General features: G+C 59.0%; 60 protein-coding genes and 1 tRNA gene (1 of these 61 running past the window's edge). 40 read left to right on the top strand and 21 right to left on the bottom strand.

Features of this window, described 5'->3' with window-relative positions; translation table 11 throughout:
* Nucleotides 1-302 precede the first annotated feature (302 nt).
* From ACZRJ6_RS10035 to ACZRJ6_RS10015, 5 genes are all read right to left on the bottom strand, one after another.
* Nucleotides 303-1214, bottom strand: a complete 912-nt coding sequence (locus ACZRJ6_RS10035) for an SDR family oxidoreductase (protein ID WP_463968025.1) — start codon at nucleotides 1212-1214, stop codon at nucleotides 303-305.
* Nucleotides 1215-1327: 113 nt separating this feature from the next.
* The gene (locus ACZRJ6_RS10030; protein WP_463968024.1) at nucleotides 1328-2230 is read right to left on the bottom strand and encodes an alpha/beta fold hydrolase; all 903 of its coding nucleotides are present in this window, start codon (nucleotides 2228-2230) and stop codon (nucleotides 1328-1330) included.
* Nucleotides 2230-3012, bottom strand: coding sequence for a class II aldolase/adducin family protein (locus tag ACZRJ6_RS10025; protein WP_463968023.1), 783 nt, complete (start codon nucleotides 3010-3012; stop codon nucleotides 2230-2232). The genes ACZRJ6_RS10030 and ACZRJ6_RS10025 overlap by 1 nt, the downstream gene beginning before the upstream one ends.
* A gap of 165 nt (nucleotides 3013-3177) precedes the next feature.
* The gene (locus ACZRJ6_RS10020) at nucleotides 3178-3864 is read right to left on the bottom strand and encodes an LrgB family protein (protein WP_463968022.1); all 687 of its coding nucleotides are present in this window, start codon (nucleotides 3862-3864) and stop codon (nucleotides 3178-3180) included.
* Entirely contained in the window at nucleotides 3854-4240 is a 387-nt protein-coding gene (locus tag ACZRJ6_RS10015) for a CidA/LrgA family protein (RefSeq protein WP_463968021.1), read from the bottom strand. Before ACZRJ6_RS10015 ends, ACZRJ6_RS10020 begins: the two co-directional genes overlap by 11 nt.
* 98 nt (nucleotides 4241-4338) lie before the next feature.
* Between ACZRJ6_RS10015 and ACZRJ6_RS10010 the strand changes: the two genes are divergently transcribed.
* Nucleotides 4339-5235 carry a LysR family transcriptional regulator gene (locus ACZRJ6_RS10010; protein ID WP_149411710.1) on the top strand — a complete coding sequence of 299 codons (897 nt, stop codon included), beginning with the start codon at nucleotides 4339-4341 and terminating at the stop codon, nucleotides 5233-5235.
* Here ACZRJ6_RS10010 and ACZRJ6_RS10005 read toward each other — a convergent pair.
* Nucleotides 5216-5671: a flavodoxin gene (locus ACZRJ6_RS10005; protein WP_133101994.1), complete on the bottom strand. Its 456-nt coding sequence runs from the start codon at nucleotides 5669-5671 to the stop codon at nucleotides 5216-5218. The genes ACZRJ6_RS10010 and ACZRJ6_RS10005 overlap by 20 nt on opposite strands.
* Nucleotides 5672-5823: 152 nt before the next feature.
* Between ACZRJ6_RS10005 and ACZRJ6_RS10000 the strand changes: the two genes are divergently transcribed.
* Together ACZRJ6_RS10000 and ACZRJ6_RS09995 are read left to right on the top strand one after the other, a co-directional pair.
* Nucleotides 5824-6291 (top strand): PAS domain-containing protein, encoded by a 468-nt coding sequence (locus ACZRJ6_RS10000; protein ID WP_463968417.1) that lies wholly within the window; start codon nucleotides 5824-5826, stop codon nucleotides 6289-6291.
* A gap of 58 nt (nucleotides 6292-6349) precedes the next feature.
* Entirely contained in the window at nucleotides 6350-6955 is a 606-nt protein-coding gene (locus ACZRJ6_RS09995) for a hypothetical protein (RefSeq protein WP_463968020.1), read from the top strand.
* Nucleotides 6956-6957: 2 nt separating this feature from the next.
* Here the strand turns inward: ACZRJ6_RS09995 and ACZRJ6_RS09990 are convergent, their stop codons facing one another.
* Nucleotides 6958-7917, bottom strand: a complete 960-nt coding sequence (locus tag ACZRJ6_RS09990) for a MerR family transcriptional regulator (RefSeq protein WP_463968019.1) — start codon at nucleotides 7915-7917, stop codon at nucleotides 6958-6960.
* Between the two features lie 229 nt (nucleotides 7918-8146).
* On the opposite strand from ACZRJ6_RS09990, the gene ACZRJ6_RS09985 reads away from it, so the two are divergent.
* The 6 genes from ACZRJ6_RS09985 to ACZRJ6_RS09960 all read left to right on the top strand — a co-directional run bounded on the left by ACZRJ6_RS09985 (nucleotide 8147) and on the right by ACZRJ6_RS09960 (nucleotide 11086).
* On the top strand, nucleotides 8147-8707 hold the full coding sequence (locus ACZRJ6_RS09985; protein WP_463968018.1) for an antibiotic biosynthesis monooxygenase: 561 nt from the start codon (nucleotides 8147-8149) through the stop codon (nucleotides 8705-8707).
* 61 nt (nucleotides 8708-8768) lie between these two features.
* Nucleotides 8769-9479 (top strand): dihydromonapterin reductase, encoded by a 711-nt coding sequence (gene folM, locus ACZRJ6_RS09980; RefSeq protein ID WP_463968017.1) that lies wholly within the window; start codon nucleotides 8769-8771, stop codon nucleotides 9477-9479.
* 20 nt (nucleotides 9480-9499) lie between these two features.
* Nucleotides 9500-10060: a GTP cyclohydrolase I FolE gene (folE, locus tag ACZRJ6_RS09975; RefSeq protein WP_463968016.1), complete on the top strand. Its 561-nt coding sequence runs from the start codon at nucleotides 9500-9502 to the stop codon at nucleotides 10058-10060.
* Between the two features lie 2 nt (nucleotides 10061-10062).
* Nucleotides 10063-10434: a dihydroneopterin triphosphate 2'-epimerase gene (gene folX, locus ACZRJ6_RS09970; RefSeq protein WP_003194073.1), complete on the top strand. Its 372-nt coding sequence runs from the start codon at nucleotides 10063-10065 to the stop codon at nucleotides 10432-10434.
* Nucleotides 10435-10458: 24 nt separating this feature from the next.
* Nucleotides 10459-10755 carry a DUF1244 domain-containing protein gene (locus tag ACZRJ6_RS09965; protein WP_133101987.1) on the top strand — a complete coding sequence of 99 codons (297 nt, stop codon included), beginning with the start codon at nucleotides 10459-10461 and terminating at the stop codon, nucleotides 10753-10755.
* Nucleotides 10748-11086: a HopJ type III effector protein gene (locus ACZRJ6_RS09960; RefSeq protein ID WP_463968015.1), complete on the top strand. Its 339-nt coding sequence runs from the start codon at nucleotides 10748-10750 to the stop codon at nucleotides 11084-11086. Before ACZRJ6_RS09965 ends, ACZRJ6_RS09960 begins: the two co-directional genes overlap by 8 nt.
* Nucleotides 11087-11173: 87 nt before the next feature.
* On the opposite strand, the gene trxB is transcribed toward ACZRJ6_RS09960, so the two are convergent.
* Nucleotides 11174-12136, bottom strand: a complete 963-nt coding sequence (trxB, locus tag ACZRJ6_RS09955; RefSeq protein ID WP_133101985.1) for a thioredoxin-disulfide reductase — start codon at nucleotides 12134-12136, stop codon at nucleotides 11174-11176.
* Nucleotides 12137-12447: 311 nt separating this feature from the next.
* On the opposite strand from trxB, the gene cysZ reads away from it, so the two are divergent.
* Both cysZ and ACZRJ6_RS09945 read left to right on the top strand, forming a co-directional pair.
* Nucleotides 12448-13203 (top strand): sulfate transporter CysZ, encoded by a 756-nt coding sequence (cysZ, locus tag ACZRJ6_RS09950; RefSeq protein ID WP_463968014.1) that lies wholly within the window; start codon nucleotides 12448-12450, stop codon nucleotides 13201-13203.
* Between the two features lie 280 nt (nucleotides 13204-13483).
* Nucleotides 13484-14668 (top strand): glycosyltransferase family 4 protein, encoded by a 1185-nt coding sequence (locus tag ACZRJ6_RS09945; protein WP_463968013.1) that lies wholly within the window; start codon nucleotides 13484-13486, stop codon nucleotides 14666-14668.
* On the opposite strand, the gene ACZRJ6_RS09940 is transcribed toward ACZRJ6_RS09945, so the two are convergent.
* From ACZRJ6_RS09940 to ACZRJ6_RS09930, 3 genes are all read right to left on the bottom strand, one after another.
* Complete coding sequence (locus ACZRJ6_RS09940; RefSeq protein ID WP_133101981.1) at nucleotides 14655-15758, bottom strand: oxidoreductase; 1104 nt, start codon at nucleotides 15756-15758, stop codon at nucleotides 14655-14657. The two genes, ACZRJ6_RS09945 and ACZRJ6_RS09940, sit on opposite strands and share 14 nt — an antisense overlap.
* Nucleotides 15759-15994: 236 nt before the next feature.
* A complete protein-coding gene (locus tag ACZRJ6_RS09935) occupies nucleotides 15995-16477 on the bottom strand; it encodes a glutathione peroxidase (RefSeq protein ID WP_463968012.1) in 483 nt (160 codons plus the stop codon).
* A 135-nt stretch (nucleotides 16478-16612) separates the two neighbouring features.
* The gene (locus tag ACZRJ6_RS09930; RefSeq protein WP_149411722.1) at nucleotides 16613-17098 is read right to left on the bottom strand and encodes an FKBP-type peptidyl-prolyl cis-trans isomerase; all 486 of its coding nucleotides are present in this window, start codon (nucleotides 17096-17098) and stop codon (nucleotides 16613-16615) included.
* On the opposite strand from ACZRJ6_RS09930, the gene ACZRJ6_RS09925 reads away from it, so the two are divergent.
* From ACZRJ6_RS09925 to ACZRJ6_RS09915, 3 genes are read left to right on the top strand one after another with little or no spacing between them, the layout of a single operon-like run.
* The gene (locus ACZRJ6_RS09925) at nucleotides 17097-17405 is read left to right on the top strand and encodes a DUF3565 domain-containing protein (protein WP_463968416.1); all 309 of its coding nucleotides are present in this window, start codon (nucleotides 17097-17099) and stop codon (nucleotides 17403-17405) included. The genes ACZRJ6_RS09930 and ACZRJ6_RS09925 overlap by 2 nt on opposite strands.
* Before the next feature lie 48 nt (nucleotides 17406-17453).
* Entirely contained in the window at nucleotides 17454-19553 is a 2100-nt protein-coding gene (pta, locus tag ACZRJ6_RS09920; protein WP_463968011.1) for a phosphate acetyltransferase, read from the top strand.
* A complete protein-coding gene (locus ACZRJ6_RS09915) occupies nucleotides 19554-20456 on the top strand; it encodes an acyltransferase (protein WP_463968010.1) in 903 nt (300 codons plus the stop codon). It abuts the gene before it with no gap.
* Between the two features lie 172 nt (nucleotides 20457-20628).
* Here the strand turns inward: ACZRJ6_RS09915 and cysN are convergent, their stop codons facing one another.
* The 3 genes from cysN to ACZRJ6_RS09900 form a co-directional block, all read right to left on the bottom strand.
* Nucleotides 20629-22527 (bottom strand): sulfate adenylyltransferase subunit CysN, encoded by a 1899-nt coding sequence (cysN, locus tag ACZRJ6_RS09910; protein WP_463968009.1) that lies wholly within the window; start codon nucleotides 22525-22527, stop codon nucleotides 20629-20631.
* A 9-nt stretch (nucleotides 22528-22536) separates the two neighbouring features.
* Nucleotides 22537-23454: a sulfate adenylyltransferase subunit CysD gene (gene cysD / locus ACZRJ6_RS09905; RefSeq protein ID WP_133101974.1), complete on the bottom strand. Its 918-nt coding sequence runs from the start codon at nucleotides 23452-23454 to the stop codon at nucleotides 22537-22539.
* Between the two features lie 134 nt (nucleotides 23455-23588).
* Nucleotides 23589-24347 (bottom strand): Nif3-like dinuclear metal center hexameric protein, encoded by a 759-nt coding sequence (locus tag ACZRJ6_RS09900; RefSeq protein WP_350616566.1) that lies wholly within the window; start codon nucleotides 24345-24347, stop codon nucleotides 23589-23591.
* A gap of 102 nt (nucleotides 24348-24449) precedes the next feature.
* On the opposite strand from ACZRJ6_RS09900, the gene algW reads away from it, so the two are divergent.
* Both algW and ACZRJ6_RS09890 read left to right on the top strand, forming a co-directional pair.
* Nucleotides 24450-25604, top strand: a complete 1155-nt coding sequence (algW, locus tag ACZRJ6_RS09895; RefSeq protein ID WP_463968008.1) for a Do family serine endopeptidase AlgW — start codon at nucleotides 24450-24452, stop codon at nucleotides 25602-25604.
* A 75-nt stretch (nucleotides 25605-25679) separates the two neighbouring features.
* Nucleotides 25680-27788 (top strand): TonB-dependent siderophore receptor, encoded by a 2109-nt coding sequence (locus ACZRJ6_RS09890; RefSeq protein WP_463968007.1) that lies wholly within the window; start codon nucleotides 25680-25682, stop codon nucleotides 27786-27788.
* A gap of 9 nt (nucleotides 27789-27797) precedes the next feature.
* Here ACZRJ6_RS09890 and hemH read toward each other — a convergent pair whose 3' ends face one another.
* Together hemH and ACZRJ6_RS09880 are read right to left on the bottom strand one after the other, a co-directional pair.
* A complete protein-coding gene (gene hemH, locus ACZRJ6_RS09885) occupies nucleotides 27798-28820 on the bottom strand; it encodes a ferrochelatase (RefSeq protein ID WP_463968006.1) in 1023 nt (340 codons plus the stop codon).
* 14 nt (nucleotides 28821-28834) lie between these two features.
* Complete coding sequence (locus ACZRJ6_RS09880; RefSeq protein ID WP_463968005.1) at nucleotides 28835-29734, bottom strand: TIGR01777 family oxidoreductase; 900 nt, start codon at nucleotides 29732-29734, stop codon at nucleotides 28835-28837.
* Between the two features lie 209 nt (nucleotides 29735-29943).
* Here ACZRJ6_RS09880 and ACZRJ6_RS09875 point away from each other — a divergent pair, with 209 nt between their 5' ends.
* The 12 genes from ACZRJ6_RS09875 to ACZRJ6_RS09820 all read left to right on the top strand — a co-directional run bounded on the left by ACZRJ6_RS09875 (nucleotide 29944) and on the right by ACZRJ6_RS09820 (nucleotide 39945).
* Nucleotides 29944-30930 (top strand): FAD-dependent oxidoreductase, encoded by a 987-nt coding sequence (locus ACZRJ6_RS09875; protein ID WP_133101968.1) that lies wholly within the window; start codon nucleotides 29944-29946, stop codon nucleotides 30928-30930.
* Complete coding sequence (locus tag ACZRJ6_RS09870) at nucleotides 30927-31142, top strand: TIGR02450 family Trp-rich protein (RefSeq protein WP_463968004.1); 216 nt, start codon at nucleotides 30927-30929, stop codon at nucleotides 31140-31142. The genes ACZRJ6_RS09875 and ACZRJ6_RS09870 overlap by 4 nt, the downstream gene beginning before the upstream one ends.
* 112 nt (nucleotides 31143-31254) lie before the next feature.
* On the top strand, nucleotides 31255-32226 hold the full coding sequence (locus tag ACZRJ6_RS09865) for a YbgA family protein (RefSeq protein WP_463968003.1): 972 nt from the start codon (nucleotides 31255-31257) through the stop codon (nucleotides 32224-32226).
* 3 nt (nucleotides 32227-32229) lie between these two features.
* Complete coding sequence (locus ACZRJ6_RS09860; RefSeq protein WP_463968002.1) at nucleotides 32230-33165, top strand: MerR family transcriptional regulator; 936 nt, start codon at nucleotides 32230-32232, stop codon at nucleotides 33163-33165.
* On the top strand, nucleotides 33166-34611 hold the full coding sequence (gene phrB / locus ACZRJ6_RS09855; protein ID WP_463968001.1) for a deoxyribodipyrimidine photo-lyase: 1446 nt from the start codon (nucleotides 33166-33168) through the stop codon (nucleotides 34609-34611). It abuts the gene before it with no gap.
* The gene (locus tag ACZRJ6_RS09850; RefSeq protein WP_463968000.1) at nucleotides 34604-35026 is read left to right on the top strand and encodes a nuclear transport factor 2 family protein; all 423 of its coding nucleotides are present in this window, start codon (nucleotides 34604-34606) and stop codon (nucleotides 35024-35026) included. Before phrB ends, ACZRJ6_RS09850 begins: the two co-directional genes overlap by 8 nt.
* Nucleotides 35023-35805: an SDR family NAD(P)-dependent oxidoreductase gene (locus ACZRJ6_RS09845; protein ID WP_463967999.1), complete on the top strand. Its 783-nt coding sequence runs from the start codon at nucleotides 35023-35025 to the stop codon at nucleotides 35803-35805. The genes ACZRJ6_RS09850 and ACZRJ6_RS09845 overlap by 4 nt, the downstream gene beginning before the upstream one ends.
* Nucleotides 35802-37049, top strand: coding sequence for an NAD(P)/FAD-dependent oxidoreductase (locus ACZRJ6_RS09840; protein ID WP_463967998.1), 1248 nt, complete (start codon nucleotides 35802-35804; stop codon nucleotides 37047-37049). The genes ACZRJ6_RS09845 and ACZRJ6_RS09840 overlap by 4 nt, the downstream gene beginning before the upstream one ends.
* Complete coding sequence (locus ACZRJ6_RS09835) at nucleotides 37046-37855, top strand: DUF1365 domain-containing protein (RefSeq protein ID WP_463967997.1); 810 nt, start codon at nucleotides 37046-37048, stop codon at nucleotides 37853-37855. Before ACZRJ6_RS09840 ends, ACZRJ6_RS09835 begins: the two co-directional genes overlap by 4 nt.
* Nucleotides 37842-39113, top strand: coding sequence for a class I SAM-dependent methyltransferase (locus ACZRJ6_RS09830; protein WP_463967996.1), 1272 nt, complete (start codon nucleotides 37842-37844; stop codon nucleotides 39111-39113). The genes ACZRJ6_RS09835 and ACZRJ6_RS09830 overlap by 14 nt, the downstream gene beginning before the upstream one ends.
* Nucleotides 39106-39585 carry a DUF2878 domain-containing protein gene (locus ACZRJ6_RS09825; RefSeq protein ID WP_463967995.1) on the top strand — a complete coding sequence of 160 codons (480 nt, stop codon included), beginning with the start codon at nucleotides 39106-39108 and terminating at the stop codon, nucleotides 39583-39585. Before ACZRJ6_RS09830 ends, ACZRJ6_RS09825 begins: the two co-directional genes overlap by 8 nt.
* 54 nt (nucleotides 39586-39639) lie before the next feature.
* Nucleotides 39640-39945, top strand: a complete 306-nt coding sequence (locus ACZRJ6_RS09820) for a YkgJ family cysteine cluster protein (protein ID WP_149411743.1) — start codon at nucleotides 39640-39642, stop codon at nucleotides 39943-39945.
* 163 nt (nucleotides 39946-40108) lie between these two features.
* Here the strand turns inward: ACZRJ6_RS09820 and murI are convergent, their stop codons facing one another.
* Genes murI through hemA form a run of 5 tightly spaced genes read right to left on the bottom strand, consistent with a single transcriptional unit; the run spans nucleotide 40109 to nucleotide 44838 of the window.
* Complete coding sequence (murI, locus tag ACZRJ6_RS09815; protein WP_463967994.1) at nucleotides 40109-40903, bottom strand: glutamate racemase; 795 nt, start codon at nucleotides 40901-40903, stop codon at nucleotides 40109-40111.
* Nucleotides 40896-41651: a molybdopterin-synthase adenylyltransferase MoeB gene (locus ACZRJ6_RS09810; RefSeq protein ID WP_463967993.1), complete on the bottom strand. Its 756-nt coding sequence runs from the start codon at nucleotides 41649-41651 to the stop codon at nucleotides 40896-40898. Before ACZRJ6_RS09810 ends, murI begins: the two co-directional genes overlap by 8 nt.
* On the bottom strand, nucleotides 41645-42475 hold the full coding sequence (gene prmC, locus ACZRJ6_RS09805; protein WP_463967992.1) for a peptide chain release factor N(5)-glutamine methyltransferase: 831 nt from the start codon (nucleotides 42473-42475) through the stop codon (nucleotides 41645-41647). The genes ACZRJ6_RS09810 and prmC overlap by 7 nt, the downstream gene beginning before the upstream one ends.
* Nucleotides 42476-43558, bottom strand: a complete 1083-nt coding sequence (gene prfA, locus ACZRJ6_RS09800) for a peptide chain release factor 1 (RefSeq protein ID WP_133101953.1) — start codon at nucleotides 43556-43558, stop codon at nucleotides 42476-42478.
* On the bottom strand, nucleotides 43555-44838 hold the full coding sequence (gene hemA, locus ACZRJ6_RS09795; RefSeq protein ID WP_463967991.1) for a glutamyl-tRNA reductase: 1284 nt from the start codon (nucleotides 44836-44838) through the stop codon (nucleotides 43555-43557). The genes prfA and hemA overlap by 4 nt, the downstream gene beginning before the upstream one ends.
* 208 nt (nucleotides 44839-45046) lie before the next feature.
* Here hemA and ACZRJ6_RS09790 point away from each other — a divergent pair, with 208 nt between their 5' ends.
* The 12 genes from ACZRJ6_RS09790 to sctJ all read left to right on the top strand — a co-directional run.
* Nucleotides 45047-46771: a tetratricopeptide repeat protein gene (locus tag ACZRJ6_RS09790; protein ID WP_463967990.1), complete on the top strand. Its 1725-nt coding sequence runs from the start codon at nucleotides 45047-45049 to the stop codon at nucleotides 46769-46771.
* Nucleotides 46772-46775: 4 nt separating this feature from the next.
* Entirely contained in the window at nucleotides 46776-47393 is a 618-nt protein-coding gene (gene lolB / locus ACZRJ6_RS09785) for a lipoprotein insertase outer membrane protein LolB (RefSeq protein ID WP_463967989.1), read from the top strand.
* Nucleotide 47394: 1 nt separating this feature from the next.
* Nucleotides 47395-48246, top strand: a complete 852-nt coding sequence (gene ispE, locus ACZRJ6_RS09780; protein ID WP_463967988.1) for a 4-(cytidine 5'-diphospho)-2-C-methyl-D-erythritol kinase — start codon at nucleotides 47395-47397, stop codon at nucleotides 48244-48246.
* 37 nt (nucleotides 48247-48283) lie between these two features.
* Nucleotides 48284-48358 (top strand) — tRNA-Gln (locus ACZRJ6_RS09775).
* Between the two features lie 46 nt (nucleotides 48359-48404).
* The gene (locus tag ACZRJ6_RS09770) at nucleotides 48405-49346 is read left to right on the top strand and encodes a ribose-phosphate pyrophosphokinase (protein ID WP_003208392.1); all 942 of its coding nucleotides are present in this window, start codon (nucleotides 48405-48407) and stop codon (nucleotides 49344-49346) included.
* Between the two features lie 138 nt (nucleotides 49347-49484).
* The gene (locus ACZRJ6_RS09765) at nucleotides 49485-50084 is read left to right on the top strand and encodes a 50S ribosomal protein L25/general stress protein Ctc (RefSeq protein WP_133101948.1); all 600 of its coding nucleotides are present in this window, start codon (nucleotides 49485-49487) and stop codon (nucleotides 50082-50084) included.
* Nucleotides 50085-50252: 168 nt separating this feature from the next.
* Nucleotides 50253-50837 carry an aminoacyl-tRNA hydrolase gene (pth, locus tag ACZRJ6_RS09760; protein WP_003208389.1) on the top strand — a complete coding sequence of 195 codons (585 nt, stop codon included), beginning with the start codon at nucleotides 50253-50255 and terminating at the stop codon, nucleotides 50835-50837.
* 22 nt (nucleotides 50838-50859) lie between these two features.
* A complete protein-coding gene (ychF, locus tag ACZRJ6_RS09755; RefSeq protein WP_463967987.1) occupies nucleotides 50860-51960 on the top strand; it encodes a redox-regulated ATPase YchF in 1101 nt (366 codons plus the stop codon).
* Nucleotides 51961-52387: 427 nt separating this feature from the next.
* Nucleotides 52388-53302 (top strand): sigma 54-interacting transcriptional regulator, encoded by a 915-nt coding sequence (locus tag ACZRJ6_RS09750; RefSeq protein WP_463967986.1) that lies wholly within the window; start codon nucleotides 52388-52390, stop codon nucleotides 53300-53302.
* 355 nt (nucleotides 53303-53657) lie between these two features.
* A complete protein-coding gene (locus tag ACZRJ6_RS09745; protein ID WP_463967985.1) occupies nucleotides 53658-53840 on the top strand; it encodes a hypothetical protein in 183 nt (60 codons plus the stop codon).
* A gap of 97 nt (nucleotides 53841-53937) precedes the next feature.
* Complete coding sequence (locus tag ACZRJ6_RS09740; RefSeq protein WP_463967984.1) at nucleotides 53938-54285, top strand: EscI/YscI/HrpB family type III secretion system inner rod protein; 348 nt, start codon at nucleotides 53938-53940, stop codon at nucleotides 54283-54285.
* Nucleotides 54286-54293: 8 nt separating this feature from the next.
* On the top strand, nucleotides 54294-54933 hold the 5' portion of the coding sequence (gene sctJ, locus ACZRJ6_RS09735; protein WP_463967983.1) for a type III secretion system inner membrane ring lipoprotein SctJ. The gene runs 173 nt beyond the window's last position; 640 of the gene's 813 nt are visible here — the first part of the coding sequence; the start codon lies at nucleotides 54294-54296; its stop codon lies beyond the right edge, outside the window.

The raw sequence follows: 54933 nt of genomic DNA, 5'->3' as shown, positions 1-54933 counted from the left end.
GCGACTGTTGCGATATTGGTAACAGTCCTTGTCCTGAATCAGTGTTTTTCATTCTGTTACAAGAGACTATTCTTGCTTGGCTTTCAGGGCAAACAGCCCGCTTCCCAAACGGGAAGAGAAGCCAGAATCCAACAGATTGACCTCTACTTTCAGTCTGTTACCTGTGTTTACTGACGTTGATTTGTCGCTCCTTGATCCAACGTCTTACTTCGGCCGCTGCCTTTGCAGCGGCCTTTTTTATGCCCGAAATAAAACGGGGCGCTGTAGGCGCCCCGCTGGATTAAATGTTTTTCATGTAACGATCACAGGACGTATTTCTGCAGGTTCGCCATCATTTCCTTCAACGCCTCTATAGTGTCCCTGGGATGGGCCGCGCCTTCGAAGTCGCAAATTTGCTGCCAATGGGCCGCCACATCGTCCGGGGAAAAACCGGCCTCGGGATCGAATCCCATGCCCAGGCTGCGCTCCCAACGGGTTTTGCCAATCCAGCCGCCCCCTACTTCAAACAGCCCGGAGGTTTCCTGACAGGCCTCGCTGCCCAGGTACACCACCAACGGGCTGACCAGCTCCGGCTTGAGACGCTCGAAGACTTGCGGCGGGATCAGGCCTTCGGTCATGCGCGTGCCGCCAGTGGGCGCGATGGCGTTGACCAGAATGTTGTTCTTGCGCCCTTCCAGGGCCAGGGTGCGGGTCAGGCCGTACAAGCCGAGCTTGGCCATGCCGTAGTTGGATTGGCCAAAGTTGCCGTAGATCCCCGAGGTTGACGCGGTGAAGATCACCCGGCCATAACCTTGCTCGCGCATATGGGGCCAGGCAGCGCGGGTGACTTTGTAGGCACCTTCGACATGCACCCGGTAAACCAGGTCCCAGTCGCTGTCGTCCATTTTATGGAAGGTTTTGTCTCGCAAGATCCCGGCGTTGTTCACCACCACATCGACACGACCAAAAACGTCGAGAGCGTTCTGCACGATCTTGTCGCCATCGGTGACCGAGTCGTGGTTGGCTTCGGCAATCCCGCCAGCCTCACGAATCTCGGCCACCACACGGTCTGCCGCCGAAGCATTGGCGCCTTCGCCCTGGGCCGAGCCGCCCAGATCGTTGACCAGAACCCTGGCCCCGTGCTTGGCGAATAACAGCGCATGGGCCCGGCCCAACCCGCCGCCGGCACCGGTGACGATCACAACCTTATCTTGCAAATTCACAGGCTCACTCATACAGAACTCCAGCGGCAATAGGGGACGATGGGTGGAGTGTCAGGCACCGGGCTTCTGGTCACAATAAATACGGCCAGGGCTGAATGGTGCGCGATAAGGCTGGGGGATGATTGTCAGGAATAGGCCACCCGAGGCGGCGCTTGCGCAATACGCTCGCGAAACGACAGGTAATGCTTGAGCACCTGAACCGGCGCCTCGATCTGCGGGTAGTGACCAATGTTGGCCAGTAACACTGCATCGGCCTGCGGCACCAGCTCACAGTAACGCTCGACCATGTGGGCGCCGGAAATAGGGTCCACTTCACCATCAATGACCCGCAACGGCACCTCGCCACGCTGCATGGCCGCCACCCAGCGTTCGCGCTGCTGGCGTCGCTGGGGGATATAGGCGATCAGTTTGTGCAAGATGCGCGGGCCGTCGTGGCTTTCGATCAGACTCCAGAAATCGTCCAGGGCACTTTCGCTGGGACGGGTGTCGGGGCCGAATATCTGCATGAAACTATTGGCCAGGGCGTTGCGGCCAAAGGCACGACCGATCATCCAGCCCAAGGGGCTGAGCAGCAGTTTCTGCACCAAGGCCGGGCGATGGGTCTCATGGAACAACCCTCCGTTAAGAAACACACAGCTGGCCATCTGCAAGCGCCCCTCGTAATGCCGGGCAAGCAGCTCCTGAGCGACGCTATCGCCGTAGTCATGGGCCATTACGTGGACAGGCTCCGGCACCCGCAGATGTTCCAGCAGCGCCTGCTGCAAATCAGCCTGCTCCAACAGGCAATAGGTGTGGTCCAGGGGCTTGGCTGAATCGCCGAAGCCCAGCATGTCGCAGGCGATCACCAGATTGCGCTGGGCCAGGGGCTGCCAGAGGTAGTGCCAATCCCAACTGGCCGTGGGGAAGCCATGGATCAGCAGCAACGGCTCGCCCTGCCCGGCCACCCAGTAACGAATGGTCTGGCCGCGAAAGACAAAGCTCTGCCCACGCTTGCGCCAGGCGCTCAGAGGAATCTCGGCCAGTGCCATCAGAGTTTGTATCCAGGGTCTTGTTTATCCAGTTTGCGCAGCAGCGCCGGCCAGGCCAGCGCGCCACCCATACCTTGGGCGCTCTTGGTGACCCCGGCGATCATCGCCTTGGCGCCGGCAAGAACCTGCGGCTCGATGGCGATCAACTCGGCACCTCCGTTCTGCGCCAGCACCTGGATGTCGCAGGCACGCTGGAAGGTGAACATCATCAGGAACGTATCAGCGATGGTACCGCCGCAGGTCAGCAGGCCATGGTTGTGCAGCATCAGGAAATTGTTCTCTGCAAGATCGGCCTGCAAGCGAGCCTTTTCCTCGTGGTTCAGCGCCACGCCCTCATAAGCGTGATAGGCCAGGCTGGACAGTACGAACAACGACTGTTGGCTGATGGGCAGCACGCCTTGCTTTTGCGCGGACACGGCAACACCGGCGGCGGTATGGGTGTGCAGCACACAGACCACGTCATGCCGCACTTCGTGTACCGCACTGTGAATGGTGTAGCCCGCCGGATTGATCTCGTAGGGGCTGTCCATCCGCTTGTTGCCGGCCTGATCGACCTTGACCAGGCTCGATGCGGTGATCTCGTGAAACATCAGCCCGAACGGGTTGATGAGGAAATCTTCGGTGCCCGGCACCTTGGCCGAGATATGGGTGAAAATCAGGTCATCCCAGCCATACATGGCCACCAGGCGATAACAGGCTGCCAGGTCGATACGGGTCTGCCATTCGGCGGCGCTGACCTGATCTTTTACACTCTGTGTCGATTGAACGGGGGCTAGGCTCACGGCAATGACCTCGGTGGTGTGGTTTTTTTATTGTTTTCTAGGCGAAGGGCTTTCGGGTGAAAGGCCAGTCTAGTCAGAGGTCACGGTTGCGGTAGTTGCATTGGCAGCCAGCTTGATGACCGAGCGAGTCAGCCATCAGGATAGTTCGATTTTGTTCAATGCGTGTCAGAGAAGCGACGCCAATAAAGGTGCGGCGAACAGGTTGAGCAAACCCGTCAAGACCATGACCAGGCCCGCCACCGAACCTTCCTCACTGCCCACTTCATGGGCACGACTGACGCCCGCCCCATGCGCCCCGACGCCAAACAAGGCGCCCCGAGCCAGGGCACTGCGCAACGGCAGCCACTTGAGCAGCACCCCGCCGAGCATGGCACCAAATACGCCGGTGAACATCACGAATACCGCCGTCAGCTCTGGCACGCCGCCCAGGTCATGGGCCATGGGCATGGCAAACGGCGTGGTGATCGAGCGCGGCACCAGCGATAGGGTCACCGAACTGTCCAATGCCAACGCCTTGGCCAGCCCGAACGAGGTGCCGATGGAGGCCACACTGCCCGCCAGCATCCCCAGCAACAACGCCGGCCAATGGCGCATCAGCAACTGGCGTTGTTGCCAGATCGGAATGGCAAAAGCCACGGTGACCGGGCCCAGCACCAGCATCAGCCAGTGGGTGTCGGTGGAGTATTCGGCATAAGCGGTGTTCAGCGGCACAGCCACCGCCAGCAACAGCGCCGGCACCAGAATCAGCGGCGACAACAAGTAGCGCCCGGTGCGCCGATAGATCCATCGGCTGAACACATAGGCGGCCAACGTCAGGGCCAACCAGAACATCGGCATCATCTCAAGCTTCATGGCGCAGTTTCCAGCGGCACACCATCTCTACGGTGAAGGCCGTTACCAGCATGACCATCAGGGTACTGAAGCCGATCACCAGCATGATCCGCCAACCGTCATGGCGCAGCAGGCCACCGTAGTCGAGCAGGCTCATCAGGGCCGGAATAAAGAACAGCAGCATTTCCGCAATCAACACGCCAGCGCCCAATTGCAGGGCCGCCGGCTTGATCAGGCCGCTGGCGAATACCAGTAACAACAGGCCCAGGCCGATCACGCCGCCGGGAATTGGCCACGCCAGCCACACTGCCAGTTGGCAGCCCAGCAGGTAAATCGCCAGCAGTACCACCAGTTCAACCAGCAACCGGCCAAGGTGTTTGAAGGTGAAACTTTTCATGAGCTTTGGGTCCTCGCAGGCACTCATTTTAAAGAGTCGCCTGACATCCCTAAAGCGAATTGTTAGACTGCAAACTATTCCAAACTGGAATCATGGCAATGGAATTCAAACAGCTGCGCAGCTTTGTCGAAGTGGTTCATCGAGGTGGTTTTACCCAGGCGGGGAAAACCCTGCACATCAGCCAATCTGCCGTCAGCAAGCAGGTGGCGCAGTTGGAGCAGAGCCTCGGCACGCCGCTGCTCGATCGCATGGGCTCGCAGGTACGCCTGACCGCCGCCGGCCAAGTGGTGCTGCAACGGGCCGAAGCGATGTTGCGCCTGCAAAACGAATTGCTCAGTGAACTGGACGATTTGAATCAGATGACCCGCGGCGAATTGCGCATGGGCTTGCCGCAACTGGGCGGTGACATTCTGTTCGCCCGCCTGTTTGCCGAATACCGACGGCGCTATCCCAATGTGACCATCCAGTTGCTTGAAGGCGGCAGCCGCAACATTGAGCAGGCGATTCTCAATGGTGAACTGGAAGTAGGCGGCAGCTTGATGCCCACCAACCCGGCCTTTGCCTGGCAAGCGTTCTGCGATGAGCCGCTGGATGCTTTGTTGCCGATGGACCATCCCCTGGCGGATAACGCGCAGATCCGCCTGGAGGAATTAGCGGACACGCCGTTCCTGATGTACCAGCGCAGCTTTGTTTTGAACGACCGATTGCTGCAAGCCTGTCAGCAGGTGGGTTTTACACCGAAGGAAAGCGGACGCAGCGGCCAGGCGGATTTTCTCGCGGCGCTGGTGGCCGCCGGCCAGGGCGTGGTGTTGCTGCCCAGCGTGGTAGCCCGCGGCCTGGTGCGCCCCGGCGTGGTACGCCTGACGCTCAAGGCCCCGGAGTACCTGCGCTGGGACATCGCCTTTATCTGGCGTGAGGGCGCTTATCTGTCGAAAGCTGCCCAGGCCTGGCTGGCATTGCTGCGCGAGTACCCGATCAGCCGCGCAGTGCAGTAACCAGCTCGGCCAGCCACGGTTCGGCGTCAGTTTCCGGGGTCACACTTTCGCTGGCGTCCAGACGCAACATCGGCAGCACTTCGCGCACGCCCAACTCGCCAAACAGCTCGCGCATTTGCTCACCTCCGCCGCAAAAGGTATCGCCGTAGCTGGAGTCGCCCAGGCCGATCACCGCGCCAGGCAAACCACGCCAGGCTGCCGGTAATTGGTCGCGGATGGTCGAATACAGCGGCTGCAGGTTGTCCGGCAACTCGCCCATGCCGGTGGTGGAGGTAACGGCCAAAAAAGCCTCAGGGGCAAAGCCCTGGATGTCCGCCAGGGTCGCCCGAGGGTTGTGCCAGGCGTCGAAACCGGCTGCATTGAGGAGTGTTGCAGCGTGGCGGGCGACTTCTTCAGCCGTGCCGTACACCGAGCCGGAAAGGATGGCGACTTTCATCAAACTGATCCTGTAGCTGAGTAAAAGCCTGGGATATTAACAGCTGGCGCGAAGGTTTCAGTGAATGCCATCCACTATTCAATGATGACAAGTGGACAGGCCGCTGACGTGCCTTAAACTGCACACTCCATAAACAAACCATGGGCCGCTCAATGATTAACGCCCAATTGATGCAAATGGTCATCAACGCCTCCAACGACGGCATCGTCATCGCCGAAAAGGAAGGCAAAGACAAACCATTGATTTATGTAAACCCCGCCTTCGAACGCTTAACCGGCTACACCAGCGAAGAAGTCCTCTACCAGGACTGCCGCTTCCTGCAATCGGGCGATCGTGACCAGCCCTCGCTGATGGCCATTCGCGAAGCACTGGATACCGAAGGCGCCTGCCGGGAAATCCTGCGTAATTACCGCAAGGACGGCACGCATTTCTGGAATGAGCTGTCGTTATCAACGGTTTACAACCAGGCCGATAAACAGACTTACTTCGTTGGTGTACAAAAAGACATCACGGTTCAAGTCAAGGCCCAGCAGCGTGTCGCGCAACTGGAAAGCCAGCTGGCCGCCGTTACAGCCGAACTTTGCGCACTCAAAGCGACGAGCGGATCTAACAAAACTTAGAAAATGCGGTCATTAGAGCGATAATCGATTTTTCCACGCATTCCCTTGAGCCAGATCAATGCAACGCGACGCGCTATTGACGCAGGACGAGCTGGATTTTATCCAGACCATGCACCATAACCCGCAATTGAATGTGCGGGACGCGTCGTCGAGCCTGATGGTCAATGGCGGTGCGCAGATTCGTGATCTGCTCACCCGCCTGGCGGCCCATGAACACGTCACCATCCAGGCGCAATTCGATAACCAGCAAATGACCTTTCCGCTGCAACTGGTGGAAGACGAGTTTAATGCCGTACACCTGCGCTTGGGCGTGCCGAGCATTTTCGAAGACGGGCCGATGATTCGGCCGTGGCGGTTGCTGCTTGAGGAGCCGGTGGCCCTGGAGAACATCAAGGGCCAGCCCGGCGTGCTGCTTGTTCATGAGGTGTCGTTCAAAGGGGTGCTGGTGGAAGCCCGAGGCCGGAGCAAACCGCCGAAAACCTTTTCTTTGTGGTTCAGCCCTTCAGGCTACGAGCGTATTGCCCTGCGTGGCACCTTTGAGCGAGAAAACGCCCAGGGCTTGTTCGCCTACCGCTTAAGCCAGGGGGACGCAGACGAAACCGAACGCCTGCGCCAGTTCATTCTGCAGCAACACCGCCTCGCCCACCCTGAAGTTCACGCCTGATCTCAGGTGTCCAGGGTACCGCCGAGAAACTGCTGCAAGCGCCGCTGCATCAATCGCCCTTCATTGCCCAGGCAGCCGATGGACGAACCAGCCAAGTAGTGCTCAGCCAGGTCCGAGGCATCGCCAGCCAACAGCAACGGGCAATTGAGGGTCAATGCCAGCCGACTCAAGCGTTGCGGCAACTCGCTGGTCGGCGAATGGTTGGAAAACACTACCAAGGCTTGCGGCCGGGTCTTTTCACAGATCAGCGTCAACTCATCAAATGGCTGGCCCATGCTCAGTACGCGAACCGCCAACTCGTCACCGCCCATCAATACACCGGCTACGAGCAACTCCAGTTCACGGCATTCACCAGCAATGACTGCCAGCAATATCCGCGGCGCTTGGGAGGCACATGCCAGTTGCAGGCGCTGCCAGGTCCGGGCACGCAAGAAACTGTCGAAAAACAGCCACTCGCTGGCCTGGCCAAAACGGCCCTGATGGCGCAACAGCTGGTGCCAGAGAGGCATCAGGATGTCCTGAAACACCACTGGCGCGGGGTAAGCGGCAAAAATCTGCCCGTACAGGCGGTCCAACTGCCGATCATCAAAAGAGCCGATGGCCTGCTGCAGTTGCAGTTGCCACTGAGTCCACTCGTGATATTCGGCGTCTTCCCGGACGTTGCGCGGTGACAGGTCTGGCCCATCGCCGCTAGCGAGAATCTTGCCCACCTTACTGACCGCGACGCCGCGCTCAATCCAATCGAGAATACGATGGACGGTCTCAATATCGTCCCGGGAATACAATCGATGCCCGCTTTCGGTGCGCACCGGCTGAATCAGGCCGTAGCGTCGCTCCCACGCCCGCAGCGTGACCGGGTTGATTCCTGTCAATCTCGCTACTTCACGAATCGGGAACAGCTCATCGCCATTGGATGTGCCGCCATGCGCAGTTTCAGGTTGAAGAGCAGTGATTACGGGCATCAGTGAACACGAACACCAGGGGGAAAGTTGGATCCCATTTAACGCCTTACACCTGTCGGTTTCAAGGTCCTGGCCCAACCGACCAATGCCGCTGGTGTATTTCGTCAATTCAGGAATAATCCTTGCTAGGTTTTTAAAACCAGAATTTTAGCGCAGCCGCTCTACCCCGCAGCTGCGTCTGGTGCGCCACCTACCCGGTACCGTGCGCCCATACATATGGAGATACACAATGTCTACCCTACCCGTTACCTTGATGGTCGCGCGCCGCGTGGCCAAAGGTCGCTATCAAGACTTGATGGCCTGGTTGCGCGAAGGCGAGCAATTGGCCACTGACTTCCCCGGCTATCTGGGCTCCGGCGTGCTTGCACCGCCTCCCGATGACGACGAATTCCAGATAATCTTCCGTTTTGCCAATGAGCAGACCCTGCATGCCTGGGAGTTCTCCGCCTCGCGCGGCGCCTGGCTTGGCCGTGGCAGCGAGTTGTTCGCCGACCCGTCGGAGCATCGAGTCCGCGGCATGGACGGCTGGTTTGGCGCGATCGGCCAACGCCCCCCGCGCTGGAAGCAGGCAGTTGCCATCTGGCTGGCATTTTTCCCGGTGTCGCTGTTGTTCAATTTCGGGCTTGAGCCGTTGCTCGCCGAACTGGGGCTGTTGAGTCGCGTACTGGTCAGCACCCTGGCGCTGACGCCGTTGATGGTCTACCTCTTTATCCCGCTGTCGACTCATCTGTTGGCGAGTTGGTTACATCCCGCGCCATTGCGGGTAAAACCCACTGAAGCAGCGGTTTGAGCTAGTCCGCAACTGGCCGGTCGCTGGTATAGTTTTAGCCTGCCAGCGACCCGAGCCTCCCATGACCTCATCTCCCGCCCCGATCCTGATCACCGGTGCCGGCCAGCGTGTCGGCCTACATTGCGCTTTACGCCTGCTGGACGAGGGGCAGCCGGTGATTTTCAGCTATCGCAGCGAACGTCCCGGCGTACAGGCCCTGCGCGATCGCGGCGCGATTGCCTTGTTTGCCGACTTCTCCTGCGAGGCCGGCATCCTTGCCTTCATCGATGAACTGAACGCTCATACCAGCAGCCTGCGCGCGATCATTCATAATGCCTCGGCCTGGGAAGCAGAAACGCCCGGCGATGAAAGCCGGGCCTTTGCTGACATGTTCAGCGTGCACATGCTTGCGCCGTACCTGATCAACCTTCATTGTGCGCACTTGCTGCAACGTTCCATACCGGCCGACATCCTGCATATCAGCGACGACGTGACCCGCAAGGGTAGCCGCCAGCACATCGCCTATTGCGCCACCAAGGCCGGGCTCGACAGCCTGACCTTATCCTTTGCCGCCAAGTACGCGCCGCAGATCAAGGTCAACGGCATCGCGCCGGCAATGGTGATGTTCAACGAAGACGACGACGCGGCCTACCGCGCCAAGGTCCTGGGCAAGTCGGCACTGGGCATCGAGCCCGGTCCCGAAGTGATTTACCAGAGCGTGCGTTATCTGCTGGATAACCCTTATGTCACCGGAACGACCCTGACCGTCAACGGCGGGCGACACATCAAATAAGCCGCTTGCGAGGATGCTGTATGACTTTATCCCTGCCTCAGCACTACCGTGAGATTCTCAAGGGCCTGGGTGAAGACCCGGAACGCGAAGGCTTGCTCGACACGCCAAAACGCGCGGCCAAGGCCATGCAGTACCTGTGTCATGGCTACACCCAGTGCATTGATGAGATCGTCAACGGTGCGTTGTTCGCTTCCGACAGTGACGAAATGGTGATCGTCGCCAATATCGAGTTGTATTCCCTGTGCGAACATCACCTGCTGCCCTTTATCGGCAAGGCCCATGTGGCCTATATTCCGACGGGCAAGGTGCTGGGGCTGTCGAAGATTGCGCGCCTCGTGGACATGTTCGCTCGACGCCTGCAGATTCAGGAAAACCTCACACGGGAAATCGCCGATGCTATCCAGGACGTTACCCAGGCCGCTGGCGTGGCGGTGGTGATTGAAGCCCAGCACATGTGCATGATGATGCGCGGCGTGGAAAAACAGAATTCAACCATGAACACCTCGGTGATGCTCGGCGCCTTCCGCGAGTCGAACACCACCCGCATGGAGTTCCTGCAACTGATTGGACGGAGCAAGTAGCAATGCCACAACTTCAGCCAGGCATGGCGCGCATCCGGGTCAAGGACCTGTGCCTGCGTACCTTTATCGGAATCAACGAGGATGAAATCCTCAACAAGCAGGATGTGTTGATCAACCTGACCATCCTGTACGCCGCCCAGGAAGCCGTACGCGACAACGATATCGACCACGCGTTGAACTACCGCACCATCACCAAGGCCATCATTGCCCACGTGGAAGGCAATCGCTTTGCCCTGCTGGAGCGCCTGACCCAGGAACTGCTGGACCTGGTGATGAGCAACGAGTCGGTGCTGTATGCCGAAGTCGAAGTCGACAAGCCCCATGCGTTACGTTTTGCCGAGTCGGTGTCGATCACCCTCGCGGCGAGTCGCTAAGCCCTTACATTCGCAGTGAGCATTATGAACGATCAACAACGCCTTGAACTTGAAGCCGCCGCCTTTCGCCGCCTGGTCGCACACCTGGACAGCCGCAAGGATGTACAGAACATCGACCTGATGAACCTCGCCGGTTTCTGCCGCAACTGCCTGTCCAAGTGGTACAAGGCCGAGGCCGATGAGCGCCAGATCGAGGTCAGCCTCGATGACGCCCGTGAAGTGGTGTACGGCATGCCGTACGCCGAATGGAAAGCCCAATACCAGCAAGAAGCCAGCGCCGAACAGCACGCGGCGTTCGCCAAGGGAAAAACCCATGACTGACCTGAACGCCCTGCGCGCCAGCCTCAATAGCGGCGAACACGTCTTGGCCGACACCTTGGCCTTTGTCGCCGCCGGCTACGATTACCAACCACAGGCCTTCACCAACGCCAGTGTGGAAAACGCTGCTGGGCAGAACGAAGGTTCTTGCAAGACCCTGGGCCTGGCCTTGTTGGAAGGCTTGAGCGATCAGGAAACATTGCTGGCGTTTGGCGAGCATTACCGGTCGGTGCTGGCCACGCCTGAGGGCAGTGACCATGGCAATATTCGTGCATTGATTGAGCATGGGTTGGCGGGCGTGAAGTTTGCCACGCAGCCTCTGACTCGCCGTTGAATGATCGCTCCCACGCGGAGTGATCAAAGCATCAGATCGTGCGCATAAAAAAACCGGCCTCGCAGCCGGTTTTTTTATTTCAACGATTTAGAACGCAGCGTCCTTCAACCCGTCGAGGTAACGCTCGGCATCCAGTGCCGCCATGCAACCGGCGCCGGCGGACGTAATGGCCTGGCGGTAAATATGGTCAGCCACATCACCGGCGGCAAAGATGCCTTCGATGTTGGTCGCAGTGGCATTGCCTTCACGGCCGCCCTGCACCACCAGGTAACCGTCTTTGGCGGTCAGCATACCTTCGAACAACGAGGTGTTCGGGGTGTGGCCGATGGCGATGAACACACCGTCGACGGTCAGCTCGTCGAAACTGCCATCGTTGTTTTTCAGGCGGGCACCGGTCACGCCCATGTTGTCGCCCAGGACTTCATCCAGGGTGGCGTTGAGCTTGAGGATGATCTTGCCTTCAGCAACCCGTGCATGCAGCTTGTCGATCAGGATCTTCTCGGCGCGGAAGGTCTCGCGACGGTGAACCAGGGTCACGGTGCTGGCGATATTGGCCAGGTACAACGCCTCTTCCACGGCAGTGTTGCCGCCACCGACTACGGCAACCGGTTTGTTGCGATAGAAGAAACCGTCGCAGGTGGCGCATGCGGAAACGCCCTTGCCCATGAACGCTTCTTCTGACGGCAGGCCCAGGTAGCGGGCACTGGCGCCAGTGGCGATGATCAGCGCGTCACAGGTATAGACGCCGTTGTCGCCGGTCAGGCTGTAAGGCTTTTTCGAGAAGTCGACCGCGTTAATGTGGTCAAAGACGATCTCGGTCTCAAAGCGTTCGGCGTGTTCTTTCATGCGCTCCATCAGCACCGGACCGGTCAGGCCATGGACGTCGCCCGGCCAGTTGTCGACTTCGGTGGTGGTGGTCAACTGACCGCCCGCTTGCATGCCGGTGATCAACAGCGGCTTGAGGTTGGCACGGGCAGCGTAGACGGCAGCGCTGTAACCGGCAGGGCCGGAACCGAGAATAATCACTCGCGAATGACGGACTTCAGACATGACTCACTCCTATCGACCGCCCCGAGATACTTGAGCGGAACGCCGGCAGACCGGCTGGAATAAAAAAGGACTGCGAAGCACTTGGGGAAGGCTTGAACTCGCAGGCCCTGAAAAATAATGGGTGCAGCGTATCGAGGGGGGCAAGATTAAGGAAATACGGAATAACAATCCAGCTCATAGGTGGTCTCTATGCTGCCACGTCTATTAATCAACCGGTTTGTTACCGTTAATGTCGACGTACCGGCCGTGCTTTCGCCTTGAATGCAAAGCCGGTAAGGTCAGCGCGTTCGTCACCTTGCCCGGAGTCATCCATGCCCGCCCCCGTTCTCTCAGGCCCACAATACCTGCGCGAAGGTCTCAAACTGATCCTCAGCCCAGGCCTGCGCCTATTCGTCCTGCTGCCCCTGGCAATCAACCTGATACTGTTCGTCGGATTGATCTATTTTGCCGGCCATCAGTTCAGCCTGTGGGTCGATACGCTGATGCCGACCCTGCCAAGTTGGCTGAGCTTCCTGAATTATCTCCTATGGCCGCTATTCGTGGCGCTGGTGGTGCTGATGGTGTTCTTCACCTTCACCATGCTTGCCAACATCATTGCCGCACCGTTCAACGGCTTTCTCGCGGAGAAGGTCGAAGTGGTGGTGCGTGGCACCGATGACTTCCCAGCCTTCAGCTGGGCCGAGCTGTTCGCCATGGTCCCGCGCACCCTGGCCCGGGAAATGCGCAAGCTAGGCTACTTCCTGCCGCGGGCCATCGGCCTGTTTATCCTGTCGTTCATTCCGGTGGTCAACCTGGTGGCCGCACCGCTGTGGCTGCTGTTTGGGGTGTGGATGATGGCAATCCAATACATCGACTACCCGGCGGACAACCACAAACTGGGCTGGAACGAAATGCTCGCCTGGCTGCGTGAAAAACGTTGGCAGAGCATGAGTTTTGGCGGGATCGTCTACCTGGTGTTACTGATCCCGGTGGTCAACCTGCTGATGATGCCGGCGGCGGTGGCCGGGGCGACCTTGTTCTGGGTGCGTGAGCGCGGCGCCGAGGCGATGACGGTGGAAAAGCGCTGACCTGCTTGCTTGATCTGGATCATGGTGACAATCCCATATCTGAAACATGGTTATTAAAACTATAAGCCTGTGGGAAGCGCACCCTGTACAGACCGTTGATGCTGATGCTCGGATTGATGCTGGGAGGCGAGGCCAGGGGAGCTGTAGCCGCCAGCGAACCTATCTTGCCGGTGCAACCGGCGAAGACACCGTTTAACTGATCCAGTTGCCGGGCCACGACGTCATAAATCCATCATCTTAATGACACAATGACGACATGGCCCGCGCCGACACTGGTGTCATGACGACAGCTTCCCTGCACATCACCCTCATTACTGAAACCTTCCCGCCGGAGATCAATGGGGTGGCCAATACCCTTGGCCGCCTGTGTGACGGCTTGCGCGCGCGCGGGCATCAGGTGGAGCTGGTCCGGCCGCGCCAGGGCAGCGACCAAAGCCGTGCCAGTGACGAAGGCCTGTTGCTGTGTCGCGGCTGGCCGCTGCCTGGGTATCCAGGCCTGCAATGGGGGCAATCATCGATGCACAAGCTGCTGCGCCGCTGGAAACGCCAACGCCCGGATGTGTTGTACATCGCCACCGAAGGCCCGTTGGGCTTGTCGGCCCTGCGCGCGGCACGGCGTTTGGGAATCAGCGTGGTCAGCGGTTTTCACACCAACTTCCAGCAGTACACCCGCCAATATGGCCTGGGCATGTTGAGCCGGGTGTTGACCCACTACTTGCGCTGGTTTCACAACCGCTCGACCCTGACCCTGGTTCCCAGCGTCAGTCAGCGCCTGGAACTGGAGCGTCGTCACTTCGAGCGCCTGGAACTGTTGTCACGGGGTGTCGACAGTCAGTTGTTTCATCCGGCCAAGCGCGACAATGCCTTGCGCGAACGCTGGGGCCTGGGGAACGAGGACATTGCGGTGCTGCATGTCGGACGCCTCGCGCCAGAGAAAAACCTGGGGCTGCTCAAACGCTGCTTCGATTCGCTGCAGGCCACTTATCCACAGCGGCAACTTAAGCTGATCATCGTCGGTGACGGGCCCCAACGAGAAATGCTGAGAAAAGCGCTGCCCGAGGCAATTTTTTGCGGGACTCAACGCGGCGAGGAACTGGCTCGGCACTATGCCTCGGGGGATCTGTTTCTGTTTCCCAGCCTGACCGAAACCTTCGGCAATGTGGTGCTGGAAGGCATGGCCTCAGGGCTCGGTGTGGTGGCTTACGACCAGGCGGCCGCCACCCAGCATATTCGCCATGGCTACAGTGGCGTGCTGGCGATGCCAGGGGATGAGGAAGCGTTTTGCGACGCAGCCAACTGGCTGCTGGAAGAACACGAGAGTTTGCGGCGGGTGCGGCTCAATGCAAGGCAGCATGCCAGCCGGCAGGGTTGGCCAGCGATTATCGAGCAGTTTGAACGACAGTTGCGCGGGGTGTGTGAGGACGGGCAGCAACTGCCCGTCCTGCCGCCACTTACACCAAAGTAGTCAACGCTTCACGGCTGAACGGCAAAATATCGCCCTCACGCCCTTCGCGCACCTTCACCGCCCAGTCCGGGTCCACCAGCAGCGCACGGCCGACGGCTACCAGGTCGAACTCATCGTTGTTCAGACGTTCCAGGAGCTTTTCCAGGCTCGCCGGCTGCGCGATCTTGTCGGTGTTGACCATAAATTGCAGGAACTCGCCGTCCAGGCCGACGCTACCCACGGTGATGGTTGGCTTGCCGGTGAGCTTGCGGGTCCAGCCGGCCAGGTTCAGTTCGGAGCCTTCGAACTCTGGCTCCCAGAAACGGCGGGTGGAACAGTGGAAAATATCCACGCCCGCGTCGGACAGCGGCTTGAGGAACTCACCCAGCGCTTCAGGGGTTTGCACCAGCCGCGCGGTGTAATCCTGCTGCTTCCACTGGGAGAAACGCAAAATGATCGGGAAATCCGGTCCCACTGCGGCGCGGGTCGCTTGAATCAACTCAATGGCAAACCGCGAGCGATTTGCCAGGCTGCCACCGTATTCGTCGGTGCGCTGGTTGCTGCCTTCCCAGAAGAACTGGTCCACCAGGTAACCGTGGGCACCGTGGATTTCCACGCCGTCCATACCGATGCTCTGCGCATCCTTGGCGGCCTGGGCGAAGGCGGCGATGACTTCCTTGATGTCCTGGACCGTCATGCCATGGACCACAACGTTGCCGTCCTTGAGTTTTTCGGTCGGACCATAAGCTGGCACGCTGGCATCAGGCTCAGTGCCGATGCGGCGTACGCTACCCACATGCCACAGTTGCGGGACGATTTTGCCGCCTTCGGCGTGCACGGCATCGACCACTTTTTTCCAGCCGGCCAGCGCTGCCTCGCCGTAAAAGTGCGGGACGTTCGGGTAACCGTTGGAGGCTTGATGCCCGACCACGGTGCCTTCGGTGATGATCAGGCCCACACCCGCGGCAGCGCGACGACGGTAGTACTCGATCACCTTGGAATTAGGGACGCCGCCCGGTGAAAACGAGCGGGTCATCGGCGCCATGACCACGCGAGTCGATAGTTGCAGTGCACCGAGCTGGAAGGGTTTGAACAAAGCTTGGACAGGCATGGGAGCACTCCACGGGAGAGGGATTTTATGACATGGATAATATGGAGTGTGCGCAGTGCTGAACAGCACTATTGATTGCAGTGATTAAGGGGTAAAAGCAGGGCAATTATTGTAGGAGCGAGCTTGCGTCGGGCGGCGTTCCGACGATGAACTCAAGGACGCCGCGTTCATTCAGGTACCACGCGTTATCGTTAACGTCCATCGCGAGCAAGCTCGCTCCTACAGTGAGGTTGTGTTCAGTTCAGGGCTTTCTCGATGGCCTGGACCACGGTCGGATCATCAGGTGCAGTACGCGGTGAGAAGCGCGCCAATACCCGGCCATCTTTACCCAGCAGGAATTTTTCGAAGTTCCAGGTGATATCCCCAGGAAACTCGGCACCCTCGCCCGCCAGCAGCCGGTACAACTGGTGACGCTCAGGGCCATTGACCTCAAGCTTGCTGCCCAACGGAAAAGTCACGCCGTAGTTGAGGCTGCAGAACGCCTGGATTTCTTCCTCGGTGCCTGGCTCCTGACCGGCAAATTGATTGCACGGCAGACCCAGCACGGTAAAACCCTGGTCTTTGTATTGCTGATAGAGGTTTTCCAGCGCCGCATATTGCGGTGTCAAACCACACTTGGAGGCCACGTTGACCACCAGCACGACTTGCCCCTTGAAGGGCGCCAGAGGCAGCTCCTGACCATCCAGGGCTTTGAGTTTAAGGTCGTGGAAAGCACTCATGACGAACTCCGATTTCCCATGTTCTTCGCAAAACGGCAGTTCGAGATTACAACCGCCAAGTCGGCAATAATAGCCGCCGATTAAAAAAGGCGCCCGAAGGCGCCTTTATCCAACTGACAGAGCGTAGCCCATCAATCAGTGGTGGTGACCGCCTTCGCCGTGAACGTGGCCGTGGGCCACTTCTTCCTGGGAAGCATCGCGCACATCAACGATCTTGACCTGGAAGGTCAAGCGCTGGCCTGCCAGCGGGTGGTTGCCATCGACGGTAACGTCATCGCCGTCCAGGTCGCGGATGGTGACGATCTGCATCTGGCCGTCCGGAGCGGATGCGTGGAACTGCATGCCCACTTCCATCTCGTCGACGCCTTCGAACATGCTGCGGCTCAGGGTGCTGACCAGTTCGGCAGCGTATTCGCCATAGGCATCTTCAGGTTCTACGGCAACGGTCAGTTCATCACCGACCTTCTTGCCTTCCAGGGCCTTTTCCAGGCCTGGGATGATGTTACCTGCACCTTGCAGGTAGACCAGCGGCGCGCCGCCGGCGGAGCTGTCGATGACCTCACCAGCGTCGTTGGTCAGGGTATAGTCGATGGAGACAGCCTTATTGGCGGCGATCAGCATGGGGCGAGACCTTTTGCATAAGAATGAAGAACGGACAAGTCTAAACAAGGATTTGCCCGAAAGCGAACAGAACCCGGACGGACGGAGTCGATCAATAGACTCGACGGTCATCGGTTTTCATCAGGATGAAGACCAACATTGGGTCGCCGAGCTTTCCTGTGGCCACACCCAGCACCTGCGCCACCAGCCACCCTGGCAATCCCGGGCCTGGGTACAAGATCGCGCACAACGTCTGGAAAAAATAGGCCAGCGCTTTGACTGTGGCTGGTGCGCGCAGGGCTCAGTTAGGGATAACCTTAGGGATTGAAGTTCGGTTACAGGCCAGACATAGGCTTGAACCCATCAGAGAATTCGCATGCAGACTTTTTTTATCGCGCCCACCGATTTCGGTGTGGGTCTGACCTCCATCAGCCTTGGGCTGGTGCGTACCCTTGAACGGGCCGGGCTGAAAGTCGGCTTTTTCAAACCGATTGCCCAACCGCACCCCGGCGACACCGGGCCGGAGCGCTCCACCGAACTGGTGGCCCGCACCCACGGCCTGAAGCCGCCCCAGCCCCTGGGCCTGGCCCATATCGAGCGGATGCTCGGCGACGGCCAGCTCGATGAGCTGCTGGAAGAAATCATCACCCTTTACCAACAGGCCGCCGTGGGCAAGGACGTGCTGATCGTCGAAGGCATGGTGCCGACCCGCAGCGCCAGCTATGCGGCTCGGGTCAACCAGCACCTGGCCAAAAGCCTGGATGCCGACGTGATCCTGGTCTCGGCCCCGGAAAACGACGTGCTCACCGAGCTATCGGGCCGCGTGGAACTGCAGGCCCAACTGTTCGGCGGGCCGAAGGACCCGAAAGTCCTCGGTGTGATCCTCAACAAGGTGCGTACCGACGAAAGCATGGAAGCCTTCGCCGCGCGCCTCAAAGAGCATTCGCCATTGCTTCGCAGTGGCGACTTCCGTCTGCTGGGTTGCATTCCCTTCCAACCGGAACTCAACGCCCCGCGCACCCGTGACGTCGCCGACCTGATGGGCGCGCAGATACTCAACGCCGGGGATTACGAAACCCGGCGCATGACCAAGATCATCATTTGCGCGCGCACCATGCGCAATACCGTGGAACTGCTCAAGCCCGGCGTATTGGTGGTGACGCCGGGGGATCGCGACGACATCATCCTCGCCGTCAGCCTCGCCGCCATCAACGGCGTGCCATTGGCCGGCCTGCTGCTGACCAGCGACACCCTGCCCGACCCTCGGATCATGGACCTGTGCCGTGGCGCGTTCCAGGCCGGGCTGCCAGTGTTGTCGGTGAGCACCGGCTCGTACGAGACCGCCAACCAGCTCAACAGCCTGAACAAGGAAATCCCGATTGATGACCGCGAGCGCGCGGAGATCATCACCGACTTCGTCGCCAGCCAGCTGGACGCCCGCTGGCTGCACCAGCGCTGCGGTACGCCACGGGAAATGCGCCTGTCGCCGGCGGTGTTCCGCTATCAGTTGATCCAGCGCGCCCAGGCGGCCAACAAGCGCATCGTTTTGCCGGAAGGCAGCGAACCGCTGACCGTGCAGGCTGCGGCGATCTGCCAGGCGCGGGGTATTGCCCGATGCGTGCTGCTGGCCAAACCGGCGGACGTGGAAGCGGTGGCTCGCGCCCAGGGCATCGAACTGCCCGAAGGGCTGGAGATTCTTGACCCCGACCTGATTCGCCAGCGTTATGTCGAGCCAATGGTGGCCTTGCGCAAGAGCAAAAGCCTCAACGCACCGATGGCCGAGCAGCAGCTTGAAGACACCGTGGTCATCGCCACGATGATGCTGGCGCTGGATGAAGTCGACGGCCTGGTCTCGGGCGTCATCCACTCCACCGCCAACACCATCCGCCCAGCCCTGCAGCTGATTAAAACGGCGCCGGGCTGCACCCTGGTGTCGTCAGTATTCTTCATGCTGTTCCCCGAGCAGGTGCTGGTCTACGGCGACTGCGTGATGAACCCGCACCCAAGCGCGGCGGAACTGGCGGAGATCGCCCTGCAAAGCGCCGACTCGGCCGCCGCCTTCGGCATCACCCCGCGCGTAGCGATGATCAGCTATTCCAGCGGTGACTCGGCCAGCGGCGAAGAGGTGGAGAAAGTCCGCGAAGCCACCTTGCTCGCCCATGAAGCGCAAGGCTCGCTGCTGATCGACGGCCCGTTGCAGTACGACGCCGCAGCCAACGAAACCGTCGCCCGCCAACTGGCGCCCAACAGTCTGGTGGCGGGCAAGGCCACGGTGTTCGTGTTCCCGGACCTGAACACCGGCAACACCACCCACAAGGCGGTGCAGCGCAGCGCCGATTGCGTGAGCCTTGGCCCGATGTTGCAAGGCCTGCGCAAGCCGGTCAATGATCTGCCCCGTGGGGCCCAGGTGGACGACATTGTCTACACCATCGCCCTGACCGCAATTCAAGCCGCCAACCGACCTATGGATGTCTAAATGCTGGATTTTCTACCTCCCGCCGTGCGCGGGGTGATCGCCTCGCTGTTACTGGCGTTGAACACGATCCTGCTGTGCTCGTTCCTGTTTATCGTAGCGCTGTTCAAGGTGCTGCCGTTCGCCCAGCGCTTCAGCGAGTGGCTGATGAATCACACTCACGAAGCATGGATCAGTAATAACAAGGCCTGGATGAATCTGGTGCAGCGCACGCGCTGGCAATTGACCGGGCTTGAAGGGCTGGATTATCAGCATTCTTATCTGGTGACCAGCAACCACCAGAGCTGGGTTGACATCATGGTGCTGCAGTACGTGCTCAACCGCCGTATTCGCCCGCTGAAGTTTTTCCTCAAGCAGCAATTGATCTGGGTCCCCGTGATCGGCCTGGCTTGGTGGGCGTTGGGCTTCCCGTTCATGAAGCGCTATACCAAGGCCTACCTGGAAAAATATCCGGAGAAGAAAGGCAAAGACCTGGAAACCACCCGCAAGACCTGCGCGAAGTTTCGCCACAACCCGGTGGGCATTTTCAACTTCGCCGAGGGCACGCGGTTTACTGAGGGCAAGCATGCCCAGCAGAAGTCACCGTTTCGCTACCTGCTCAAGCCCAAGGCCGGCGGCATTGCGTTTGTGCTGGATGCCATGGGTGAACAACTGAAGTCGCTGGTGAACGTGACCATTCACTACCCTGGCGGGCGGCCCGGCTACTGGGATTTGCTGTGTGGCAATGTGCAGGATGTGGTGGTGCAGTTCGAAGAGGTGCAGATCCCGGCCGAGTTCATTGGCAAGAATTATGAGCAGGATGGGGAGTATCGGTTGCAGTTCCAGGGGTGGATCAATGGGTTGTGGGAAGAGAAGGATGCACTTCTGGAGAAGCTGCACCGCGAATTTCCCGCGCGCCCTTTGTAGGAGCAAGCTTGCTCGCGATGGTCGTTAACGATAACGCTGTTAGCCTGACACCCAACGGCGCTTTCGGGTTTTTCGCGAGCAAGCTCGCTCCTACAAATGATCTAGGCTGAATACATGAAAAAGCCCGCCACCGATCACTCGGTGGCGGGCTTTTTTAGTACGGATCTAAAGCTTAGATCGCGCCGCGCTGACGCAGCAGCTCCAGCACTTGTTTGACGCTTTCTTCCAGCGACAACGCCTGGGTGTCGATCACCAGATCGGCATTCAACGGCACGTCGTACGGGAAGGATTCGCCAGGGATGTTATCCCCGCCCGCCGCATACAAGCCTTGCGGATCACGCTCGGCGCATACCAGCGGCGACGCCTGCACATACACCGTCAGCAGACGATCAGCACCAATCAGCGCCTTGGCCTGTTCGCGGCCTTCGGAATCCGGGGCAACGAAGGCGGCCAGGGTCAGCAAGCCAGCTTCGTTGAACTGACGCGCCACGTGGGCGGCACGACGCCAGTTCTCGGTACGCCCGGCACGATCCTGTGGCAGACCTTTATTCAGGTCATGGCGCAGGTTCTGGCCATCGAGCACAAACACCGCACGGCCCAAGTCGAACAGCTTGCGCTCAACCGCATAGGCCAAGGTGCTTTTGCCTGCGCCGGACAGGCCGCTGAACAACACGGTGGCTGGCTCCTGGCCGAAACGCTGGGCACGCTCTTCAGTGGCCACATGAGCCAACTTGCCGTGCTGCGCCGCGCTGCCATGAGTCACCGGCTGGGCGATAATCATGCCTGCCGCGACGGTGCCGTTGGTCAAACGGTCGATGACGATGAACGAACCAGTGGTGCGGTTGCTGGCATAACCATCAAGGGCGATGGCGGCATCGAGGCTGACCTTGACCCGGCCGATCTCGTTCAACTGCAAGGCACTGGCCGGCCCTTCGGCCAGGGTGTTCACGTCGACACGGTGGACGATGCTGGTAATGGAACCTGGCACGTAACTGGTGGCGCGCTTGATGTCGTATTTCTTGCCCGGCAGCATCGGTTCTTCAGCCATCCACACCAGCATGGCGTCGAAGGCGTCGGTCACTTGCGGCACGTTGTCGGCATGCACCAGCAGGTCGCCACGGGAGATGTCGATCTCGTCTTCCATGGTCAGGGTCACGGCCTGGCCGGGGCCTGCGTGTTCCAGTTCACCTTCGAAGGTGACGATGGATTTGACGCGGCTGCTCTTGCCCGACGGCAGCACAACGACTTCGTCGCCCTTGTGCACGATACCGCTGGCCAGGGTGCCAGCAAAACCACGGAAGTTCAGGTTTGGACGGTTGACGTACTGCACCGGGAAACGCAGGTCGGTGTAGTTACGATCGTTGGCGATCTCGACGGTTTCAAGGATCTCCATCAGCGACTGGCCGGTGTACCAGGGCGAGCGCTCGCTCTTGTTCACCACGTTGTCGCCCTTGAGCGCCGACATCGGCACAAAGGCCATGGTGCTCGGCTTGAAGGCGATGCCATCGGCAAACTTCAGGTAGTCGGCCTTGATCGACTCGAACACGCTTTCATCAAAGCCGTTGAGGTCCATCTTGTTGATCGCGACGACGATGTGCTTGATGCCCAGCAACGAGGCGATAAAGCTGTGGCGACGGGTCTGGGTTTGCACGCCGTAGCGGGCATCCACCAGGATGATCGCCAGGTCACAGGTGGAAGCACCAGTGGCCATATTGCGGGTGTACTGCTCATGGCCAGGGGTGTCGGCGATGATGAATTTACGCTTGGCGGTGGAGAAATAGCGGTAAGCCACATCAATGGTGATGCCCTGCTCACGCTCGGCCTGCAGGCCGTCGACCAGCAACGCCAGGTCGATATCGTCACCGGTGGTACCGACTTTCTTCGAATCGCGGGTGATGGCTTCCAGATGGTCTTCGTAGATCATCTTGGAGTCGTGCAGCAGGCGCCCGATAAGGGTGCTCTTGCCGTCGTCGACGTTGCCACAGGTCAGAAAGCGCAGCATTTCCTTGCGTTCGTGCTGGCTCAGGTAGGCGAGGATGTCCTCGCTGATCAAATCAGATACGTGCGACATGACAACCCCTTAGAAATAACCCTGACGTTTTTTGTCTTCCATGGAGCCGGCGCCATCGTGGTCGATGACACGGCCCTGGCGCTCGGAAGTTCGCGTCAGGAGCATTTCCTGGATGATATCTGTCAGCGTCTCGGCTTCAGACTCCACCGCGCCCGTCAACGGGTAGCAGCCAAGGGTACGGAAACGTACTTTCTTTTTGACGATACGGGCTTTGTCTTCGTCGGACAGATGCTCGAGGATGCGCTCGTCGTCGATCATGATCAGCGTGCCGTTCTTCTCGATCACATCGCGTTCGGCGGCGAAGTACAGCGGCACGATCGGAATGCCTTCAAGGTAGATGTACTGCCAGATGTCCAGCTCGGTCCAGTTGGACAGCGGGAACACGCGGATCGACTCGCCCTTGTTGACGTTGCCGTTGTAGACGTTCCACAACTCAGGGCGCTGGTTTTTCGGGTCCCAGCGGTGCTTGCTGTCGCGGAATGAGTACACGCGCTCTTTGGCACGGGATTTCTCTTCATCGCGACGGGCGCCGCCGAAAGCTGCGTCGAAACCATACTTGTCGAGGGCCTGCTTCAGGCCTTCAGTCTTCATGATGTCGGTGTGCTTGGCGCTGCCGTGGGTAAACGGGTTGATGCCTTGCGCCACACCGTCAGGGTTGACGTGGGTGATCAGTTCCAGGCCCAGCTCTTCGACCATACGGTCGCGGAACGTGTACATCTCCTGGAATTTCCACTGGGTGTCGACGTGCATCACCGGAAACGGCAGCTTGCCGGGGAAGAATGCCTTGCGCGCCAAGTGCAGCATCACGGCGGAGTCTTTACCGATCGAGTAGAGCATCACCGGATTATCGAACTCGGCGGCGACCTCGCGGATGATGTGGATGCTTTCCGCCTCCAGCTGTTTCAGATGCGTCAGTTTGTCGACCATGGCTACTCACGAAAACGATCTTATGGACGGCCAGCGGGCCGTGTTCGAGCGAGGCATGCTAGCACAGCACCTGCTTCTAATCAGGGAGCTGGCTAGATCGAAACGATATATGAATATGCCGCTGGGTTTGGCCCTCAAATCGGGTTGGGGCAGTCAATGAATATATGTTCCAGGGCAAAGCGCCTTGCCAGGTAATCCCCCAGCGCCTGCACCCCATAGCGCTCGGTGGCATGATGCCCGGCTGCAATAAAGCTGATGCCGTTTTCCCGAGCACTATGGAACGTCTGCTCAGAGGCCTCACCGCTCAGGTACAGATCGACTCCCGCCAGCACGGCCTGATCGATGTAGCCCTGGCCACCGCCGGTGCACCAGCCAACGCGGCGGATCATTTCGCTGCCTTCGATCAACAACGGCTCGCGGCCCATGGCTTCCTGCACGCGGCGAGCGAAGTCACGGGGCGACACGGGCTCTGCCAGGGAACCAACCAGGCCGACGACCTTGAGGTTGTCCGGGTCCAGTGGGCCTTCGACGGTGATATCCAACTGCCTGGCAAGCTGCACGTTGTTGCCAACCTCCGGGTGCAGATCCAAAGGCAGGTGATACGCCAGCAAGCTGATGTCGTGCTTGAGCAAGGTCTTGAGGCGGCGCTGTTTCATGCCGGTGATGCACGGGTTTTCGCCTTTCCAGAAATAACCGTGGTGCACCAGCACCAGATCGGCCTGGGCTTCAACCGCTGCGTCCAGCAATGCCTGGCTGGCGGTCACGCCGCTGACGATGCGCAGCACTTGCGGCCGGCCCTCAACTTGCAGGCCATTGGGGCAGTAATCGGCAATTTTTGCGCTGCCTAGGTAGCGATCTGCTTCTTCTACGAGGGTGCTCAGGGCGACGGCCATAAAAGACTCCTAAATATCCCGTTCAGAGGCGCTCGCGGCCTCGTATAATGCGCCACATTATGGGCGCTCCCGCGCCCCCTGCAACCTGTCAGGATTTGCTTAATGCTCAAGGCACTGCGTTTTTTTGGATGGCCATTGCTGGCCGGCGTGCTGATTGCCACGCTGATTATTCAGCGTTATCCCCAATGGGTCGGCCTGCCGAGCCTGGACGTCAACCTGCAACAGGCACCGCAAACCAGCGCGGTGCAACAGGGCCCGGTGACCTATGCCGATGCGGTGACCGTCGCAGCGCCAGCCGTGGTCAACCTGTACACCACCAAAGTCATCAACAAACCGCCGCACCCTCTGTTTGAAGACCCGCAGTTCCGGCGTTTCTTCGGTGACAACTCGCCCAAGCAGCGGCGCATGGAATCGAGCCTCGGCTCCGGAGTGATCATGAGCCCGGAAGGCTACATCCTCACCAACAACCACGTGACCACCGGCGCCGACCAGATCGTCGTCGCCCTGCGTGATGGCCGGGAAACCCTGGCCCGCGTGGTCGGCAGCGACCCCGAAACCGATCTCGCAGTACTGAAAATCGATTTGAAGAATCTGCCGTCGATCACCATCGGCCGCTCCGAAGGCTTGCGGGTCGGTGACGTCGCATTGGCCATCGGCAACCCGTTTGGTGTCGGCCAGACGGTGACCATGGGCATCATCAGCGCCACCGGGCGCAATCAACTGGGCCTCAACAGCTACGAAGACTTTATCCAGACCGACGCCGCAATCAACCCCGGCAACTCCGGCGGCGCGCTAGTGGATGCCAGCGGCAACCTGACCGGGATCAACACCGCAATTTTCTCCAAATCCGGTGGTTCCCAAGGCATCGGTTTCGCGATCCCGGTAAAACTGGCCACCGAAGTGATGAAGTCAATCATTGAGCACGGCCAAGTGATTCGTGGCTGGCTGGGGATTGAAGTGCAGCCGCTGACCAAGGAGTTGTCAGAATCCTTTGGTTTGACAGGGCGGCCAGGAATCGTCATCGCGGGGATCCTGCGGGGTGGCCCGGCCGAGAAAGCCGGCATGCAGGTCGGCGATGTGATCCTCAGTATCGACGGCGAACCGGCTGGTGATGGCCGCAAGTCGATGAACCAGGTGGCGCGGATAAAACCCACCGAGAAAGTTGCCATCCTGGTGATGCGCAACGGCAAAGAGATCAGGCTGTCGGCAGAAGTCGGGTTGCGGCCGCCGCCCGCACCGGTAAAAGAACAGGAGTAAGGGTAAAACTCCAAAGAGATACACCCTCATTAGTCATGTTATATTGTTTCAATATTGATATTGGAACGCTCTACCATGACGTCTCGTAAATTTGCTCCACTGGCGGGCATCGCCCTGGGCCTGCTGGTGGACCCGGTGTTCGCCGAAGACACCAACACCGTTGAACTGGACGCCATCAGCGTCACCGCCGACGCTTACGAATCGGCCACCGGGCCGGTCAAGGGCTATCGCGCCACCCGCTCCGCCAGTGCGACCAAGACCGACACCGCCCTGCGAGATATCCCCCAATCGATCAGCGTGATTCCCGCCACGGTGCTCAAGGACCTGGGCAGTACCAATGTCGAGCGTGCCCTGGAGTTTGCCGGCGGCGTGTCCAAGCAGAACAACTTCGGCGGCCTGACCCTCTACGAATACAGCGTGCGCGGCTTCACCACCTCGGAGTTCTACCAGGACGGTTTCAGCGCCAACCGTGGCTACCCGAGCACCCCGGACGCGGCCAATATCGAACGGATCGAAGTGCTCAAGGGCCCCGCCGCCAGCCTTTATGGTCGCGGCGACCCCGGCGGCACCGTCAATATCGTCACCAAAAAACCGCAGCCCGAAGCCTTTACCACCGTGCAGACCAGCGCCGGCAGCTGGGATCGCTACCGCACCGCGGTTGACATCAACACCCCGCTGGACAGCGAAGGCAACGTGTTGTCGCGGGTCAACCTGGCGGTGGAAGACAACCACAGCTTTCGCGATCACGTGCAGAGCAAGCGCGTGTTCGTCGCACCATCGTTCAGTTGGCAACTGGACCCGGACACCCACCTGTTGGTGGAAAGTGAATTCGTGCGTCACAGCTCAACCTTCGACCGCGGTATCGTCGCCCCCAATAACCGCTGGAGCGGCGTCTCCCGCTCGACCTTCCTCGGCGAGCCCAACGACGGCGCTATCGACAACCACAACAACCGCCTGCAAGCGACCCTTGAGCATCATCTGAACGATGCCTGGAAACTACGCCTGGCCAGCCATTACAAACAAGGCAGCCTGAGGGGCGACGCCTCTGAGAACCGCGCAGTGAACGCCGATGGCCACACCATCAACCGCCGTTATCGCGAACGTTCCACCGGTTGGCACGACAGCATCACCCAGCTGGAACTGCGCGGCCTGTTCGACATTGGCAGTTGGCAGCACGAACTGCTGATCGGTACCGAATACGAGGACTACCGCAAGAAAGAACGGGTGACCGCCATTGCTGGCAGTTACCCCATCGACATCTATAAGCCGATCTACGGCCAGCCCAAACCCAACGGCGCCCGCTCCGGCACCGACTTCTTCGAACAGGTCAAAAGCCAGGCACTGAACCTGCAGGACCAGATCATCTTCACTGACCGTCTGCGGGGCATGGTCGGCGCGCGTTTCGAACACTTCGAACAAAGCACTGACGACTTCACCCGTAACCACGCCAAAAGCCAGCAGACCCACGACGCCCTGACCCAGCGCGCCGGCCTGCTGTATCAACTGACGCCTCAAGTCGGTCTGTTTGCCAACGCCTCCACCTCATTCAAGCCCAACAATGGCCTGGACGCTGGCGGCAAATCCTTCAAACCTGAAGAAGGCGTGGGCTACGAAGTGGGTATCAAGAGTGAGCTGTTCGACGACCGCCTGAGCACCACCCTCGCCGCGTTCCATATCGAAAAGGAAAACGTTCTGGCCCTGGACCCGGACACCAACACCAGCCGCGCCATGGGCAAGGCTCGCAGCCAGGGATTTGACCTGCAACTGACCGGGCAATTAACCGACGCTGTGCGGGTCATTGGCGCCTTTGCCTACATTGATGCCGAAGTCACCAAGGGCAACAAGGCCATCCCTGCCGGCAGCCGCATTCTCGGCGTGGCCAAGCGCAGTGGCAGCCTGTTGGGGGTGTATGAGTTTCAGGATGGCCTGCTGCGTGGCTCTGATCTAGGCGCCGCCTTCACCTACGTCGGCGATCGCTCGGGCGAGGCCGGTGGCAGTTTTCAATTGCCGGCCTATCACACCGTCGACCTGCTGGCCCATTACAAAGCCAGCGACAACGTCACGGTGGGCCTGAACCTCAATAACCTGTTCGATGAAAAGTACTACGAGCGCTCCTACAGCAACTACTGGGTCAACCCCGGTGAGCCGCGCAATTTCACCGTCAGCCTGACCCTCAACCTGTAACCACGGCGCCTACAATTGCAGCGGCGCTCTTTCACACAACGTATTGAGCGCCGCCGCCCACTGTTCATTATCATTAAGGCACGGCACCAGCACCAACTCCTCGCCCCCCGCCTCACGGAACTGCTCCAACCCGCGATCACCGATTTCTTCCAGGGTCTCGATGCAGTCCGCGACAAACGCCGGGCACATCACCAACAACTTCTTAACCCCTTGCTTGGCCAGCGCTTCCAACCGGGCCTCGGTATAGGGTTCGATCCACTTCGCCCGACCCAGGCGCGACTGGAATGCCACCGACCACTTGCCATCCGGCAAGCCCATGCGCTCGGCAAAAGCCTGAGCGACGCTGAAGCATTGCCCGCGATAGCAAGTGGCCCGGACTTCTGGCGAGGCATTTGCGCAGCAGTCAGAGGCGCCATCGAATTCATGACCAGGATTGAGCTTTTTCAGGTGCCGCTCCGGCAGGCCGTGGAAGCTGAACAACAGGTGATCAAAGTTTTGCTGCAAATGCGGCCTGGCACTGGACACCAGGGCATCAAGGTACTCCGGCTGATCGTAGAACGGCTGCAGGATCGAGAACTGCACCTTGAGCTTCTTCTCGCGCACTACCCGCTGGGCTTCTTCAATCACCGTGGTCACGGTGCTGTCGGCAAATTGCGGATACAACGGCGCCAGGGTGACTTTCTGGATGCCCTGGGCGGCCAGGCGGGTCAGCACGCTTTCAATCGACGGTTCGCCGTAGCGCATCGCCAGTTCCACCGGGCCCTGGGTCCACTGGGCAGTCATCTGCTGTTGCAGACGGCGACTAAGGACTACCAGCGGCGAACCCTCCTCCCACCAGATCGAGGCGTAGGCATGGGCCGACTGCTCGGGACGCTTGATCAGGATCAACGACACCAGCAAACGCCGTACCGGCCACGGCAGGTCGATTACATAAGGGTCCATCAAAAACTGATTGAGGTAGCTGCGCACATCGGCCACCGAAGTGGACGCCGGTGAACCCAGGTTGACCAGTAACAACGCGTGATCCGTCATGCAACATCCTATCTCTAGAGGCGGCTGGACAAGTCATCCAGGGCCGCGTGCAACTCAGTGAACTGAAATGTGAAACCGGCGGCCAACAGCCGTTCCGGGACCGCCTTCTGACCGCCCAGCAACAAGCCGGACAACTCACCCAACCCCACCCGCAGGGCGAAGGCCGGCATGGGCATGAACGCCGGACGGTGCAGCACCTTGCCCAGGGTTTTGGCAAACTCGCGGTTGCGCACCGGATGAGGTGCACAGGCATTATAAGGACCCCTGGCGTTGCTCTTGTGCAGAAGAAAATCAATCAAGGCGATTTGATCCTTGATATGGATCCACGGCATCCATTGCCGACCATTACCGATGGGCCCGCCCAGCGCCAGTTTAAACGGTAGCAACAGGCGCGACAAAAAGCCGCCCTGCGCCGCCAGCACCAAGCCTGTACGCACCAATACCACGCGTATGCCGAGGGCTTCGGCACGCTGGGCGGTTTCTTCCCAGGCGATACACAGTTGGCTGGGGAAATCGTCCTGCACCGGGCCGCTGTCTTCAGTCAGCTCGCGCTCACCGCCGTCGCCGTACCAACCGACCGCAGAACCGGAGATCAACACCGCAGGTTTGTGCTCAAGGCCGTCTAGCCAAGCCAGCAGGGTTTCGGTCAGGCTGATCCGACTGCTCCACAACAGGGCCTTGCGTTTATGGGTCCAGGGCCGGTCGGCAATAGGCGCTCCGGCCAGGTTGATCACCGCATCCACCGGCTCCGCCAGGTCTTGCAGACGGGCTATGCCGCGCACCGGATCACCACAGAGCTTGGCCACCTGCTCGGGGCGACGACTCCAGACGCTCAAGCGATGCCCCTGTGCCAGCCAATGTTGGCAGAGCTGGCGACCGATCAGACCCGTACCACCGGTCAGCAAAATATGCATGAGATCTTCCTCGTGTAACGTTCGCCGGCCATCACTGGTCTATTTTATAAGCAGGGATCTTTTTAATCCGGCGCACGTTGGTTTAACCCGCAGGTTTAACCATAGGTCACGCCAAACGTTCAGGTACGCCAAAACCTATACTAAAAAATAAAATTGTACAGCTATTGATGGCGATGTAGCCTGTACCCAACGGTAAAATGAGGCCCTCCATGACTGTTCCCATCGCGATCATTGGTACCGGCATCGCCGGACTTTCGGCCGCCCGAGCGTTAAAAGATGCCGGGCACGTTGTACAACTCTTCGATAAAAGCCGTGGCAGCGGCGGACGCATGTCCAGCAAGCGCAGTGATGCTGGCGCCCTGGACCTGGGCGCCCAGTATTTCACCGCCCGCGACCGGCGCTTCGTCAACGAAGTGCAGCGCTGGCAAGCCAATGGTTGGGTCGCCCAATGGAAGCCGCAGCTGTACAACTTCCAGTCCGGCCAGCTCAGCCCCTCCCCTGATGAACAGACCCGCTGGGTGGGCACGCCCCGTATGAGTGCCATCACCCGCGCCCTGCTTGACGACTTGCCTGTGGAGTTCGGCTGCCGCATCACCGAAGTGTTCCAAGGCAAACAGCACTGGAACCTGCTGGACGCCAATGGCGGCAACCACGGTCCCTTCAGCCATGTGATCATCGCCACCCCGGCGCCCCAGGCCACTGCGCTGCTGGCCGCCGTACCAAAATTGGCCAGTGCCGCCGCCGGGGTAAAAATGGACCCTACCTGGGCCATCGCCCTGGCGTTCGACACACCCTTGGATACACCCATGGAAGGCTGCTTCGTGCAGGACAGCCCGCTGGACTGGCTGGCCCGCAACCGCAGCAAACCGGGGCGCGATAACACCCTCGACACCTGGGTATTGCACGCCACCAGCACCTGGAGCAAGCAGCACCTGGACCTGCCCAAGGACGCGGTGATCGAACTGCTGCACGGCGCATTCGCCGAACTACTGCACTGCACCATGCCTGCCCCCTCCTTCAGCCTGGCCCACCGCTGGCTCTATGCCCGGCCGGCCAGCAGCCACGAATGGGGCGTGCTGGCCGACGCCGATCTGGGGCTGTACGTGTGCGGCGACTGGTGCCTGTCGGGCCGGGTCGAAGGTGCCTGGCTCAGCGGCCAGGAAGCGGCAAAGCGGCTGATCGAGCACCTGCAGTGAACCGCATCAATCCCACCAAATTGCTGCTGTCGAAGTGGACAGCGGCCCGCCCCCGCAACAAAGAAAAACACTTCTTGGTCAGCGAATTGTTTCGCGACGAAGAAGGCACGGTGCTGGAAATCGAATTGCAAGCTGTCCTCACCAACCGTGGCGAACGCCTGGCCTGGCAGACCCTCCAAAATGCCGAAGACTGGAAAATGGGTTGGAAATAACCCGACGGCAAATACCTATACAAATAAATTGACTTGTACAGCATCAACCCTATGATGAGATTTAGTTGTACGCAAATAATATCCCGTACAAGAATCTTGCAGAGGTTTTGGCATGTCCAGCACCCCGTCCACTACTAGCAAACCCAAAATCGCCATCAGTGCCTGCCTGCTGGGTGAGAACGTGCGCTTCAACGGTGGACACAAGCAATCGCAACTGTGCAGCCAGACCCTGACGGATTATTTTGACTTCGTGCCCTTGTGCCCCGAAGTCGCCATCGGCCTGGGCATTCCCCGAGAACCGATCCGCCTGGTGGGCGATCCCCAGCACCCTCAAGCTGTCGGCACCGTTCACCGCGAACTGAACGTGACCCAGCCGCTGGACGACTACGGCCAGCAGATGGCCGCCGAACACACCGACCTCTGCGGCTACATCTTCATGCAGAAATCACCCTCCTGTGGCCTGGAACGAGTCAAGGTATATCAGGATAACGGCATGCCCATCGATGGCGGTGGACGCGGCATCTACGCCCAGGCGTTCTGTGCCCGCCACCCCAACCTGCCGGTGGAAGAAGACGGTCGGCTCAATGACCCGGTACTGCGGGAAAACTTCCTGACCCGCGTCTTCGTCTACGCCACCTGGCAACAGCTGCTGGCCGAGGGCCTGACCCGCCACCGCCTGCTGGCATTCCACTCGCGCTACAAATACCTGCTGATGGCCCACAGCCCGGCCCACTACAAAAGCCTCGGCCACCTGCTGGGCAACATGAGCAAGGACGTCGACCTCAACCAACTGGGTGTGGGCTATTTCAGCAAACTGATGACGGCACTGAAAAAATGCGCCACCCGCGGCACCCACACCAACGTGCTGCAACACATCAGCGGTTACCTCAAGCAAGCCATCAGCGCCGAAGACAAACAGGAAGTGCAGACCATCATCGACCAATACCGCAACGGCATCGTGCCGCTGGTGGTGCCGATGACCTTGCTCAAACACCACTTTCGCCAACATCCGGACCGCTACATAGAACAGCAGGCTTACCTGCAACCGCACCCGGAAAACCTCAGCCTGCGTAATGCGATTTAACCCATGAATGTGCTTGTACAAGACGATATCGAACCCGGCGAAAACTTTGCCCAGGCCCTGGAACAAGGCTGGCTGCCGATTCGCGAAGTGGCGCGCCAGACCGGTGTCAACGCCGTAACCCTGCGCGCCTGGGAACGGCGTTACGGCCTGATCGTGCCGCAACGCACGCCCAAGGGGCATCGACTGTTCTCCGCCGATCACGTGCAACGCATCCACACCATCCTCACATGGCTTAATCGTGGCGTACCGGTCAGCCAGGTCAAACAACTGATCAACACCGCACAAACCGTCGACGACAGCGTAGAAAACGAATGGCATAGCCTGCGCCAACATCTGCTAATAGCCATCAGTCAACTGGCCGAGCGCCGGGTGGACGATGCCTTCAACCAGGCCATGGCGCTGTACCCGCCGCGCACCCTGTGCGAGCAACTGTTGCTGCCGCTGCTCAAGGAACTTGAACAACGCTGGCAAGGGCAGTTCGGTGCGCAAATGGAGCGGGTGTTTTTCCATTCCTGGCTGCGCAGCAAGTTCGGCGCCCGGATGTACCACAACAACCGTCAGCTCAATGGGCCGCCGTTATTGCTGATCAATCACTCGGATCTGCCTCTGGAACCCCACTTGTGGTTGACCGCCTGGCTGGCCAGCAGCGCCGACTGCCCTGTGGAGGTCTTCGACTGGCCACTGCCCGCCGGCGAGCTGACCCTGGCCGTCGAGCATTTGCAGCCCCGTGCAGTGCTGCTTTATTCGAGCAAGGCCATCAATTTGGTGGCCTTGGCGAAACTCCTGAGCGGCGTCAGTTGCCCAACACTAATGGCCGGACCAACGGTATGCATCCATCAAGCCGAGTTGTCCGTATTAACCCATGACATCCCTGAATTATTCCTGGCCGAAGACCCGTTGTCGGCCCATCAGGCATTGATCCAGCGTGGACTTCTCTAAATGCACTTGACCTGGCTGCGCACCGACCTGCGCCTGCATGACAACACCGCCCTCACTGCCGCAAGCCAGCGAGGCTCAACGGCAGCTGTCTACCTGATCACCCCCGATCAATGGCTTGCCCATGACGATGCACCGTGCAAGGTGGATTTCTGGCTGCGCAACCTGCAGGCCTTGAGCCAAGCCCTGGCTGAATTGAACATCCCGCTGCTGATCCGTCATGCCGCAACGTGGGATCAGGCGCCGCAGGTGCTCGCGCAATTGTGCCAGGAGCTATCGATCGAGTCGGTCCACGTCAACGAAGAATATGGCATCCATGAAAGCCGTCGCGACGCAGCCGTCGCCCAGACGCTGGAGGGCCAGGGCGTCACCTTCCACCGCTACTTGGACCAGTTGCTGTTCCAACCCGGCAGCGTGCTGACCAAGACCGGTACTTACTTCCAGGTGTTCAGCCAGTTTCGCAAAGTCTGTTACAACCGCCTGCACAGCGCCCTGCCCCGATTGGTGGCAACGCCCAGGACGCAAACTGTATTGGACCTGAAAAGCGATCCGGTCCCTGAGCACGTCAGCGGTTTCGCCACGCCCAGCGAAGGCCTGCGTGCCCTGTGGCCAGCGGGTGAAGACGAGGCGCGGCGTCGCCTGGAGCAATTCACCGACGGGCAGATCAGCGACTACAAGCACGAACGAGACTTCCCGGCCAAGCCCGGAACTAGCCAGTTGTCCGCCTACCTGGCCGCCGGCGTGGTCTCGCCGCGCCAGTGCCTGCACGCTGCGCTGCAAAGCAACCGGGGTGAATTTGAAAGCGGCGATATGGGCGCCATCACCTGGATCAACGAGCTGCTGTGGCGCGAGTTCTATAAACACATCCTGGTAGGCTATCCTCGGGTCTCCCGCCACCGCGCCTTTCGCCCCCAAACCGAAGCTGTGGCCTGGCGCCACGCCCCTGAAGACCTGGCCGCCTGGCAGCAAGCGCGCACTGGCCTGCCGATCATCGACGCAGCCATGCGCCAGTTGCTGGAAACAGGCTGGATGCACAACCGCCTGCGCATGGTGGTGGCGATGTTCCTCACCAAGAACCTGTTGATCGACTGGCGCGAAGGCGAGCGTTTCTTCATGCGCCACTTGATTGATGGCGACCTGGCGGCCAACAACGGTGGCTGGCAGTGGAGTTCATCCACCGGCACCGACTCGGCGCCTTATTTCCGAATTTTCAGCCCGCTGAGCCAGTCGGAAAAATTCGACGGTGAAGGACGTTTTATCAAGCACTGGCTGCCGCAGTTGGCCACTCTGAACAAAAAAGAAGTGCATAACCCCGATGCCGTCGGCGGCCTGTTTGGCGTGGCCGACTACCCGCGGCCGATTGTCGACTTGAAGAAGTCCCGGGAACGCGCCCTGGCGGCCTTTCGCAGCCTGCCCTCGCGCCAGTCGGCTGGGGGTGAGTATGAGTGATTTTCTGCGCCGGTTTGCCCATGCCTTTGCGACCCTGGACAAACACAACCTGCACCTGCTCGACAGCTTGTACAGCAAGGACATCACGTTCACCGACCCGCTGCACGAGGTCCAGGGGCTGACAGCACTGCATGCCTATTTCGCCGGGCTGTACGACAACGTCAGTCAGCTGCGTTTTGATTTCCACGGCTTCGACCAAGTGGCCGAGGGCGAAGGTTATCTGCGCTGGAAAATGAGTTTTTGCCACCCGCGCCTGGCCAAGGGCCAACTGATTCGGGTGGAGGGCTGCTCGCACCTGCTGTGGCGCGACAAGGTTTACCGGCACCGAGATTACTTCGATGCGGGCGCGCTGCTTTATGAACACTTGCCGCTAATCGGTCGGGTTGTCAGTTGGCTGAAAAGGAGAATGGGATGAGCCCTACACCGCCTCGTCGTTATTGGTTGACCGGCGCCAGCAGTGGCATCGGTGCCGCCCTGGCCGAAGAGCTGCTCAACAGCGGCGCCCATGTGGCGATCAGCTCGCGCTCCAAAGCGCCACTGGAGCAGCTTGATCAGAAATATCCGGGGCAAGTGCTAGTGGTGGCGGGCGACTTGACCAACAGCCAAACAGTGCGCGAGATCGGTGAGCATATCGCCGTGGTCTGGGGTTCCCTGGACACGGTGATCCTCAATGCGGGCACCTGCGAATACGTCGACGCCAAGCAGTTTGACTCCTCGATCATCGAGCACGTGGTTCGCACCAACCTGCTGGCCAGCAGTTACTGCATCGAGGCGGCCTTGCCGCTGTTGCGCGCCGGTCATACACCGCATCTGGTGGGCGTCGCCAGCGCCGTGACCTATTTGCCGATGCCACGGGCCGAGGCCTACGGCGCGTCCAAGGCCGGCCTGCGCTACCTGTTTGAATCCCTGCGTATCGACCTATCGCCTGAAGGCATTGATGTCACCGTGATCAGCCCAGGCTTTGTCGACACACCTATGACTGCCCGCAACGACTTCCCGATGCCCTTGAACTGGCCGGTAGACAAGGCCGCCCGGCATATTTTCGCCAAGCTGAACAATCGCCCACTGGAGATCGCCTTCCCCGCGCTGTTTATCGCCGCCTTGTGGCCGCTGTCGAAACTGCCAAACCGCGCGCAACTGATCATCGGCAAGCGCATGTTGCGCAGCCCGCCGCCTCATAAGGACAACCTGTGAAGATCGCCATTATCGGCAGTGGCATTTCTGGGCTGACCAGTGCCTACCTGCTCAGTCGTCGCCACGACATTGCGCTGTTCGAAGCGGGCGAGCGTATCGGCGGTCATACCCACACGGTGAACGTGACCGTAGAAGATGAACAGTACGCAGTGGACACCGGCTTTATCGTGTTCAACGACTGGACCTACCCCAACTTCATTCGCTTGCTCGGGCAGATTGGCGTGTCGTTCAAGCCCACCGAGATGAGCTTTTCGGTATGCGACCAGAACGAAGGCTTTGAGTACAACGGCAACAGCCTCAACAGCCTGTTCGCCCAGCGCCGCAACATTCTCTCCCCCGGTTTCTGGGGCATGTTGCGCGATATCCTGCGCTTCAATCGCCAGGCACCGCTGGATCTGCAAGAGCAGCGCATCAGCGCCGAGATGACCCTGGGCGAGTACTTGCAGGCCGGCAACTACGGCCCGCGCTTTATCCGCCATTACATCGTGCCCATGGGCGCGGCGATCTGGTCGATGTCGCTGGCGGACATGCTCGGTTTTCCGCTGCAATTTTTCGTGCGGTTCTTCAAGAACCACGGCCTGCTGTCGGTCAACAACCGGCCGCAATGGTGCGTGATCGAGGGCGGTTCCAACTGCTATATCGAGCCGCTGAGCGTGTCCTTTCGCGAACAGATTCGCCTCAATTGCCCAGTGAGCCGCGTGGAGCGTACCGCTGAAGGCGTGATCCTCCACAGCGTCGCTGGCAGCGAACAGTTCGACAAAGTGGTCTTCGCCTGCCACAGCGACCAGGCCCTGCTCCTGCTGGGTGACCCTAGCCTGGCCGAGCAGCAGATCCTCGGCGCGATGCCCTACGCCGATAATGACGTGGTCCTGCACACCGACATTCGTTTGCTGCCGGATCGTAAATTGGCCTGGGCCAGTTGGAACTACCGGCTGGACGGTAACGCCCACAAGCAGGCGGCTGTCACTTACGACATGAACATCCTGCAAGGCATCGAGAGTTCGACCACCTTCTGCGTCAGCCTCAACCAGACGGCGATGATCAACCCCCTGAAAATCCTTGCCCGATACACCTACGCCCATCCGCAATACAGCCTGGCCGCCGTAGCCGCGCAAGCCCGCTGGGAAGAGTTGCATGGCACCCGGCACACCTATTATTGCGGCGCCTATTGGGCCAATGGTTTTCATGAAGACGGCGTAGTCAGCGCCCTGCGCGTGGCCCAGGCCTTTGGGGAAACCCTGTGAACAGCGCCCTGTACAGCGGCTGGATTGCCCACCGCCGGTTTACGCCCAAGGCCCATGCCTTTCGCTACCGGATCGGCCTGCTGTACCTGGACCTCAGCGAACAGGATCACGTGTTGCAGCTCTCGCCCCTGGCCGGCACCGGCCGCTTTGCGCCCTTTGCCTTTCGCCAGCAAGACTATCTGCGTGAATTCACCCGCCACGGCATGAGCTTGACCGCCGCGGTGCAGCAAGAAATCGGCAAGGCGCTGGGGTATGTGCCCCAAGGTGGTATCTGCCTGCTAACCCAGGCTCGCAGTTGGGGCCTGGCGTTTAATCCGGTGAGTTTTTTCTACTGTTTCGAAGCCGATGGGCGGCTAGCGGCGATCCTCTGCGAAGTCACCAACACGCCTTGGCGCGAGCGCTACCACTACGTGCTGCCAGCTCAGGCACTAGCGGCCGATGAGCATCAACACTTTGCCGTAGCCAAGGCGTTTCATGTCTCGCCGTTCCTGCCAAGGGACCTGGAATACCGCATGAGCTTCAGCCCGCCCACCACAAGACTCGGCGTGCACATGGCCGACTGGCAAGGCGAGGTTAAAGTGTTCGACGCCACCTTGAGCCTGCAACGCGAGGCCCTCGATCGATCCAGCCTGCACCGTTACCTGTGGCGCTTCCCCTGGATGACCGCCAAGACCTGCCTGGCAATTTACTGGCAAGCCCTGCGCTTGCTGTTTAAACGCACGCCGATTTTCCCCCACAAGGCCGCCGATGGCGCCTCACGAACTGCAGTTGGGTATACCAAGGATCGCCGCCATGAAATCCCCTAGCTTATCGGTCAAATCCAGTCGTTTAAACGTTAACGGCATGACCGGCGCCTTGTTGCGCAAGGCTGTGCTGCGCCAATTCGGTAACCTTCGTCACGGCCAGTTGGTGGTGATCGAAGACGGCGAGCGACAAGTCTTCGGTGCTCGAGAAGCGCACCTGCTGGGGGAAGTCCAGATCCTTGACCCGGCCGTATGGGGCCTGGTGGCGGCCAACGGTTCCATCGGTGCCGGCGAGGCGTTTATTCATGGTTACTGGAGCAGCCCGGACCTGACCGCCGTAGTGCGCGTGATGGTCAGCAACCTCGATGTACTCGATGCTCTTGAAGGCGGCCTGGCGAAACTGGCGCGGCCCTTCACCCAAGGCCTGCACTGGCTCAACCGCAATACCCGCAAGGGCTCACAGAAGAACATCGCCGCACATTACGACCTGGGCAATGATTTATTCGAAGAGTTTCTCGACCCAACCATGATGTATTCGGCCGCACAGTTCCTTACTGACGACGACACCCTGGAACAGGCACAACTGAACAAGCTGGAACGTATCTGCCAGAAACTGGCGCTCAAGCCTTCGGATCACCTGCTGGAAATCGGCACTGGCTGGGGCAGCATGGCGCTGTACGCCGCGCAGCACTATGGCTGCAAGGTCACCACTACGACCTTGTCCAAGGAGCAGTTTTCCTACACCGAAAAGCGCATTGAAGCACTGGGTTTGCACAATCAGGTGACGCTGCTGTTGCAGGATTATCGCGACCTCACCGGGCAATACGACAAACTGGTGTCGATCGAGATGATCGAAGCCGTGGGCCATCGTTTCCTGGCGACTTACTTCAAGCAGTGCGCGCAGTTACTCAAGAGCGACGGCCTGATGCTGCTGCAAGCCATCACCATCCGCGAGCAACGCTACGAACAGGCCAAGAGCAGCGTGGACTTTATCCAGCGTTACATCTTCCCCGGCGGCGCCCTGCCCAGTGTGCAAAAAATGCTGGACATCGTCAGCCGCGACACCGACATGAACCTGCTGCACATGGAAGACTTCGGCCTGCACTACGCGCGAACCCTGCGCCTGTGGCATGAGAGCTTTCGCCGCGCCCATGGCCGCCTGATGGAACTGGGCTACGACGAATACTTTCTGCGCCTGTGGGAGTTTTACCTGTGCTACTGCGAAGGCGGTTTCATGGAGCGCACCATCGGCACGGCACAATTGCTGCTGGCCAAGCCCTCGGCGGTAACCCAACCCTTACTCGGCCGCTTTAATGCTTAAAAAGCTGGCGAATGCCGTGCTGTTTCAGTGCGGCTGGTTTGCCTGCGTCATTGGCGGTGACAGTCTGTGGTTGCTGGTGGGGTTGGCGGTATTGGCTATCCATCTGCTGTGGATAAGTTCATATGCCAAAGAAGGAGGACTTATTCTCGACGTCACTCTGGCTGGCACGGTGCTCGACACGCTATTACGCAGTTTGGGCGTGTTTCAGTTCAGCGAACCTGGCCCATTGATTCCTTTCTGGCTGATCATGCTGTGGGCGCTGTTAGCCACCACTCTGCGTCATTGTCTGGCCTGGACAGCACGCCCCTGGTGGCGCGCCAGCCTGCTAGGGGCGCTGGGCGGGCCGCTGTCCTACTACGCCGGCAGCCAATTGGCTGGCGTGATTTTCCCTTACGGTACCGGGCCAACGCTTGTTGGGTTGGGGTTGCTCTGGGCGCTGGTTTTTAGAGGGCTACACCGGATAGCACAGTAACGTCCGTCAGAGCTTTCACACCGATGCAGCGCTGTTGCCTTACACTGCGCGCCTATGACCACCATTCCCCACACTCAAATTGCCGAACCCGCCGTCACCTGCTCCACCTGCGCCGCGTGCTGCTGCCAGTTGGAAGTCATGCTGATCACCGATACCGGTGTGCCTGAACGTTTTATCGACACTGACGATTGGGGCGGCGAAGTCATGCTGCGCCTGGACGATGGCTGGTGCGCGGCGCTGGATCGCAACACAATGATGTGCAGCATCTACGAGAAGCGCCCGCTGATCTGCCGGGAGTTCGAGATGGGTGCGCCGGAGTGCATCGACGAGCGCCAGGGGATTGCGACGATGTATCGCTGATCTTCGATCAGATGTGGAAGCCTATCTGTGTTTGGCCGCAATCGCAGCCAAACAGAACAAGTGCTTCATAAGAAGCATTCCTTCCGAACGAAGTTCGTATGATTTTGTACAGGCTGACTTCCTATAGAAGTCAGTGCAAAAAGAACGTGACCTCACGAACTTTTCACAAGACAAGGCTTCGTACAACACCTGAAGACTTCCATAGTGTTGGTAGGATTTTTCTCAGGTGTTGCGGATCGCCACTCGTCCAGAATTGCGCCGTCCGGGGATTGCCCTCGGCCAACAATCCGCGCTCACCCAAAAGCCGCTGCAACTGACGTGCAACCGCCGCCCCGGTGTCGATCAGGATGATCGTGGGCGGTAGCAGTTGCGCCAGCAGTGGCTTGAGAAAGGGATAGTGAGTGCAGCCCAGAATAATGGTGTCGCAACCGGCCTCGACCAGCGGTTCGACATAACCTTGCAACAGCAGGCGCAAGGCAGGGCTGCTCAGGTCGCCGGTTTCGATCAGCTCCACCAGCCCCGGACACGGCTGGGTAATCACCCGCACGTCGGTGGCAAAGCGGTCCAGCAACGCGGCGAACTTGGCGCTCTGCAGCGTGCCGGTGGTCGCCAGCACGCCGACCACGCCACTGCGGGTAGCCGCCGCAGCCGGTTTGACGGCGGGTTCCATGCCCACCAGCGGCCAATCGGGAAAATCCCGCCGCAGGTCAGCGACAGCAGCCACGGTCGCGGTGTTGCACGCGATCACAAAGGCCTTGGCACCCTGCTCGCGGAAAAACCCGGCGATCAGCCGAGAGCGCTCGCGAATAAATTCCGGAGTTTTCTCGCCATAGGGTATGTGCCCGCAATCGGCCACGTACAACAGCGACTCATGGGGCAATAGGCGCTGGATTTCGTCCAGCACCGACAGGCCGCCGACACCGGAGTCGAACACACCAATCGGCGCGTCCTTAACCATGTCGGGTACCGCAGACACTGCAACCCGGATCTCGCTTGACCCGCAACTCACGAAAACGCGTGGTCAAGGCATCGATCAACAACAGCCGCCCTACCAGCGGCTCACCGAAACCGGCCAGCAGCTTCAGCGCTTCCAGGGCTTGCAGGCTGCCCACCAAACCCACCAGCGGGCCGATCACGCCGGCTTCGCTGCAAGTCAGTTCGGCTTCGCTGCCGTGCCCGTATAAACAGTGGTAACACGGACTTTCGGCGCGCCGGGGATCGAACACCGAAAGCTGACCGTCCAGACGAATCGCCGCACCGCTGACCAGCGGTTTACCGGCAGCCACGCAGGCGGCATTTACCGCTTCGCGGGTGGAGAAGTTGTCGGAGCAATCCAGCACCACGTCTACCGCAGCCACGGCGGCGGCCAGGGAGTCGGCGTCCAGCGCGGTGCGATGGGCGACCAATTGGATCTCGGGATTGATCGCGCCCAGGCGGCGGATGGCCGAATCGACTTTGGTAAGGCCCACACTGTCGGTGTCGTGGATGATCTGGCGTTGCAGGTTGGTCAGGTCGACGGTGTCGAAATCCGCCAAATGCAGTTCACCAACGCCGGCTGCCGCGAGGTACAAGGCAACCGGTGCGCCCAGGCCGCCGAGGCCGACAATCAGCGCACGGCTGTTTTTCAGGCGCAACTGGCCGTCGATGTCGACATGCTGCAACAGAATCTGCCGGCTATAGCGCAACAGTTCCTGATCGGTCAGCACGGCCGGCGTCCCAGGCTGATGCGTTCGTGGCCGCCGAGGTCGATGCGACTGTGGACCTCTTCGAAGCCTTGCGCCAGCAACAGGTCGCGAACGGCCTGGGCCTGGTCATAACCATGCTCCAGCAGCAGCCAGCCGCCGGCATCCAGATGCGCGGGTGCCTGAGCGATGATCAGGCGCAGGTCGTCCAGGCCATCGTGGCCGGCCACCAAGGCGCTGGCCGGCTCGAAACGCACATCACCGGCTGCCAGGTGCGGGTCGGTGTCGGCGATATACGGCGGGTTACTGATGATCAGGTCGTAGGTGTGATCTTTCAGGGCGCTGAACCAATGGCTGTTCAGCACCGTGGCGTTGTTCAGGTGCAGGCGCTGGCGATTACGCTCGGCGAGGGCCACGGCTTCGAGCACGCGGTCGACCGCAGTGACTTTCCAATCCGGGCGCTCGCTGGCCAGAGCCAGGGCAATCGCACCACTGCCGGTGCCCAAGTCCAGGACATTGGCCGGCGTGGCGGGCAGTAATTCCAGGGCGGCTTCCACCAACATCTCGGTTTCTGGACGCGGGATCAGCGTGTGCGGTGCCACTTCCAGGTCCAGCTTCCAGAACCCTTGCTGGCCGAGGATATAGGCCACGGGCTCGCCGCTACGGCGGCGTTGCAGGTAGCTGGCGAAGGTCAGCGCGGCTTCGCTGCTGACGATCTTTTCCGGCCAGGTGTGCAGGTAGCTGCGAGACTTGCCCAGGGCAGCGGCCAGTAGCAATTCCACATCAAGTCGCGCGGTGGGCGAGTCAGGCAACTCGGCGGCGCGTAACAAACTAGCAATAATGGTCATTTATTCACCTATCGCTGCCAGTTGGTCGGCCTGGTATTCGGCCAGCAACGGCTCGATCACCGCGTCCACGCCACCGGCAAGAATTTCATCCAAGGAGTACAGGGTCAGGTTGACCCGGTGATCGGTGACCCGGCCCTGGGCAAAGTTGTAGGTCCGGATGCGCTCGGAACGGTCACCGGAGCCCACCAGCAATTTGCGCTCGCTGGCAATCGCATTGGCGGCGGCGCTGGTCTGCTGGTCATTGAGCTTGGCCGACAGCCAGGACATCGCACGCGCTCGGTTTTTGTGCTGGGAACGTTCTTCCTGACACTCCACCACAATACCCGACGGCAAGTGGGTGATACGGATTGCCGAGTCGGTCTTGTTGACGTGCTGGCCGCCAGCACCCGATGAACGGTAGGTGTCGACCCGCAAGTCCGCCGAGTTAATCTCGATGGCTTCCTGCTCGTCCGGCTCAGGCAACACCGCCACGGTGCAAGCCGATGTGTGGATGCGTCCCTGGGATTCAGTGGCCGGGACCCGCTGTACGCGGTGAGCGCCGGATTCGAATTTCAGCTTGCCGTAGACGTTGTCTCCTTCAATCCGGGCGATGACCTCTTTATAGCCGCCATGTTCACCGATGTTCTCGGACAGGATCTCGACACGCCAGCCGCGGCGTTCGGCATAGCGCGAATACATGCGAAACAGGTCCCCGGAGAAGATCGCCGCTTCGTCACCGCCAGTGCCGGCACGGATTTCCAGGAATACGTTGCGCCCATCGTTGGGGTCCTTGGGCAGCAACATGCGTTGCAGGTCGCCTTCCAGTTCGATCAGCCTGTCCTTGGCTTCGCGCACTTCTTCAACAGCCATTTCGCGCATGTCCGGGTCGCTGTCCTTGAGCAACGCCTGGGCGCCTTCGAGGTCAGCCTGAACCTTGAGCAGCTGTGTATAGATGGCCACAATGGGTTCAACTTCCGCGTATTCCTTGGAATAGGTGCGGAACTTGTTTTGATCGGAGATGACTTCGCCATCGCCGAGCAAGGCGGTCAGTTCCTCGAAACGATCCTGGATCATGTCCAGCTTATTGAGCAGTGACGCTTTCATTGCGGTTTTTTATCCGAAGCCGACGTGCCCTCATTGAGGGCAAAGAGTTCCTGGGCCATGGCCAGCGCATCGAGGCGGCCTTCGGCAGTCAGTTTTTTAAGCTGTACGCTTGGGGCGTGCAGCAATTTGTTGGTGAGGCCACGGGCCAGGTGCATCAGCACGTCTTCGGCGCTGCTGCCGTTGGCCAGCATACGCTGGGCCTTGATCAATTCCTCATCCCGCAGGCGCTCGCCCTGCTGGCGGTAAGCCTTGAGCACATCGACGGCGGCCAGTTCACGCAGGCGCACCATGAAGTCATCGGCGCCGGCGCTGACCATTTCCTCGGCTGCCTGGGCTGCGCCCTGGCGGCTCTTGAGGTTTTCAGCGACCACTTCGTGGAGATCGTCGACGCTATAGAGGTAAACGTCGTCCAACTCGCCGACTTCAGGCTCGATATCCCGGGGAACGGCGATATCCACCATGAAGATCGGCTTGTGCTTGCGCAGCTTCAAGGCGCTTTCTACCGCGCCTTTACCGAGGATCGGCAACTGACTGGCGGTGGAGCTGATCACGATGTCGCTGCGCACCAGTTCGGCGGGGATTTCCGAGAGCAACACCGCGTGGGCGCCAAACTGCTCGGCGAGGATGCTGGCACGTTCCAGGGTACGGTTGGCTACGACGATCCGCTTGACCCCCAGCTCATGCAGGTGGCGGGCGACCAGGGTGATGGTTTCGCCGGCACCGATCAGCAGCGCCTGGCTGCGTTGCAAGTCGCTGAAGATCTGCTTGGCCAGGCTGACAGCGGCAAATGCCACGGAGACCGGGTTTTCGCCGATGGCGGTATCGGTGCGCACCTGTTTGGCCGAGTTGAACGTGGCCTGAAACAAACGCCCCAGCAGCGGGCCGATGGTCCCGGCTTCACGGGCCACGGCGTAGGCCGATTTCATCTGGCCGAGAATTTGCGGTTCGCCCAATACCAGCGAATCGAGCCCGGAGGCGACCCGCATCATGTGACGAACTGCCGCATCTTCTTCGTGCACATAAGCGCTTGCGCGCAGCTCTTCAAGGCTCAAATGGTGGTAATCAGCCAGCCAGCGCAGCACCACATCCACCGAAAGATGTTCCTGCTCTATATAGAGTTCGCTGCGATTGCAGGTAGAAAGGATCGCAGCTTCGCGGCTGTCAGTGAGCCGGCAGAGCTGCTGCAAGGCCTCAACCAACTGCTCCGGGGTAAACGCTACGCGCTCGCGGACGTCTACAGAAGCAGTCTTGTGGTTAATACCCAGAGCAAGGAAGGCCATTCAATATCGCTGATGATGTCGAGAGGCCGACAATTGTCCTACTTCGCCTGATTCAGAACAACCATTGCCGTCTATTGCCCTAATAGCTTACGCCATAAAACGCGTTGCCCTCAGGTTCTTCGCGAGCACGCTCGCGCCTACACGGTTATGTTTGGCCGAAGGCTTGTGTCATGATGATCCGACCGCAGGTTAGTCGTCCTCTTCCTATATGAATAGATCTTCCGCGTTGCTCCTTGCTTTTGTCTTCCTCAGCGGCTGCCAGGCCATGGCCCCCGTATCGCCGGACAGTTCGCCACCGGTAGAAGACAGCACTCCCACCCCTGAAAAGCCCAAGGTTTACTCCTCGTTCAGTGAAGAGACGGTATTCAGTCTGCTGAGTGCGGAACTGGCCGGCCAGCGCAATCGTTTCGACATTGCCCTGGATAACTACGTGACCCAGGCCATCAATACCCAGGACCCTGGTATTTCCGAGCGAGCGTTTCGCATTGCCGAGTACCTGGGCGCCGACCAGGCCGCGTTGGATACTGCGCTGATCTGGGCGAAAAACGCCTCGGACGACCTTGAAGCCCAACGTGCAGCGGCGATCCAACTGGCTCGCGCCGGGCGCTATGACGACTCCATGATCTATATGGAGAAAGTGTTGCAGGGCAAGGGTGACACCCACTTCGACTTCCTCGCGCTGTCGGCTGCCGACACCGACCAGGACACTCGCACCGGCCTGATGAAGAGTTTCGACCGGCTGCTGCAAAAGCACCCGAAGAATGGCCAGCTGATTTTCGGCAAGGCCTTGTTGTTGCAACAGGATGACGAAGCCGAGGCCGCCTTGACGCTGCTGGAGCGCAACCCGCCGGAAGACGGTGAAGTCGCCCCACTGCTGCTGCGGGCGCGCCTGCTGCAAAACCTCAATCGCGGCAAGGAAGCCTTGCCGTTGCTGGAAAAAAGCATCAAGAAGTACCCGGACGACAAGCGCCTGCGCCTGACTTACGCCCGCATGTTGGTGGAGCAGGACCGCATGGAGGATGCCAAGGTAGAGTTCGCCAGCCTCGTCCAGCAATACCCGGATGATGACGAACTACGCTACTCCCTGGCGCTGGTCTGTCTGGAGGCCAAGGCCTGGGATGAGGCCAAGGGCTACCTGGAAGACCTGATCGCCCGGGAAAGCCATGTCGACTCGGCGCACCTGAACCTGGGGCGTATCGCTGAAGAGCGCAACGACCCGCAAGGCGCGTTGATCGAGTACGCCCAGGTCGGCCCCGGCAATGACTACCTGTCAGCCCAACTGCGTCAGGCCGATATCCTGATGAACAACGGTCGCACCGATGAAGCGGAAAAACGTCTGACGGCGGCACGGGATGCAGAGCCGGACTACGCCATCCAGCTCTACCTGATCCAGGCCGAGACCTTGTCGGCCAACAATCAGGGCGATCGCGCCTGGAAAGTACTGCAGCAAGCACTACTGCAATACCCCGACGACCTGAACCTGCTGTACACCCGCGCCATGCAGGCAGAAAAACGCAATGACCTGGCGCAGATGGAAAAAGACCTGCGTCTGATCATCAAGCGTGACCCGGACAACGCCATGGCACTGAACGCCCTGGGTTACACCTTGTCCGACCGTACAACGCGCTATGCCGAGGCCAAGGTCCTGATCGAGCAGGCTCACCAGCTCAACCCGGAAGATCCGGCCGTGCTCGACAGCCTGGGCTGGGTGAATTACCGCCTGGGCAACCTGGACGAAGCCGAACGCCTGCTGCGCCAAGCCCTTGAGCGATTCCCCGACCAGGAAGTCGCCGCTCACCTGGGCGAAGTGCTCTGGGCCAACGGCAAACAGCGCGAAGCCAGACAAATCTGGAAGAAGTTCCTCAAGGAACAACCCGAAAGCCCTATCCTGCGCAGCACCATCAAGCGCCTGACCGGATCCGAGACCCTTTAAGATTATGTTTTTGCGCCACGCCATCGTTTTCAGCTTTATCGCCCTGCTCGCCGGTTGCGCGGGCTTCGGCGCACGCGAGTCCGTCGAAGGCCAGGGCAACCTGGCACAGTGGCGACAACACAAGGATCAACTGAACAGCCTCGACGGCTGGCAGATCAGCGGCAAGGTCGGGATTCGCGCACCGAAGGACTCGGGCAGCGGCACCCTGTTCTGGCTGCAACGCCAGGATTACTACGACATCCGACTTTCCGGCCCCCTGGGACGTGGCGCTGCACGCCTGACCGGCCGACCGGGGCAAGTGAGCCTCGAAGTCGCCAACCAGGGCCGCTATGAAGCGCCGAACCCCGAAGGTCTTCTGGAAGAACAACTGGGCTGGAAATTACCAGTGTCGCATCTGGTGTGGTGGGTTCGCGGACTGCCCGCACCCGACAGCAAGAGCCGCTTGAGCCTCAATGGCGACAGCCGCCTGGCCACCCTGGAACAGGATGGCTGGCAGGTCGAGTACTTGAGCTATGTCGAACAGAACGGTTACTGGCTACCCGAGCGCATCAAACTGCATGGTACTGACCTTGACGTCACGCTGGTGATCAAGGACTGGCAACCACGCAAGCTGGGGCAATAACATGACGGCAAAGCGCCTGACCCTACCCGCTCCAGCCAAGCTCAACTTGATGCTGCACATTCTTGGTCGCCGTGAAGACGGTTACCACGAACTGCAGACGCTGTTTCAATTTCTCGACTACGGCGATGAACTGACCTTCGTTGTACGCGATGATGGCGTGATTCAACTGCACACCGAGTTCGAGGGAGTACCCCACGACAGCAATCTGATCGTGAAGGCAGCAAAAAAACTTCAGGAACAATCTGGATGCGCGCTGGGCATTGATATCTGGATCGACAAGATCCTACCCATGGGCGGTGGAATCGGCGGTGGCAGCTCCAACGCTGCCACCACCCTGCTCGGCCTGAACCACCTGTGGCAACTGGGCTGGGACGAGGATCGCCTGGCTGCGCTGGGCCTGACACTGGGTGCAGACGTCCCGGTTTTCGTCCGTGGACACGCCGCTTTTGCCGAGGGAGTGGGGGAAAAACTCACCCCTGTAGACCCCGAAGAACCTTGGTATGTCGTGCTTGTTCCGCAAGTATCTGTAAGTACAGCAGAAATTTTTTCAGATCCACTGTTGACACGTAACTCTACTCCCATTAAAGTGCGCCCCGTTCCCAAGGGAAACAGTCGAAATGACTGCTTACCGGTTGTAGCAAGGCGTTACCCAGATGTACGTAACGCTTTGAATTTGTTAGGTAAATTTACCGAAGCAAAATTAACCGGAACTGGAAGTTGTGTGTTTGGGGGCTTCCCAAACAAAGCTGAAGCTGATAAAGTCTCGGCCCTTCTTACAGAGACCCTTACAGGGTTTGTAGCAAAAGGAAGCAACGTTTCGATGTTGCATCGCAAGCTGCAAAGTCTGCTCTAAAAGGAACCGAGTGCTGGGCACTCGTTGCAACAAATACAGGGGCGTCGCCAAGCGGTAAGGCAGCAGGTTTTGATCCTGCCATGCGTTGGTTCGAATCCAGCCGCCCCTGCCATTTTCGTATACTCATCCAGGTTACCCTCAGCCTTCAGGTACTGCGCGTGTCCAAGATGATGGTCTTTACGGGGAACGCCAACCCCGATCTGGCTCGGCGTGTTGTACGTCAGCTGCATATCCCTCTCGGTGACATCTCTGTCGGTAAATTCTCCGACGGCGAAATTACAGCCGAGATCAATGAAAACGTCCGCGGTAAAGATGTCTTCATTATTCAGCCGACTTGCGCTCCGACCAACGATAACCTGATGGAACTCGTCGTGATGGCTGATGCCTTCCGCCGCTCCTCAGCGACTCGAATCACAGCTGTAATCCCTTATTTTGGTTATGCCCGTCAGGATCGCCGTCCGCGTTCCGCACGTGTGGCTATCAGCGCGAAAGTCGTTGCTGACATGCTGACCGTGGTAGGCATCGACCGTGTTCTCACGGTTGACCTGCACGCTGACCAAATCCAGGGGTTCTTCGATATTCCAGTAGATAACATCTACGGCTCCCCCGTCTTGGTGGATGACATCGAAGACCAGCGCTTTGAAAATCTGATGATCGTGTCCCCGGACATTGGCGGCGTCGTGCGTGCACGTGCTGTTGCCAAGTCCCTGGGCGTGGATCTCGGGATCATCGACAAACGCCGTGAGAAAGCCAATCACTCTGAAGTGATGCATATCATTGGTGATGTCGAAGGGCGCACCTGTATTCTGGTCGATGACATGGTCGACACCGCCGGCACTCTGTGCCACGCGGCGAAAGCCTTGAAAGAGCACGGTGCAGCCAAAGTCTTTGCCTACTGCACACACCCTGTGCTGTCAGGTCGGGCGATCGAGAACATCGAGAACTCAATGCTGGACGAACTGGTGGTGACCAACACCATCCCGTTGTCCGCTGCTGCTCAAGCCTGTTCGCGTATCCGTCAACTGGATATCGCACCGGTAGTTGCCGAGGCGGTTCGCCGCATCAGCAACGAAGAATCGATCAGTGCGATGTTCCGTTAAGGGTCAACCCTTGGCGACATCCCACTGACGAAAAGCGCCCCGCCCCAGCATATTGTTGGGGCGGGGCTTTTTTGCCCATATCGCCTTTAGCGCTGGTCGCAAACGCTGGGGCGAATGTGGTTATTTTGGAGATACAACATGAACGATTTTACTCTGAATGCTGAAGTGCGATCTGACCTGGGGAAAGGTGCGAGCCGCCGCCTGCGTCGTCTCGCGAGCCTGGTTCCAGCTGTAGTTTACGGTGGCGAAAAAGCCCCTGAATCCATCAGCATGCAAGCTAAAGAAGTTGCCAAACTGCTGGAAAACGAAGCCTCGTACAGCCACATCATCGAGCTGAACATCGGCGGCAAAAAGCAGAACGTCATCATCAAGGCACTGCAACGTCACCCAGCTAAAGGCCACGTGCTGCACGCTGACTTCGTACGCGTTGTAGCCGGTCAGAAACTGACCGCTATCGTGGCTGTACACTTCGTTGGCGAAGCTGCCCCGATCAAGAAAGGCGGCGAAATTTCGCACGTTACCGCTGAGATCGAAGTGACCTGCCTGCCGAAAGATTTGCCTGAGTTCATCGAAGTCGACCTGTCGAACGCTGAAATCGGTGACATCATTCACCTGTCCGACCTCAAAGCCCCTAAAGGCGTAGAGTTTGTTGCTCTGGTTCACGGCAATGACAAAGCCATTGCAAACGTTCACGCTCCACGCGTTGCTCCAGAAGCTGAAGAAGCCGCTGCAGAGTAATTCACTCTGTAACGTAGGAGCTTGAGGAAACATCGCGGACCGAAACGTAGCGAGAAAGCGGGCGAGAACGCGAAGTTTACTTTTGAGTAAATGAGCTCTTGTCGTCCACTTTCGCCGCACGTTGGTTGCGGCGGTGTTATCCACAACTCCAAAGGAAGGGCCCCTGTCGTGACTGCCATTAAACTGATCGTTGGCCTGGGAAATCCAGGCGCAGAATACGAACAGACCCGGCATAACGCGGGGGCCCTTTTTGTTGAGCGCATCGCCCACGCCCAAGGTGTAAACCTGGTGGCCGATCGCAAATATTTTGGCCTGACCGGACGCTTCTCGCATCAAGGTCAGGATGTTCGTCTGCTGATACCCACCACCTACATGAACCGCAGCGGCCAAGCCGTCGCGGCGCTTGCAGGTTTCTTCCGGATCAAACCCGAAGAAATCCTGGTGGCCCATGACGAATTGGACTTGCCACCCGGTGTTGCCAAGCTAAAGCAAGGCGGCGGGCATGGCGGTCATAACGGCCTGCGCGACATCATCGCGCAGTTGGGCAATCAGAATACCTTTTACCGTCTGCGGCTTGGCATTGGCCACCCAGGCGTCGCCAGTATGGTTTCAAACTTCGTCCTGGGTCGTGCGCCACGCGCCGAACAGGAAAAACTCGATGCCAGCATCGATTTTGCCCTCGGCGTGCTGCCGGATATCTTCGCCGGGGAATGGAACCGTGCGATGAAAAACCTGCACAGCCAGAAGGCCTGACTCTTATCCAAGGGGAAACACCATGGGATTCAATTGCGGCATCGTCGGCCTACCCAACGTCGGCAAGTCCACCCTGTTCAACGCCCTGACCAAATCCGGTATTGCGGCGGAGAACTTCCCCTTCTGCACCATCGAACCCAACACCGGTATCGTGCCGATGCCCGATGCACGCCTGGAAGCACTGGCGGTCATCGTCAATCCCAAGCGCATCCTGCCGACCACCATGGAGTTCGTCGACATCGCAGGCCTTGTGGCCGGCGCGTCGAAAGGTGAAGGCCTGGGCAACAAGTTCCTCGCCAACATCCGCGAGACCGACGCCATCGCCCACGTGGTCCGCTGCTTCGAAGACGAGAACGTGATTCACGTCTCCAACAGCGTCGACCCGAAACGCGACATCGAGATCATCGACCTGGAACTGATCTTTGCCGACCTCGACAGCTGCGAGAAGCAACTGCAAAAGGTCACTCGCAATGCCAAGGGCGGCGACAAGGATGCTGTGGTTCAGAAGGCTCTGCTGGAGCAACTGATCGCTCACTTCACTGAGGGCAAGCCAGCACGTAGCCTGATGAAAAGCATGAACACCGACGAAAAGGCGGTGATTCGTGGTTTTCACCTGCTGACCACCAAGCCTGTCATGTACATCGCCAACGTGGCTGAAGACGGCTTCGAGAACAACCCGTTGCTCGACGTGGTCATGGCCATTGCCAATGAAGAAGGCGCCATTGTCGTACCGGTCTGCAACAAGATCGAAGCGGAAATCGCCGAGCTTGATGACGGCGAAGAAAAAGACATGTTCCTTGAGGCCCTAGGCCTGGAAGAGCCTGGCCTGAACCGTGTGATCCGCGCCGGCTACGAAATGCTGCACCTGCAGACTTACTTCACCGCTGGTGTTGAAGAAGTCCGCGCATGGACCGTCAAAGTCGGTGCCACCGCACCACAAGCCGCTGGCGTGATCCACACCGACTTCGAAAAAGGTTTTATCCGCGCCGAAGTCATCGCCTACAACGACTTCATCCAGTTCAAGGGTGAAGCCGGCGCCAAGGAAGCCGGTAAATGGCGCCTGGAAGGTAAGGAATACATCGTTAAGGATGGCGACGTGATGCACTTCCGTTTCAACGTCTAAACCCTGGCGCAGAACAAAAAGCCGATGCAATGCATCGGCTTTTTTGTGGGCGGTCCATGGGCGATTACCATCCACCAGAAACATTCCAAATAGCGCACGCCACTAAACAATAAAATGTAACAACTAAAAAGCAAACCAAATACTTAACGCCAATCAAATTATCGTGATTGAAAACCAATAAAACTTGAATACTCAGATACTCTCAGATTACTCCTACCCCAGAAGTCGACTTCAAACCACAAGAACACTTGAAGATTCTTCACTTTTAGTCTCCATATAAAATATTTGGCTATCTATTATTTAGCTCATCGTCTATCGCCAATGACAACAGCACCCACTTGCTATCTACTTATCCGACAAAACTGGCCAAGCAGCTCAACCCATTGAGAGGCCGTGTAAAAGTATTAACCCTGTTGGAGCAACAGTGATGTCGGCTTCCTACAAGATCGATGACGATGCCCTCCCCCCTCTGATTGAATGCCCGGACCTGGAAACCACTGTCAGAAATACCGCCACGCTGAATGTCGATATTTTATTACTTGGAGAAACCGGGACCGGCAAAGACACCCTGGCGAAAAAAATTCATCGCCTGTCCGGACGCCGGGGAAACTTCGTCGCGATCAACTGTGCGGCAATCCCGGAAACACTTGCCGAGAGCCAGCTGTTTGGTGTCACCAGCGGCGCGTTCACCGGCGCAGTGCAGTCGCGAGCAGGCTTTATTGAAGCCGCCCATCTGGGAACCTTGTACCTGGATGAAATAGACAGCATGCCACTGGTGTTGCAAGCCAAGTTACTACGGGCATTGGAGTCGCGCGGGGTGGAGCGTCTGGGGTCGACCAAGTTCATTGCCGTGGACATGCGAGTGATCGCCTCCGCCCAGCAATCGCTTCATGAAATGGTCGAACAGGGCCGGTTCAGGCGGGATCTGTATTTTCGTCTCAACGTCGTCACGATCAACCTCCCGGCGTTGCGGGAGCAACGGGAACGCATCATTCCGCTATTCCTGAAAATGACTGGACAGGAAGCGCAATACTTTAAATGCCCTGTGCCTATCCCTTGCGCAGCCCTGCTCCAACAACTGCTCTGCCATTCATGGCCAGGTAATGTTCGTGAGCTGGGCTCAGCGGCTAAACGCTTTGTGCTGGGCATGCCACCGATTGCTGTAGGCAAAAATTGCGCTCAGGAACCAGCTATAAAACTCAAGGTTTTGTTACAGCAAATAGAGAAACTGCTAATCGAAGATTCGCTGCGCCGTCACTTGCGTAACATAGACGCGGCCGCACTTGAACTGGGTCTTGCACGCCGCACCTTGTATCATCGAATGAAACAGCTTGAAATATAGTTAGATCCGTCCATCGGAACTCTATTTCTACATTTCGCCACCTACCAGTCGCATCAGCTATAACCCCCAACCACTAGTGGAGAATTACACTATGGCAACAGCAGCAGCGGCACTTACGTCTATCGCACTACCTATCGCAATAGAATTAGGGACTAAGGCGGCAGGAATAGGAATGGACCTGCTCAAGAACGCGCTCTCGGGAATTCAATCGGGTAACAGTTCGTCAAACACCAGCCAAGGAAATATAATCAATCCAGACTCTGCAAGCAATACATCGTCCATATCGTACTAACGGTACAGCTATTGGCAATTTTCCAATAGCGCTTCTTTTCAAAAACAGTATGAGGAATGAGTTATGGCAAATGGCGTAAACAACCAAGCCGGTGCTGCAGCAGGCTGGGCTGCAGCAGCAACTGATCAGAAAAGCGCTGCCACTATCGTTAAAGATGCCTTGCAAGCTATGCAGGCCATGGAAGTACAGTCGGCTAACAAGGAGACAAGCTCCAATATTTCTAATGCCAAAGGCGTTAACTACTAACGCTAAAAACACCCGCCTCTTTCTATGACACGAAAGAGGCTGGCTAAAAATTTCCAGCGCGCAAACAGTACGCACCGCCCCTACCATGGAAAGATAAATGGAAATAGCATTAGAAAGGCTCCGGACAACTTCTTCCTCAACTTTTCCGGCGGAAACCTCCCCCATCGAAAAGTCAGATATTCAATGGTTCAACAGCTCGCTGGAAGCCCCTGCGCCTGACAAGGCTCCCCTTGGAGAAAGCCTGGTATCAACACGCTCATCCACCCTGAACAAGCTTTCCGAACAGAGCGCAAAGCTGTTGCAAAGAACAAGTCGCAGCACCACCCCCACGGACATACTTGAGACAAGCCGCGCAATGTCAAAAACCCACCTGGAAACAGTGGTTACGGCAAAGGCAATTAACAAGTGCGTACAAAGCATAGAAAAACTCACCAACTTAGCGTAGGTAGCACGATGCCGTGTCGGCTGAGCAGTGCAACATTCTTGTCGTTAACTCTATTGCTGACCGGATGTAGCGAAAGTGTGGAGCTTCACCGTCAGCTCTCCGAACAAGAGGCTAACGAGGTCATCGCCGAATTGGCGGACAAGCAAATACGCGCTAAAAAAATCCCTGCCAAAGACGGCGTGACGGTCCGCGTCAATGCGGACGATATCAGCCGTGCAGTACGCACTCTGGAAGCGGTGGGGCTACCGCGTGCTGCTCGCACTACGCTGGGAGAAATTTTTCGCAAGGAGGGGGTGATATCAACCCCATTAGAGGAGCGTGCCCGTTACATATACGCTCTATCTCAGGAGCTGGAGGCCACACTGTCAAACATAGACGGGGTCATCGTGGCTCGTGTCCATGTGGTACTACCCGAGCGCGTCGCGCCAGGCGAACCCGTGCAACCGGCATCAGCGTCGGTATTCATCAAGCATGATCCGAGACTTGAGCCCGACAACCTTCAGCCTCGGGTGCGAAGGATGGTAGCCAGCAGCATTCCGGGCATGGCAACTGCAGTCGACAATCCTCAAAAACTCACGGTAGTGTTCGTACCGGCTACCGCCTATCAGGATACGCAAAAGCTCTCCTACTTCGGCCCCTTCCTGGTAC

The organism is Pseudomonas sp. C321, from assembly GCF_055407105.1.
Note: the sequence above shows the minus strand (reverse complement) of the source record. Positions and strands in the feature narration are given on the sequence as shown.

Bases quoted from the DNA above. Each gene is read 5' to 3' on its own strand.
- ACZRJ6_RS10035 (WP_463968025.1), bottom strand. From the start codon at position 1,214: ATGAGTGAGCCTGTGAATTTGCAAGATAAGGTTGTGATCGTCACCGGT.
- ACZRJ6_RS10030 (WP_463968024.1), bottom strand. From the start codon at position 2,230: ATGGCACTGGCCGAGATTCCTCTGAGCGCCTGGCGCAAGCGTGGGCAG.
- ACZRJ6_RS10020 (WP_463968022.1), bottom strand. From the start codon at position 3,864: ATGAAGCTTGAGATGATGCCGATGTTCTGGTTGGCCCTGACGTTGGCC.
- ACZRJ6_RS10015 (WP_463968021.1), bottom strand. From the start codon at position 4,240: ATGAAAAGTTTCACCTTCAAACACCTTGGCCGGTTGCTGGTTGAACTG.
- ACZRJ6_RS10010 (WP_149411710.1), top strand. From the start codon at position 4,339: ATGGAATTCAAACAGCTGCGCAGCTTTGTCGAAGTGGTTCATCGAGGT.
- ACZRJ6_RS10005 (WP_133101994.1), bottom strand. From the start codon at position 5,671: ATGAAAGTCGCCATCCTTTCCGGCTCGGTGTACGGCACGGCTGAAGAA.
- ACZRJ6_RS10000 (WP_463968417.1), top strand. From the start codon at position 5,824: ATGATTAACGCCCAATTGATGCAAATGGTCATCAACGCCTCCAACGAC.
- ACZRJ6_RS09995 (WP_463968020.1), top strand. From the start codon at position 6,350: ATGCAACGCGACGCGCTATTGACGCAGGACGAGCTGGATTTTATCCAG.
- ACZRJ6_RS09990 (WP_463968019.1), bottom strand. From the start codon at position 7,917: ATGCCCGTAATCACTGCTCTTCAACCTGAAACTGCGCATGGCGGCACA.
- ACZRJ6_RS09985 (WP_463968018.1), top strand. From the start codon at position 8,147: ATGTCTACCCTACCCGTTACCTTGATGGTCGCGCGCCGCGTGGCCAAA.
- folM (WP_463968017.1), top strand. From the start codon at position 8,769: ATGACCTCATCTCCCGCCCCGATCCTGATCACCGGTGCCGGCCAGCGT.
- folE (WP_463968016.1), top strand. From the start codon at position 9,500: ATGACTTTATCCCTGCCTCAGCACTACCGTGAGATTCTCAAGGGCCTG.
- folX (WP_003194073.1), top strand. From the start codon at position 10,063: ATGCCACAACTTCAGCCAGGCATGGCGCGCATCCGGGTCAAGGACCTG.
- ACZRJ6_RS09965 (WP_133101987.1), top strand. From the start codon at position 10,459: ATGAACGATCAACAACGCCTTGAACTTGAAGCCGCCGCCTTTCGCCGC.
- ACZRJ6_RS09960 (WP_463968015.1), top strand. From the start codon at position 10,748: ATGACTGACCTGAACGCCCTGCGCGCCAGCCTCAATAGCGGCGAACAC.
- trxB (WP_133101985.1), bottom strand. From the start codon at position 12,136: ATGTCTGAAGTCCGTCATTCGCGAGTGATTATTCTCGGTTCCGGCCCT.
- cysZ (WP_463968014.1), top strand. From the start codon at position 12,448: ATGCCCGCCCCCGTTCTCTCAGGCCCACAATACCTGCGCGAAGGTCTC.
- ACZRJ6_RS09945 (WP_463968013.1), top strand. From the start codon at position 13,484: ATGACGACAGCTTCCCTGCACATCACCCTCATTACTGAAACCTTCCCG.
- ACZRJ6_RS09940 (WP_133101981.1), bottom strand. From the start codon at position 15,758: ATGCCTGTCCAAGCTTTGTTCAAACCCTTCCAGCTCGGTGCACTGCAA.
- ACZRJ6_RS09935 (WP_463968012.1), bottom strand. From the start codon at position 16,477: ATGAGTGCTTTCCACGACCTTAAACTCAAAGCCCTGGATGGTCAGGAG.
- ACZRJ6_RS09925 (WP_463968416.1), top strand. From the start codon at position 17,097: ATGGGGCGAGACCTTTTGCATAAGAATGAAGAACGGACAAGTCTAAAC.
- ACZRJ6_RS09930 (WP_149411722.1), bottom strand. From the start codon at position 17,098: ATGCTGATCGCCGCCAATAAGGCTGTCTCCATCGACTATACCCTGACC.
- pta (WP_463968011.1), top strand. From the start codon at position 17,454: ATGCAGACTTTTTTTATCGCGCCCACCGATTTCGGTGTGGGTCTGACC.
- ACZRJ6_RS09915 (WP_463968010.1), top strand. From the start codon at position 19,554: ATGCTGGATTTTCTACCTCCCGCCGTGCGCGGGGTGATCGCCTCGCTG.
- cysN (WP_463968009.1), bottom strand. From the start codon at position 22,527: ATGTCGCACGTATCTGATTTGATCAGCGAGGACATCCTCGCCTACCTG.
- cysD (WP_133101974.1), bottom strand. From the start codon at position 23,454: ATGGTCGACAAACTGACGCATCTGAAACAGCTGGAGGCGGAAAGCATC.
- ACZRJ6_RS09900 (WP_350616566.1), bottom strand. From the start codon at position 24,347: ATGGCCGTCGCCCTGAGCACCCTCGTAGAAGAAGCAGATCGCTACCTA.
- algW (WP_463968008.1), top strand. From the start codon at position 24,450: ATGCTCAAGGCACTGCGTTTTTTTGGATGGCCATTGCTGGCCGGCGTG.
- ACZRJ6_RS09890 (WP_463968007.1), top strand. From the start codon at position 25,680: ATGACGTCTCGTAAATTTGCTCCACTGGCGGGCATCGCCCTGGGCCTG.
- hemH (WP_463968006.1), bottom strand. From the start codon at position 28,820: ATGACGGATCACGCGTTGTTACTGGTCAACCTGGGTTCACCGGCGTCC.
- ACZRJ6_RS09880 (WP_463968005.1), bottom strand. From the start codon at position 29,734: ATGCATATTTTGCTGACCGGTGGTACGGGTCTGATCGGTCGCCAGCTC.
- ACZRJ6_RS09875 (WP_133101968.1), top strand. From the start codon at position 29,944: ATGACTGTTCCCATCGCGATCATTGGTACCGGCATCGCCGGACTTTCG.
- ACZRJ6_RS09865 (WP_463968003.1), top strand. From the start codon at position 31,255: ATGTCCAGCACCCCGTCCACTACTAGCAAACCCAAAATCGCCATCAGT.
- ACZRJ6_RS09860 (WP_463968002.1), top strand. From the start codon at position 32,230: ATGAATGTGCTTGTACAAGACGATATCGAACCCGGCGAAAACTTTGCC.
- phrB (WP_463968001.1), top strand. From the start codon at position 33,166: ATGCACTTGACCTGGCTGCGCACCGACCTGCGCCTGCATGACAACACC.
- ACZRJ6_RS09850 (WP_463968000.1), top strand. From the start codon at position 34,604: ATGAGTGATTTTCTGCGCCGGTTTGCCCATGCCTTTGCGACCCTGGAC.
- ACZRJ6_RS09845 (WP_463967999.1), top strand. From the start codon at position 35,023: ATGAGCCCTACACCGCCTCGTCGTTATTGGTTGACCGGCGCCAGCAGT.
- ACZRJ6_RS09830 (WP_463967996.1), top strand. From the start codon at position 37,842: ATGAAATCCCCTAGCTTATCGGTCAAATCCAGTCGTTTAAACGTTAAC.
- ACZRJ6_RS09825 (WP_463967995.1), top strand. From the start codon at position 39,106: ATGCTTAAAAAGCTGGCGAATGCCGTGCTGTTTCAGTGCGGCTGGTTT.
- ACZRJ6_RS09820 (WP_149411743.1), top strand. From the start codon at position 39,640: ATGACCACCATTCCCCACACTCAAATTGCCGAACCCGCCGTCACCTGC.
- murI (WP_463967994.1), bottom strand. From the start codon at position 40,903: ATGGTTAAGGACGCGCCGATTGGTGTGTTCGACTCCGGTGTCGGCGGC.
- prmC (WP_463967992.1), bottom strand. From the start codon at position 42,475: ATGACCATTATTGCTAGTTTGTTACGCGCCGCCGAGTTGCCTGACTCG.
- prfA (WP_133101953.1), bottom strand. From the start codon at position 43,558: ATGAAAGCGTCACTGCTCAATAAGCTGGACATGATCCAGGATCGTTTC.
- hemA (WP_463967991.1), bottom strand. From the start codon at position 44,838: ATGGCCTTCCTTGCTCTGGGTATTAACCACAAGACTGCTTCTGTAGAC.
- ACZRJ6_RS09790 (WP_463967990.1), top strand. From the start codon at position 45,047: ATGAATAGATCTTCCGCGTTGCTCCTTGCTTTTGTCTTCCTCAGCGGC.
- lolB (WP_463967989.1), top strand. From the start codon at position 46,776: ATGTTTTTGCGCCACGCCATCGTTTTCAGCTTTATCGCCCTGCTCGCC.
- ispE (WP_463967988.1), top strand. From the start codon at position 47,395: ATGACGGCAAAGCGCCTGACCCTACCCGCTCCAGCCAAGCTCAACTTG.
- ACZRJ6_RS09765 (WP_133101948.1), top strand. From the start codon at position 49,485: ATGAACGATTTTACTCTGAATGCTGAAGTGCGATCTGACCTGGGGAAA.
- ychF (WP_463967987.1), top strand. From the start codon at position 50,860: ATGGGATTCAATTGCGGCATCGTCGGCCTACCCAACGTCGGCAAGTCC.
- ACZRJ6_RS09750 (WP_463967986.1), top strand. From the start codon at position 52,388: ATGTCGGCTTCCTACAAGATCGATGACGATGCCCTCCCCCCTCTGATT.
- ACZRJ6_RS09745 (WP_463967985.1), top strand. From the start codon at position 53,658: ATGGCAAATGGCGTAAACAACCAAGCCGGTGCTGCAGCAGGCTGGGCT.
- ACZRJ6_RS09740 (WP_463967984.1), top strand. From the start codon at position 53,938: ATGGAAATAGCATTAGAAAGGCTCCGGACAACTTCTTCCTCAACTTTT.